This window comes from Microcoleus sp. N9_B4, assembly GCF_036701635.1.
Classification (GTDB): Bacteria; Cyanobacteriota; Cyanobacteriia; order Cyanobacteriales; family Microcoleaceae; genus Microcoleus.
On sequence record NZ_JAUBRC010000039.1, the window covers coordinates 1 to 57,671 of the forward strand.

The 57,671-nt window shown below is 44.2% G+C and carries 52 protein-coding genes (1 of these 52 running past the window's edge); 40 read left to right on the forward strand and 12 right to left on the reverse strand.

Features of this window, described 5'->3' with window-relative positions; genetic code table 11:
- Window positions 1–445: 445 nt before the first annotated feature.
- Window positions 446–835, reverse strand: coding sequence for a DUF2834 domain-containing protein (locus tag QUA43_RS22705; protein WP_333142749.1), 390 nt, complete (start codon window positions 833–835; stop codon window positions 446–448).
- A 143-nt stretch (window positions 836–978) separates the two neighbouring features.
- Here QUA43_RS22705 and QUA43_RS22710 point away from each other — a divergent pair, with 143 nt between their 5' ends.
- From QUA43_RS22710 to recG, 11 genes are all read left to right on the forward strand, one after another.
- Entirely contained in the window at window positions 979–1,845 is an 867-nt protein-coding gene (locus tag QUA43_RS22710) for a helix-turn-helix transcriptional regulator (RefSeq protein ID WP_333142747.1), read from the forward strand.
- 255 nt (window positions 1,846–2,100) lie between these two features.
- A complete protein-coding gene (locus QUA43_RS22715; protein WP_333142746.1) occupies window positions 2,101–2,439 on the forward strand; it encodes a hypothetical protein in 339 nt (112 codons plus the stop codon).
- A gap of 1,116 nt (window positions 2,440–3,555) precedes the next feature.
- On the forward strand, window positions 3,556–4,065 hold the full coding sequence (locus QUA43_RS22720; RefSeq protein ID WP_333151769.1) for a hypothetical protein: 510 nt from the start codon (window positions 3,556–3,558) through the stop codon (window positions 4,063–4,065).
- Complete coding sequence (locus QUA43_RS22725) at window positions 4,062–4,748, forward strand: hypothetical protein (protein ID WP_333147759.1); 687 nt, start codon at window positions 4,062–4,064, stop codon at window positions 4,746–4,748. The genes QUA43_RS22720 and QUA43_RS22725 overlap by 4 nt, the downstream gene beginning before the upstream one ends.
- Window positions 4,749–5,643: 895 nt before the next feature.
- Window positions 5,644–6,045 carry a plasmid mobilization protein gene (locus QUA43_RS22730; protein WP_333147757.1) on the forward strand — a complete coding sequence of 134 codons (402 nt, stop codon included), beginning with the start codon at window positions 5,644–5,646 and terminating at the stop codon, window positions 6,043–6,045.
- A 50-nt stretch (window positions 6,046–6,095) separates the two neighbouring features.
- Window positions 6,096–7,820, forward strand: a complete 1,725-nt coding sequence (locus QUA43_RS22735) for a relaxase/mobilization nuclease domain-containing protein (protein WP_333147754.1) — start codon at window positions 6,096–6,098, stop codon at window positions 7,818–7,820.
- A 385-nt stretch (window positions 7,821–8,205) separates the two neighbouring features.
- Complete coding sequence (locus QUA43_RS22740) at window positions 8,206–8,544, forward strand: hypothetical protein (protein WP_333147752.1); 339 nt, start codon at window positions 8,206–8,208, stop codon at window positions 8,542–8,544.
- Window positions 8,545–8,614: 70 nt separating this feature from the next.
- Window positions 8,615–8,899, forward strand: coding sequence for a GIY-YIG nuclease family protein (locus tag QUA43_RS30945; RefSeq protein WP_333147750.1), 285 nt, complete (start codon window positions 8,615–8,617; stop codon window positions 8,897–8,899).
- A 213-nt stretch (window positions 8,900–9,112) separates the two neighbouring features.
- Window positions 9,113–10,195 (forward strand): alpha/beta hydrolase, encoded by a 1,083-nt coding sequence (locus tag QUA43_RS22745; RefSeq protein WP_333147748.1) that lies wholly within the window; start codon window positions 9,113–9,115, stop codon window positions 10,193–10,195.
- A gap of 6 nt (window positions 10,196–10,201) precedes the next feature.
- A complete protein-coding gene (locus tag QUA43_RS22750; RefSeq protein ID WP_333147746.1) occupies window positions 10,202–10,387 on the forward strand; it encodes a hypothetical protein in 186 nt (61 codons plus the stop codon).
- Between the two features lie 691 nt (window positions 10,388–11,078).
- Entirely contained in the window at window positions 11,079–13,172 is a 2,094-nt protein-coding gene (gene recG / locus QUA43_RS22755; RefSeq protein ID WP_333147743.1) for an ATP-dependent DNA helicase RecG, read from the forward strand.
- Window positions 13,173–13,677: 505 nt separating this feature from the next.
- On the opposite strand, the gene QUA43_RS22760 is transcribed toward recG, so the two are convergent.
- The 3 genes from QUA43_RS22760 to QUA43_RS22770 all read right to left on the reverse strand — a co-directional run bounded on the left by QUA43_RS22760 (window position 13,678) and on the right by QUA43_RS22770 (window position 15,691).
- Window positions 13,678–14,025: a transposase gene (locus tag QUA43_RS22760; protein WP_333147741.1), complete on the reverse strand. Its 348-nt coding sequence runs from the start codon at window positions 14,023–14,025 to the stop codon at window positions 13,678–13,680.
- A gap of 54 nt (window positions 14,026–14,079) precedes the next feature.
- Complete coding sequence (locus tag QUA43_RS22765) at window positions 14,080–14,490, reverse strand: hypothetical protein (protein ID WP_333147739.1); 411 nt, start codon at window positions 14,488–14,490, stop codon at window positions 14,080–14,082.
- A gap of 73 nt (window positions 14,491–14,563) precedes the next feature.
- Window positions 14,564–15,691, reverse strand: a complete 1,128-nt coding sequence (locus QUA43_RS22770) for a hypothetical protein (RefSeq protein ID WP_333148364.1) — start codon at window positions 15,689–15,691, stop codon at window positions 14,564–14,566.
- A gap of 65 nt (window positions 15,692–15,756) precedes the next feature.
- Here QUA43_RS22770 and QUA43_RS22775 point away from each other — a divergent pair, with 65 nt between their 5' ends.
- Both QUA43_RS22775 and QUA43_RS22780 read left to right on the forward strand, forming a co-directional pair.
- Entirely contained in the window at window positions 15,757–15,930 is a 174-nt protein-coding gene (locus QUA43_RS22775) for a hypothetical protein (RefSeq protein ID WP_015179625.1), read from the forward strand.
- Window positions 15,931–15,932: 2 nt separating this feature from the next.
- Window positions 15,933–16,556, forward strand: a complete 624-nt coding sequence (locus QUA43_RS22780) for a siphovirus Gp157 family protein (protein WP_333148362.1) — start codon at window positions 15,933–15,935, stop codon at window positions 16,554–16,556.
- A gap of 235 nt (window positions 16,557–16,791) precedes the next feature.
- On the opposite strand, the gene QUA43_RS22785 is transcribed toward QUA43_RS22780, so the two are convergent.
- On the reverse strand, window positions 16,792–17,016 hold the full coding sequence (locus tag QUA43_RS22785; protein ID WP_015179627.1) for a hypothetical protein: 225 nt from the start codon (window positions 17,014–17,016) through the stop codon (window positions 16,792–16,794).
- A 188-nt stretch (window positions 17,017–17,204) separates the two neighbouring features.
- On the opposite strand from QUA43_RS22785, the gene QUA43_RS22790 reads away from it, so the two are divergent.
- The 13 genes from QUA43_RS22790 to QUA43_RS22850 all read left to right on the forward strand — a co-directional run bounded on the left by QUA43_RS22790 (window position 17,205) and on the right by QUA43_RS22850 (window position 41,039).
- A complete protein-coding gene (locus QUA43_RS22790) occupies window positions 17,205–20,738 on the forward strand; it encodes a hypothetical protein (RefSeq protein ID WP_333373169.1) in 3,534 nt (1,177 codons plus the stop codon).
- Between the two features lie 373 nt (window positions 20,739–21,111).
- Window positions 21,112–23,514 (forward strand): hypothetical protein, encoded by a 2,403-nt coding sequence (locus QUA43_RS22795; protein ID WP_333147373.1) that lies wholly within the window; start codon window positions 21,112–21,114, stop codon window positions 23,512–23,514.
- A gap of 136 nt (window positions 23,515–23,650) precedes the next feature.
- Window positions 23,651–24,265, forward strand: coding sequence for a hypothetical protein (locus QUA43_RS22800; protein WP_333147371.1), 615 nt, complete (start codon window positions 23,651–23,653; stop codon window positions 24,263–24,265).
- 323 nt (window positions 24,266–24,588) lie between these two features.
- Window positions 24,589–27,792: a hypothetical protein gene (locus QUA43_RS22805; RefSeq protein ID WP_333147369.1), complete on the forward strand. Its 3,204-nt coding sequence runs from the start codon at window positions 24,589–24,591 to the stop codon at window positions 27,790–27,792.
- 334 nt (window positions 27,793–28,126) lie between these two features.
- Window positions 28,127–29,122: a hypothetical protein gene (locus QUA43_RS22810; RefSeq protein ID WP_333147367.1), complete on the forward strand. Its 996-nt coding sequence runs from the start codon at window positions 28,127–28,129 to the stop codon at window positions 29,120–29,122.
- 23 nt (window positions 29,123–29,145) lie between these two features.
- Window positions 29,146–30,231 (forward strand): hypothetical protein, encoded by a 1,086-nt coding sequence (locus tag QUA43_RS22815; protein WP_333147365.1) that lies wholly within the window; start codon window positions 29,146–29,148, stop codon window positions 30,229–30,231.
- Window positions 30,232–30,395: 164 nt separating this feature from the next.
- Window positions 30,396–31,103: a hypothetical protein gene (locus QUA43_RS22820; protein ID WP_333151786.1), complete on the forward strand. Its 708-nt coding sequence runs from the start codon at window positions 30,396–30,398 to the stop codon at window positions 31,101–31,103.
- Between the two features lie 173 nt (window positions 31,104–31,276).
- A complete protein-coding gene (locus QUA43_RS22825; protein WP_333376712.1) occupies window positions 31,277–33,301 on the forward strand; it encodes a hypothetical protein in 2,025 nt (674 codons plus the stop codon).
- A gap of 109 nt (window positions 33,302–33,410) precedes the next feature.
- Window positions 33,411–34,214, forward strand: coding sequence for a hypothetical protein (locus tag QUA43_RS22830; RefSeq protein WP_333147665.1), 804 nt, complete (start codon window positions 33,411–33,413; stop codon window positions 34,212–34,214).
- A gap of 590 nt (window positions 34,215–34,804) precedes the next feature.
- Window positions 34,805–37,192 (forward strand): ATP-binding protein, encoded by a 2,388-nt coding sequence (locus tag QUA43_RS22835; RefSeq protein ID WP_333151791.1) that lies wholly within the window; start codon window positions 34,805–34,807, stop codon window positions 37,190–37,192.
- An 831-nt stretch (window positions 37,193–38,023) separates the two neighbouring features.
- Window positions 38,024–38,647 (forward strand): hypothetical protein, encoded by a 624-nt coding sequence (locus QUA43_RS22840; protein WP_333151794.1) that lies wholly within the window; start codon window positions 38,024–38,026, stop codon window positions 38,645–38,647.
- Between the two features lie 307 nt (window positions 38,648–38,954).
- Window positions 38,955–39,785, forward strand: a complete 831-nt coding sequence (locus QUA43_RS22845; protein ID WP_333151796.1) for a ParA family protein — start codon at window positions 38,955–38,957, stop codon at window positions 39,783–39,785.
- Between the two features lie 108 nt (window positions 39,786–39,893).
- Window positions 39,894–41,039, forward strand: a complete 1,146-nt coding sequence (locus QUA43_RS22850; protein WP_333151798.1) for a ParB/RepB/Spo0J family partition protein — start codon at window positions 39,894–39,896, stop codon at window positions 41,037–41,039.
- Window positions 41,040–41,272: 233 nt separating this feature from the next.
- On the opposite strand, the gene QUA43_RS22855 is transcribed toward QUA43_RS22850, so the two are convergent.
- The gene (locus tag QUA43_RS22855; RefSeq protein WP_333151800.1) at window positions 41,273–41,455 is read right to left on the reverse strand and encodes a hypothetical protein; all 183 of its coding nucleotides are present in this window, start codon (window positions 41,453–41,455) and stop codon (window positions 41,273–41,275) included.
- Between the two features lie 20 nt (window positions 41,456–41,475).
- On the opposite strand from QUA43_RS22855, the gene QUA43_RS22860 reads away from it, so the two are divergent.
- Window positions 41,476–43,233 carry a helix-turn-helix transcriptional regulator gene (locus QUA43_RS22860; protein ID WP_333033765.1) on the forward strand — a complete coding sequence of 586 codons (1,758 nt, stop codon included), beginning with the start codon at window positions 41,476–41,478 and terminating at the stop codon, window positions 43,231–43,233.
- Window positions 43,234–44,061: 828 nt separating this feature from the next.
- On the opposite strand, the gene QUA43_RS22865 is transcribed toward QUA43_RS22860, so the two are convergent.
- Window positions 44,062–44,352, reverse strand: a complete 291-nt coding sequence (locus QUA43_RS22865) for a hypothetical protein (RefSeq protein WP_333033766.1) — start codon at window positions 44,350–44,352, stop codon at window positions 44,062–44,064.
- Between the two features lie 18 nt (window positions 44,353–44,370).
- On the opposite strand from QUA43_RS22865, the gene QUA43_RS22870 reads away from it, so the two are divergent.
- Complete coding sequence (locus tag QUA43_RS22870) at window positions 44,371–46,077, forward strand: hypothetical protein (RefSeq protein WP_333033767.1); 1,707 nt, start codon at window positions 44,371–44,373, stop codon at window positions 46,075–46,077.
- Between the two features lie 116 nt (window positions 46,078–46,193).
- Complete coding sequence (dnaB, locus tag QUA43_RS22875) at window positions 46,194–47,549, forward strand: replicative DNA helicase (protein WP_333373180.1); 1,356 nt, start codon at window positions 46,194–46,196, stop codon at window positions 47,547–47,549.
- Between the two features lie 35 nt (window positions 47,550–47,584).
- On the opposite strand, the gene QUA43_RS22880 is transcribed toward dnaB, so the two are convergent.
- Window positions 47,585–48,130, reverse strand: a complete 546-nt coding sequence (locus QUA43_RS22880) for a site-specific integrase (protein WP_333085761.1) — start codon at window positions 48,128–48,130, stop codon at window positions 47,585–47,587.
- A 74-nt stretch (window positions 48,131–48,204) separates the two neighbouring features.
- The gene (locus tag QUA43_RS22885) at window positions 48,205–48,387 is read right to left on the reverse strand and encodes a hypothetical protein (protein ID WP_333151806.1); all 183 of its coding nucleotides are present in this window, start codon (window positions 48,385–48,387) and stop codon (window positions 48,205–48,207) included.
- Between the two features lie 424 nt (window positions 48,388–48,811).
- Between QUA43_RS22885 and QUA43_RS22890 the strand changes: the two genes are divergently transcribed.
- Together QUA43_RS22890 and QUA43_RS22895 are read left to right on the forward strand one after the other, a co-directional pair.
- Window positions 48,812–49,162 (forward strand): hypothetical protein, encoded by a 351-nt coding sequence (locus tag QUA43_RS22890; protein WP_333151808.1) that lies wholly within the window; start codon window positions 48,812–48,814, stop codon window positions 49,160–49,162.
- 43 nt (window positions 49,163–49,205) lie between these two features.
- Window positions 49,206–49,448, forward strand: a complete 243-nt coding sequence (locus QUA43_RS22895) for a helix-turn-helix domain-containing protein (protein WP_333151810.1) — start codon at window positions 49,206–49,208, stop codon at window positions 49,446–49,448.
- 624 nt (window positions 49,449–50,072) lie between these two features.
- Here the strand turns inward: QUA43_RS22895 and QUA43_RS22900 are convergent.
- Window positions 50,073–50,384 carry a hypothetical protein gene (locus QUA43_RS22900; protein ID WP_332946638.1) on the reverse strand — a complete coding sequence of 104 codons (312 nt, stop codon included), beginning with the start codon at window positions 50,382–50,384 and terminating at the stop codon, window positions 50,073–50,075.
- A 243-nt stretch (window positions 50,385–50,627) separates the two neighbouring features.
- On the opposite strand from QUA43_RS22900, the gene QUA43_RS22905 reads away from it, so the two are divergent.
- From QUA43_RS22905 to QUA43_RS22920, 4 genes are all read left to right on the forward strand, one after another.
- A complete protein-coding gene (locus QUA43_RS22905) occupies window positions 50,628–51,098 on the forward strand; it encodes a hypothetical protein (RefSeq protein ID WP_172186659.1) in 471 nt (156 codons plus the stop codon).
- A gap of 10 nt (window positions 51,099–51,108) precedes the next feature.
- Window positions 51,109–51,573: a hypothetical protein gene (locus QUA43_RS22910; RefSeq protein WP_172186658.1), complete on the forward strand. Its 465-nt coding sequence runs from the start codon at window positions 51,109–51,111 to the stop codon at window positions 51,571–51,573.
- Window positions 51,573–52,364, forward strand: a complete 792-nt coding sequence (locus QUA43_RS22915) for a hypothetical protein (protein ID WP_332946641.1) — start codon at window positions 51,573–51,575, stop codon at window positions 52,362–52,364. Before QUA43_RS22910 ends, QUA43_RS22915 begins: the two co-directional genes overlap by 1 nt.
- An 81-nt stretch (window positions 52,365–52,445) precedes the next feature.
- Window positions 52,446–52,619: a hypothetical protein gene (locus tag QUA43_RS22920; protein ID WP_333373188.1), complete on the forward strand. Its 174-nt coding sequence runs from the start codon at window positions 52,446–52,448 to the stop codon at window positions 52,617–52,619.
- Here QUA43_RS22920 and QUA43_RS22925 read toward each other — a convergent pair.
- On the reverse strand, window positions 52,606–53,718 hold the full coding sequence (locus QUA43_RS22925) for an IS630 family transposase (RefSeq protein WP_333373191.1): 1,113 nt from the start codon (window positions 53,716–53,718) through the stop codon (window positions 52,606–52,608). The two genes, QUA43_RS22920 and QUA43_RS22925, sit on opposite strands and share 14 nt — an antisense overlap.
- A gap of 49 nt (window positions 53,719–53,767) precedes the next feature.
- Between QUA43_RS22925 and QUA43_RS22930 the strand changes: the two genes are divergently transcribed.
- The 4 genes from QUA43_RS22930 to QUA43_RS22945 all read left to right on the forward strand — a co-directional run bounded on the left by QUA43_RS22930 (window position 53,768) and on the right by QUA43_RS22945 (window position 56,286).
- Window positions 53,768–53,992, forward strand: a complete 225-nt coding sequence (locus QUA43_RS22930) for a DUF3768 domain-containing protein (protein WP_333373194.1) — start codon at window positions 53,768–53,770, stop codon at window positions 53,990–53,992.
- Between the two features lie 66 nt (window positions 53,993–54,058).
- A complete protein-coding gene (locus tag QUA43_RS22935) occupies window positions 54,059–54,766 on the forward strand; it encodes a prokaryotic E2 ligase family D protein (protein WP_216670293.1) in 708 nt (235 codons plus the stop codon).
- A 61-nt stretch (window positions 54,767–54,827) separates the two neighbouring features.
- The gene (locus QUA43_RS22940) at window positions 54,828–55,466 is read left to right on the forward strand and encodes a hypothetical protein (RefSeq protein ID WP_333151815.1); all 639 of its coding nucleotides are present in this window, start codon (window positions 54,828–54,830) and stop codon (window positions 55,464–55,466) included.
- Entirely contained in the window at window positions 55,432–56,286 is an 855-nt protein-coding gene (locus QUA43_RS22945) for a PRTRC system ThiF family protein (protein WP_333151816.1), read from the forward strand. Before QUA43_RS22940 ends, QUA43_RS22945 begins: the two co-directional genes overlap by 35 nt.
- A gap of 362 nt (window positions 56,287–56,648) precedes the next feature.
- Here the strand turns inward: QUA43_RS22945 and QUA43_RS22950 are convergent, their stop codons facing one another.
- Complete coding sequence (locus tag QUA43_RS22950; protein WP_333121257.1) at window positions 56,649–57,242, reverse strand: hypothetical protein; 594 nt, start codon at window positions 57,240–57,242, stop codon at window positions 56,649–56,651.
- 206 nt (window positions 57,243–57,448) lie between these two features.
- On the opposite strand from QUA43_RS22950, the gene QUA43_RS22955 reads away from it, so the two are divergent.
- Window positions 57,449–57,671, forward strand: partial view of a hypothetical protein gene (locus QUA43_RS22955; protein ID WP_333151819.1) — the beginning only. 1,013 nt of this gene lie beyond the right edge of the window; only the first 223 of its 1,236 coding nucleotides appear in the window; its start codon is at window positions 57,449–57,451; its stop codon lies beyond the right edge, outside the window.

Here is a 57,671-nt window from a genome sequence, read left to right on the forward strand (position 1 = left end):
CAAGCTATCAAAGCGAGGGTTAATCCTGCTGTGCAGACCCCCTCTTTAATACCCCTGGTTTAGACCTGAATCCTTACAAGTAAACACTGTATGGGTTTTCGGACGAAGAAAGGTAGTAATGTGCAGGAAAAACAGGTGAAATAGATCAAAATCCCTGCATTACCATCTGCGAGCATATACATAAAAGCGGAACTTTATCTTCTCCCACCCTTGGAGTTTGAGCTAGCCAACGGATACAAAGAGGTTTTTCAAACTTGACCACACATGATTTTTTAGGGTCTATAGCTTGTGCAATTATCTTTGATAAGTCGCTCCTTCAATCCTAGGTTTTTAAGCATGGTTTTCTTCCCCTTCTTCTTTCCATTATTACTCCCTTTACTCGACCATAAAAACTGTTGGTAAGACGATAACGCGGAGCTGTAGTCAGAAAGTCTTTACGTAGAGCTTAATGCTCAAACTTTAGGGTTTCTAACGCTCGTTCGCGCCAATATAAAAATAAAGGCAAAGCACAAGATACACCAATGCCAAAAGTAGCGACAACGTAAACAAACAACCAGCGACGAGACAAACCTAATCGCTTTAGCTCAATAAATGAAAAACAGAAGAAGACATCTGCACAAATGAGCAAATCTATTGCTACGGCAGAAGCGACATGATTAGCGAACGCATTCTGGAAAAATAAATCGAGATCAAGACCATTCTGGAGAAAGAACTTCAGCAGAAAGCTCCAAGGCGCGATCGCACCAATAATCGTTAGCAGCAGATAAAGCGATTGGGTTGACAGAAATTTTTTGGATGTAGGTAGTTGCCGCTGTAGATAAGTTGCATTGGACATAGGTTCACTTTCCTTTTGTTATCAGCACTTCAACAGGGACTTGGTTTGGCGAAGCGTAAAAGTTCGTCATCAACCCTGTTGCTCTGATTGTCACCCTCCGAGATAATATAAACAATTACCTACGAGGTAATAAGGATAGTAAAATGGCGAGCGCTTCAACCTCAACGCAATCAACTCCAAACCGAGACGCATCCTTTGGGAATCTGCTCAAACACTGGCGCAATCAACGCGGTTTGAGTCAACTCGATTTGGCTTTAGCTGGCAATGTCTCTCAGCGGCATATCAGCTTCTTAGAATCAGGCAGAGCTAATCCCAGCCGGGATATGGTACTGCAACTGGCGGCTGTGCTACATGTTCCTCTGCGCGATCAAAACATCATGCTCACGGCGGCGGGCTTTGCGCCGATTTATTCCCAAAGCGATTTATCAGCGCCTGAAGTTGAACCGATCCGCAAAGCCATAGAGTTTATCTTGCGCCAGCAAGAACCCTATCCGGCATTAGTAATGGATCGTTATTGGAATTTAATCCAGAGCAATACAGCCGCGCAACAGCTTACCAATTGGTTAGTTCATCCAGAGAAGCTGCAACACCATTTCTGCATCAACGGCAGGATTAATCTGATGCGGCTGATGTTTCATCCTCAAGGGTTCAAGCCGTTTGTGGGGAATTGGGAAGAAATTGCTAGCCATCTGATGCAACGGGTGTATCGAGAAGCGTTCGTCGATGGACATAGCGACGAATCTATGGCTCTTTTTCAAGAACTACAAGCTTATCCAGATGCCCCCCGCTTGTGGCAGCAATCTCTACCCCGCACCTGGCAACTACCCTTGTTGACGGTACAGTTTGTCAAAGACGGACTGAGCCTTAACTTATTTTCGGCGATCGCCACGTTAGGTACTCCTCATGACATCACGTTGCAGGAACTGCGGATTGAAAGCCTGTTTCCGGCAGATGAGGTGGCGCAAACCAATCTTGCAAATTTTTACAGGGATACACCGGCACCCCACTAGAGATGGGTACTCCCCAGAAAGCCGGGGCCGGTGGGCTAATATGGGCACACATATCGTTAGCGCACTCAATGCCGAAGTATTCCCCTGAAACAGTCGAGGCCATCTTAGAAACCATCCGCACAACGGGCAGCGCGTGAGCCGGTCGCCTAATGAGTGTCTGGTTGCTCGCGCGTCGCTTCGATATTAGGAAAAAGCCCTATCCTGATAAATCTTTGTTGATATTAAACACAGAACAAAATTACAAACATCAACAAAATGGTTACTAACAAGACACACATCGCCGTCTCTCTAGACCTGGGAACCAGCATTCCCAGCAGTGTACGTGCAGCAGATGCAAGCAACCTCGTTCTGAAAATTAGGCACGAAAACGAATTAGAAAAGGTACGGGCTCAAAATCAACAGTTGGTGGAATTTCGATCACAAGTTGAGGCCACGCAGGCTGCGAGCGAAAAGCTGAAGGTTCAACAGGTTCAACAGTTGGTGGAATTTCGATCACAAGTTGAGACCACGCAGGCTGCGAGCGAAAAGCTGAAGTTTAATGACAGGCGTTTTGGTAGCTACAAAACCTGGCAGTCATTCCGCATCCTGTCCTAGTTAGGTCGATCGCCAACTCTCTAGCGTCTGTCTCATCTCCTGACCTAGCAGTAGCACTTCTAAGTCCTAGATGGGTAAATTTGATTTCCTTGACCTAATTGCAACGATCACAGACGCTCTCGCCATTAAGACACCGTATTAGGGTCTGCTCTTAACCTGCCTTCATACCAACAGTTTAGCCGATTGCAAAGCGCGAGTCCGACAACAGCAATTTATGCAACTGCCAAGGCTGACATAACGGCTGCTACGCTGCCAATTTTTTCGCACTTCTGAAATTTGATTTTTAATTCAACTTACCATACCGTAACTTGACTATTAAGTCAATTCACTTGTTGTTAAAAACGCTAAAAAATAGCTAATTGTTGTGGAGCGCTAAAGTCAGGGATTTGCAGTATAAAGTCAGGCGTTTGCAGTATAAAGTCAGGCAAGTGCAGGTATTTGCAGGGGGTGCACTTTACCTGCAAATGCCTGTAAATATCCTGCAAATGCCTGACTTTTTCGGTCAAATTACTGCTTTTTTGTGCTCTTCGTGACTTTGCTTGTTGAGGCTGCTTTTGGCTGTTCTCAATCGGTAGCAAGCAATGGTTTTGCGATCGCAAACCATGATTAATGCGTGCAGAAAAAAAATAATACACCCTGATGAATGGGGCATCCTAGGTGTCAAGCGACTTGATTTTTACCCGATATCCAACTGTGCTGATTGCACGAACATTGCTCCTGCTGTTGTGGAGACCCTTGTGACAGCATCGGCGTCAATTGCCCCAACTGTCCCGATCGCACGCTTAGCGGAGCGAACCTCACTCGCTCTCTTGTAAACTAAATTTTATGCCTGATAGGAAGCTAGGAAAAAAAGTGAGGAACAGTCGTAGCAATAGCAATGTTGGGAGATATATTTATACCGATACCGGTAAAGGAAAGTTCCGGCTAAGTTTTCTGAAACTTATAGTGCGATCGCTCCTACCTACAACGGCTTCAAGCGGCCGGGGCGAGCGCTGTATTGGCTACATGGCGATTGCCCTTCAACGAACGCCTCGCAGTAAATTAAAGTCGCCACACCTTAATTATTCGCTATTCGCGAATATAGAATAAAGGAAACAATGCGCTCGCTCATCCGCTATGCTAAAACCCCAAGATATCCTTGCAATACTCAAAGTCCACAGTTGGGATTCAACGAACTGGACGTACAGTTCTCTCGCTCAAAGCTTGGGCATGAGCGCATCAGAAGTTCATGCTGCCCTTGAGCGTTCTGAAGCTGCGGGTCTGTATTATGGCTCCGAGCGGAAAATTTTGAAGCAAGCGGTGTTGGAATTCTTGGTTCACGGGTTGCGCTATGTATTCTACGCCCAGCCAGGCCCCCTCTCGCGGGGATTGCCAACTGCACATTCTGCTGAGCCGTTGAAAAGCAAGCTGGTTGCCTCACCGTCTGAGGTTTACGTCTGGCCTGACCCTCAAGGTGTCGTGAGAGGGCAGGCAATCGCGCCTCTGTACCGCTCAGTCCCCCAAGCTGCCAGTAACGATCCAGAACTCTACGCCTTGCTCAGCTTGATTGACGCTATTCGAGTTGGTCGGGTGCGGGAGCAACGTTTAGCCGCTAGCGAACTTGAAAAGAGGATCGTCGCTCTATGAATCAGCAGATATTCATGCTGGAAACAGTCGCCCGGATACTCTCTCAAGTACGCACTACCATCGTCTTCACAGGAGGAGCAACGATATCCCTGTATCTGGACGAAGTGGCTGCTCCTGACATTCGACCTACCGATGATGTTGATTGTGTTGTCGAAATCATGTCCAGAGCTGAATATTACAACTTCTCGAACTTGTTGCGAACCCTTGGGCTTCAAGAGACTACAGAATCAGGTGCACCCCTATGTCGCTGGCAGTATGAGGGCATTTCAATTGATGTCATGCCGTGCGACTCCTCTGTATTAGGGTTTTCCAATCGCTGGTACAGGCCGGGCATTGCTAACTCTATTCGCTACCAACTTCCAAGTGGTAGGCAAATCCTAATTTTTTCAACGCCTTATCTCCTCGCTTCCAAAATAGAAGCTTTCATGGGTAGAGGCGGGGGTAACTTTTATTTTAGTTCTGATATTGAAGACATTGTGGCACTGCTTGACGGGCGTTTTAGTTTGTTCGAGGAAGTGCAACAAGCTGACTATGAAGTGAAAGCATTTTTATCAGGATGGTTTCGAGCCGAGCTTGCAAATCTGTGCGAAATCGCGCCTGCTTTCCTCTCACCCGTTGCTAAAAATTCAGGTCGCACTCGCTTGCTCTTGCAAAGAATTGAAAGGCTGGCGATGGTAGTTTAGTAGTTAACTGCTAGCAATAGACAGCAGCGGACACTCGATCGAGGTAAGCCTTACACTCGCGAACAGCCTCAACGGAACGCAAAAACCAGATAGTCCAGCCTCAGCTTTATTGCTGGCATAGTGGGTACTACACTACAAAATCACTTCATAAATTTTAGCTACCTGCCAATTTTCTCACACTTGCTCAACTTGATTTTTTATTCAATTCCGATGCCACAACTTGACTATTAAGTCAATCCACTTGTTGTTAAAAACGCTAAAAAATTAGCTAATTGTTGCGTCAGCTAAAGTCAGGGATTTGCAGTATAAAGTCAGGGATTTGCAGTATAAAGTCAGGCAAGTGCAGGTATTTGCAGGGGGTGCACTTTACCTGCAAATCCCTGTAAATATCCTGCAAATGCCTGACTTTTTCGGTCAAATTACTGCTTTTTTGTGCAGAGACTGCCTTTGCTGGTTGAGGCTGCTTTTGGCTGTTCTTGATTAGTAGCAAGCAATGGTTTTGTGATCACAAACCGCACTTTTACGTGCAGGAAGAGAAATAATGCACCCTCCTTTTACGGAAGCCTAACCGTAAGGTCGGGTTTAATACTTTCTTTAGCTTTAATGACAACTGTAACTATTTGTACTACGATTTAAGCTGAATATTCTATAGCTCTAAGAAATTAGAGGGAGAAAATGCTTCAAAAGCAATTCAACAAGCTCATCACTTATTCAAGTGCGATCGCACCTAAATCCACTATTCTATACAAATAAAGAAAATTATACTCAGTCTCTACCTTAATAAACTGTCTAAACAGCCCTCTCCAATTGGGGGGGATAAAATCACCTGAATAGCGCTTGTCGATTACAGTTGTTAACTTGTATCTTGGTAAGAGGTTTTTACTGATTAAAAACTATGAAGACTTTACCGTCCGTCAAACCTAGAGAGCTGCTATCCAACCATATTCACATTCGCCTAACTGACTCTGACTACAATCAAATCAAAGCAAGAGCAGAGCAAGTAAATTTAAGCATGAGCGACTTCATGCGCCGTGCAGCTTTGAGGAGAACCATGCCACGCCCTCTAGCTGCATTTGACTTGAAAGCCTATCAAGTTTTGTGCAAGATTGATACCCAATTGAGGATTGCAGGAAACAACCTCAATCAAATTACTAAAGCTTGCAATAGTGCTGTGGCATTGGGAGAACCAGTTGTTGTCAATAAAGGACTCTTAGAAAGCGTACAGCAACTCATTCGAGAGAACCAAGCTACAATTAAAGCAATAGTTGCAAACCTTACCAATTCTACAGTCCGCTAATTTTTAACAAGCCTGAGAAATTGATGTAATAAACCTACTGCGAAACGGTTATGATTGGCAAACAAATTAAAGGTACAGGCTTTCGGGGCTGTCTGAACTACGTGCTGGGCAAAAAAGACGCCGCTCTAATTGGCGGTACTATGTGCGGACAAACTCCTGAAGAACTGGCTGCTGAATTTGCGATCGCCCGACAACTAAGACCTAACCTGAAAGTAGCAGTTTTTCACGCCACTTTATCTGTCGATAGCACCGAAAAACTAGAAGATTCTGAAGAAAATGACCAACGCTGGCTGGCGATTGCAGCCAACTACATGAAAGCGATGGAATTTGACAACAACCAATACGCAGTTGTCAAGCACAGCGATACACAACACGACCACATTCACATCGTCGCCAGTCGCATTTGTCTAGATGGAGGTGTCGTTGACGATAGCTGGGATTATTACAAAAGCCAAGAAACTATTCGCCAACTCGAACGGAACTACAGCCTGGAAACTGTTACACCCAGTTGGGAAACAGACAAACGAGCTCAGACTACAGGAGAACACAGGCAATTAAAAAGCAAGGGAAACCAGAGCGTCAGGGTGCAATTACAAGACCTAATTGATGAAGTTACCCAAGACAACCCAAGTATGCCAGAATTCGTTGAGCGGTTGCAGCAACAAGGCGTAGAGGTGCAAGTCGGATTGACTCGAACTGGAATCGGCTTGAGTAAAGGCATTTCTTACAATTTAGATGGGGTCGCTTTAAGTGGCACTCAGTTGGGTAAAGCCTACACTTTTTCTGGATTGCAGAAGCATCGAGGCGTTAGCTATGACAAAGGGCGAGATAACGCCCTAATTGAGGCTTTAATGCAGCCACAACACTTAGCTATCGCCCTCAGTGAGGCAGAGGAAACTGAGCTAGAGTCGTCACAATCCGAGTTAGTAGCAACCGCACCTGCAACTCCTGCAAGAGAAAATAAATTAGAGTTGTCACAATTCGAGTTAGTAGCAGGCGCACCTGGAACTCCTGCAACAGCAAATGAGTTAGAGTCGTCACAATCCGAGTTAGTAGCAACCGCGCCTGCAATTCCTGCAACAGCAAATGAGTTAGAGTCGTCACAATCTGAGCTAGAAACAACTACACCTGCAATTCCTGCAACAGCAAATGAGCTAGAGTTACAACTGTCAATCCTGCCTGAAAGGAATGAAACTCAGTGGCAAAAAGTGCGATCGCATCTAGCAGTCGAGTACAGTTTACCTTTAGAATTGCTCGATTTATTGCACTCTCATTCTTGGCTGTATGCCGGCTCAGAAAAGGCTGTCTTTACAGGACGGACGCTTGAGGGGGAACCCAGGCTCGCTTTTGTCCTCGATGAAAGAGGCAACTTTACTACAACCCATCCCCTGTCATCTGAAGCTGCTTTCTGGGTAGCCACTACCGGAGAAATTGAGCGAGCTGTAATTGCCTGTAACCCAATCGAAGCCCTTTCACTTTTGCTTATTGAACAGGATAACTCTACAACAGCACCACCCACAATTTACCTAGGAATTGAACGAGCTTCACAACTACCTATACAATTCTTACAAGAACTCGATAGCGTTATTATAGCGATTGCCGAAAATTCTCAGCTCGCTCGAAATGCGATCTCGTTGCTACCGGATGCAGAACTTGTCAATCCACCGTCAAGTTGGAATGATATCTGGATACAATTAATTGAACAAGAACAGCCAACTCATAAACAAAATCACCAACAGCATAAACCGCACACCCAAAACCTCGAACTGGATTAGTTATTGCCACTTAAAAATTTGATTTTTATTAAATAAAAGCGCTAGCTAACAAATTTCCTGGTTGCGACATAAATTACTGGGTAGTTCTGGCATCTCAGGGTTTTGATAACGGTGGGTAAACCGTTTTATCCCCCCAATTATTCTTACCAGGCAGGAATACCAATTACTGATATTGCTACCACTAATTTTGACAGCTTTTTTAACGTATTTATCAACTATTTTGGCGTAACTATTAAGTAAATTGAGGCCGTGCTTGCTCAAATAATTTGTGAGTCAACATGGGTAAAAATAAATTATTTATACATTTTATCGTACTCACTAACATTTACGAAAAAACAAATTTATGAGCGCTGTCGCGCCCAAAAATAAAGCATCGGAAAAAAAAATGGAACTATCGCAAACCTACACCTATTACTTCAATAATTTAACCTGCGTCCACCAAACAGAAAACGAACTGTACATCATGGGCAAGGAAACAACACTTGTACTGAATTTTCAACAAACAAGCTATCAAACGCTCGACAAAATAATCCACGCTCTGCGACTTGTGAGAGACAAAAAAGTCCAAGATCGAAAGTCAATTATTGAACAAGAACTGCTGGCATTAAACTTCCAATTCCCTCTCGAAAGCAACAACGATAGCAACAACGACAGCAACAACGACAGCAGCAATGGTAGCAGCAACGGCAGCCACAAAAACTGCGAGCTAAAAATCGACTGGTAATTCAATTATGCCGGAGAGACAAGTTTGTTTCTCCGGCAGCCAATAGCCAACATTAAAACCACATTCAAAAATGGCAAACACAATAGCAGGATATGTATATCTCCTGCACTTTGAGCAGCCGATATGTCCGACTCGTCCGTCTCAACACTATGTCGGCTGGACTAAAGATTTGGACGAAAGGCTTTATCAGCATAAAAAAGGCAGAGGGGCTAAGTTTTGCGGCGCAGCCCGAGAACGCGGAATAAAATTTGTTCTGGCAGAATGCTGGGTTGCAGACAAAAGTTTTGAGAGAACAATCAAGAGGCAAAAGAACCACAAACGCTTCTGCCCTATTTGCACAAATTTGGTAAACTAAGATAATGCAATGTTTGCAACACTGATGCTTGACCGGAACTGTTTTGTCCTACAAATGCGTGTAGGCGTGAACTATCGTTCTGTATCTTTGACCTACTTAATTCTCTCTCAAATCCTGGCTAGCTGGTTTACAGATTACTGCTACCATACCTCACACTTAGTAGTAACCGCCATATTAGTTTAAGCTGATTAAAAATTAGGAGCAGAAAATCCGATGCTCCCCAAGAATAGCCGCAAAAAGTTACCATTATTGGCAGCGTTCTTAATCTCGCAATTTATCCCTTGGTTCTTGAGTGCGATCGCGCTATTTCTCAGTTTATGGGTCATCGTACCAGCACCCACGCTGTTTCTGTACCCTTTGGCGGTGGGAGCACCAGAAATTAGTCCTTGGTTAGTCGGTATCAATGCGATCGCCCTTCTGCTGAACCGGCCCAGACGACATCAACGCAAAGTCTACATTATTTTACCGATTTGTAACCTGTTCGCCCTAATTCTGAGCCTGCTTCCCCTGATGCAATTCCCAGAAGCCAATGCAGCAATAGCTACCGAAATGCAAGCAGTTCTAGGAACAAACTATTTAGCAACCGTTCCTCAAGCTCTACGCGCGCAGCTACACCCTCAACCGTTTATCCTAGCAGATGCGTTCCGGGGAATTCCGATTAGAGAGGTTAGGATCGATCGGGCTATTGGATTTGCCAACCCTGACGGAGTTTCACTGCAACTAAACCTTTATCGGCCGGTGGAAATTGGCAAATATCCGGCGATTATCACACTCTACGGGGGAGCTTGGCAGAGAGGCAATCCCGATTCCAATGAGGAATTCAGCCGCTACATGGCCGCCCAAGGCTATTGTGTGGTTGCAATTGCTTACCGCCACGCTCCCAAGTATCGATTTCCTGCTCAGCTTGAGGATGTACAAGCCGCTCTTTCCTATATCAAAACTCATGCTGGTGATTGGTCCATCGATCTCGATCGAATTGCTTTGATGGGAAGGTCTGCAGGTGCCCATTTAGCAATGCTAACTGCTTATGATTCTAGTGTGCTTCCAGTTAGAGCAGTGGTGAACTATTACGGGCCAAACGACCTTATTGGGGGATACAATGACCCATCTTTTCCTGATGCGATCGACGTTCGAGCCGTCTTGCGTGCCTTTCTGGGAGGAACCCCAAACGAACTCAATGAGCTTTACCACCGGGCTTCCCCCATTAATTATATTAAACCCAATCTTCCCCCTTGCCTACTGGTTTATGCAGGTCGCGATCATATCGTTCAGGCTAAGTTTGGGCGATCGCTCTAGGAACGATTGCGAGCCACGGGCGATTCCCTACGGGATAGCTTCGCCGCGCGTACTATTTTGCTCGAAATTCCTTGGGCTGAACACGCCTTTGATGCAGTTTTTAATGGCCCTAGCAATCAACTTGCTTTGTATTATACAGAACCTTTTTTGGCTTTGGCTTTGAAATATTCCGATTACCAGCCAATTAAATAAAAATTGAAATTTTACTCATTTATGCTTAAATAAAGGCGCCTCAAACTGTCTTAATTATTGCCATAAATCTCTTCTGTTTAAAATCTTATAAATTCCAAAAACTACGCCAGAAAGGTTTTGTGGCGCTGCTGAATCAAAGTATTATTTTGCCTATACGTAATTAGGGCTGACTGAATAAAAACAGAAGGCAGACCAGATAAGGGTTTCAATCTTTTTGGGCTCGAACAAGTACAAGTTATAAGATAAGCGAGGTTCAAAACCCTTGGACTTTCACAGGGAAGTCTCTGGGTAAATTTGGGAATTAGGCAACGAACCTACTATTTTTCAAGCTGTCTAGTCTCAATACTTCGGACAGTTTTTGAATGAGAGCCTGAAAGTGCCATTCTACCGTTTGTATCCGAGCTTGACGAAAGCCTGAAACCCTCATTATACCGTTAGCGATAGAAAACTGTCCGAAGTGTTGTAGTCTCGTTTATCCACTCTGTACACTTTTTTAGCAAGCCCTAATTATAAGAGTGCTTACCCGTCACGTCAGCGGTGGGCAACTACGGGGTGATTGCCCCTACAAATTTAATACCCAAATTCAGCCACGCCAACCAAAATTTTCCTCCTTGTTGATAGATGGATTAGCCCTCGGGAAATGAGCCGCGTTCGCGGCTAACTCTCAGCCAATTCAAATCCCTTCAAAAATATGGATTTAACTCTCACCTTACAACATTTGTCTGGGATTGCTGTTCCAGAAGCTCAAAAATTAGCAAAACTAGGTCTTCGCACCATTGCAGACCTACTCTACTATTTTCCTAGAGAACATCTCGCCTTCAAACGCACTCGGATTGCTGAGACAAAAACAGGAGATTGCGTAACAATTGCAGGCAAAATTATCAACCACAGTATCTTCGACTGCCGTACTAAACCAGAACTTACATTACAAAAATGGATTGTCTGCGACCAAACCGGCAGAATAGTTTGCACTCAATTTTACAACCACAGCTATTACCAATCGCAACTATGGCGTTCCCACCAAGCCGAACTTTACAAACAAGGTGCTATTGTATTAGTGACAGGAAAAGTCAAACAAGATAGCTATGGTAAAACCATCAGCAACCCAACAGTTAAAGTTGTTAGCTTTGAAGATGCTAAAGCCAGCACGACCTCTATTGTACCAGTTTACCGCTTAACTAAAGGCATAACTAACGAGCTAGTCCGGCATTGTATTCGTACAGCACTTGACTGTGTTGGTTTTATTGAAGACCCGCTGCCACAACGACTTCGCAAACGTTTTGGGTTAATAGCTCTCCAAAAAGCTATCGCACATATTCACTGTCCCCCAGACAGCAATACCCTCGAATCTGCCCGCCACCGCTTAGTGTTCGATGAATTTTTCTACTTGCAATTAAGGCTATTGCAGCACCGATATACCTTGCAACAACAGCCAGGATACTCCCTAAACTCAACAGGAAAACAGCTCAGAAAACTTTACAAGAATTTACCTTTTACCCTAACCAAAGCACAGCAAAGAGTCATTGCCGAAATTCTGTCAGACATGAGCAAACCAACTCCGATGAATCGCTTAGTACAAGGAGATGTCGGTGCCGGCAAAACAGTAGTAGCAGCAGTCGCCATCCTTGCAGCAATTCAATCCGGTTATCAAACAGCACTAATGGCACCGACTGAAGTGTTAGCCTCCCAACACTACCGCAAACTCAGTGAATGGTTTGAGCCGCTGGGATTGTCTGTAACGCTGTTAACAGGCTCCACAACAGCTAAGATTCGTCAAGAAATTGCCAAAGGATTAAACTTGGGGCTTCTTCCCTTGCTAATCGGTACTCACGCACTGATTCAAAATACTGTAAGCTTTAAGAAACTGGGTTTTGTGGCGATCGACGAACAGCATCGATTTGGAGTTCAACAGCGGCTCAAGTTGCAGCAAAAAGGCATTAGCCCTCACATTCTGACAATGACCGCCACACCCATCCCTAGAACTTTAGCCCTGACACTGCACGGCGATTTAGACATCAGCCTGCTGGACGAACTGCCACCGGGGAGAGAGCCAATTCAAACTCAGCTATTTACGAGTAGAACTCGCCACAAAGCTCACGAAATAATTCGACAACAAATCCAACTGGGCTATCAAGCCTACATCATTCTGCCACTTGTCGAAGAATCTGAACGGCTTGACCTCAAAGCCGCCATTGAGGAGCATCGGTACTTGAGGGAAAATATTTTCCGCAATGTCAATATCGGGCTGCTACACGGTCGCATGAATTCCGCCGAGAAAGAAACAGAAATCGCCAACTTTATTGCCCATAAAACTCAAATTCTCGTCTCTACGACGGTTGTTGAAGTCGGAGTTGATGTCCCCAATGCCACAGTCATGTTAATCGAACACGCGGAACGATTTGGCTTGTCACAATTGCACCAACTCAGAGGCAGGGTAGGACGGAGCACGGCACAATCTTACTGCTTGTTGGTAAGCGATTCCAAATCAAATAATTCTAGAGAGCGGCTCAAGATAATGGAAACTTCGCAAGACGGCTTCTTTCTAGCAGAAATGGATTTGAGATTGCGAGGGCCAGGTCAGGTATTAGGAACCCAGCAGGCGGGACTGCCAGAATTTGCCAAGGCTGATTTAATCAACGACCAGGCCATACTAGAGCAAGCTAGGAAAGCAGCACAGTTGGTAGTCGCAAAAGACCCCACTCTGGAAAGGTGGCCCGAACTTTCACAAGAATTGTTCGGGCGACAGCAGGTTAACAAACTCGATGCAGAAGCAGCACTTAACTAATAACCTGTTGTGCATCTAGATTAGACTTGAATTGCCTAAATCTTTGATTAATAGGTTAACCGCAGATTCAAGACAGCTCAACGCAAATAAACGCAGATAATTTCCTGATTGAAGAGCGAATAAATGCAATGCAACTCTATTGTCTATGGTGCAATACGCTTGGGTTAACGCTCTCTAACGAATTCTATCTCTGTTACGATTTTATGGCAATATATGCATCTTTTAAAAGTCAGATTGTTCTTAACCCAAGCATATTGGTCTATGGTGTTCGAGGGAGAGAGGATTTGACAATTTTTGAAGGTCATTGAGCTCTACAATTTAAATGCAGTACAACTTACTAATTGCATAAATAGTTGCAACTGAGTGTTGAGTTTTATGATTCTACTCAACACGCAGTTGCTTGTGCATAAGTTCTGTAGCTACTGCTTTTGCCAGCGAGCATCTACCCCTCGCCCCCGACATTGCAAACGCCCAGCATCTCTCTCCCGGCGCAATAAACGGCGAATTAAATCAATGCCCACTGTCGGACACCTTTCCTGCAACCCTCTAATTGAACTGCGGGTATCCCTTTTTTCCTGGTTTCTTGGCGAAAGCAATTAGCCCAAAAACGTTGGATAGCAAAAATGGCACGTTCGGCAGAAGCCTGACGTGCCATCGAATTAAGCTTACCTGCCCATTCAAACTCTTTTGCCATAATGGCGCATTGTTTGTACAGGTCAACTAACTTAACCCCTTGATTCTCTGTCCAATACCTAAGAGTTTTATTTCGGACAAATTGAGCCGTCCTAATCATCTCGTCAATGACTCGGTATTGCTTCCCTTTGGCTTTCAACTTAAACTCTAATGTTATCATTCAAATATCTTACCGTATTACGAAACACTATGTTTACAAAATGCGTATGTTTAATCATTCTTTACACTTTATAGAAACTAAAGCCGTCCTAGAAGGACGGGGCTTTAAACCCAATTTTTCTGATAAAATAAACCCTGTACTAAAAGGAATGTGGGTATAATTGGTGTGAATTGTAGTTAGCACGTCCCGATAACCCGCAATTTCTTGTTCTGAACTATCGCGCGGCGTTGTTTTTTCAGTTACTAATTTCTTAATCCGTTCTAGCGGCACAGTAATTCCTTCAATGCGGTTAGAAGATTCGGTACTCTGAATAACCGCAGCTTGGCGCAAAGTGCCTAAAACTTGTGGCGCTTGTTGCTTAAATAACTCCTGCTTTCCCTTGTACTCTCCAACTAAGCGAATCGTTTGCAAAAGTCTTTGGTTGAGTTGTTGACTTTCAATGAACCCCTCTTCAAATGACAGCATATCTATTTTATCTCCTTTGTATTAATTATAAACATTTATCGCAGTCAATAACTCGGATATTGCGTGTGCTTAATCAAAACTTTGAAAGCCGATCGCAAGCAGAACCGACACCAAATCCAGGTAAATAAGTAAGGCGATAGTTGCTTTTAGCCATAGCCCTTGCCTCTCTTGTTGTCCAAGGTTTGACGCTCAGCAAATCGGGTTGAGTTTCCAGTTGCTTTAAATAAGAGCGATCGCCCGTTACAAAGGCGATCGCAATCGCCAGGAATTTACAGCAGCTCAAAGGAGCCTGAACCACCTGCTTTTCAGTAAACCTAACCACAATCCAATTCCACTCTAAGAATAATTGATTGCGGCGCATATCCCTGTCAGCATCGCAACAGTGAGTGGGCTTCTTAGATTTGCCAGCATAAGGTTCATCAATCTCGACATCAATTCCGAGTCCAGATGGAGTGTGAATTACAGTAAAATCTGCTGAATAGCTCCTCTGAGATAACGGAATTTTAAACTCTGCTGCTTGGACAACTTCCTCGAAATATTGCTGTAAGTATTGCAAAAAGCGTTGTTCACTCACTCCTTGCCGAGCTTGAGATGTGCCATTAGGACTAACCCGAAGTGACATCAAATCCTTGAGCGCTCGATTTCTGTGATGTAAGTCAATTTTTACACTTTTAAAAACTGTCTGCAACCCTTCTTTTCCTAGCTTAAAACTAGAAAATTCCTGCTGTTGGTTGGATAATATCTCTTGTTGGTATAATATCTCTTGTTGGGATAATCTTTTTTGTTGGGATAATATCTCTTGTTGGGATAACATCTCTTGTTGTTTGTACTCAAGAACTTGCTGCTTATACCTGGATACCAGCTTTTGGCGACAACCAAACACATAACTATAAGCAGCCGCAATTAAACATGAATAAGCAGCTACTACCAACAGCATTTCCCACCACAGCCAACCCCAAGAAATAGCTAATAGCGGAAGTGCGATCGCACCATAGAGCCAAAACACCCAAATTAACCACAGCAACTTGACAGGTAACACCACAGGTGGTTGAGGCGGAGTCAGCAAAACAACAGGTTGCTCGAATTGTTGAGTTTCTTGAAGTTGGGATGAGGTGGCACAACTAGAAGTTGCCTCTGGCAAAGGATATTGATGGCAGAATTGCATTACCACTTTTGGGTAAAAAACTATAGGATAATTCATAACTTTAAATACTCCTTTTTTTAAGAGCGCGGTCGCGCTATTTTTAAGAAAGTTTTTTGAATTGTATGCAAAAAATCACCCAGTCAAACTCACAAAATTTAACTCATTCTCAACCAGTTAGCAAAATTCAAAAGGACAAACAAATCTCTCTTAAATCCGACCCGGAAACAATGGCTGCGCTTACTCAACTCGAAGAACGCCGCGATTATTATCACACCTGCATCAACGGAGGATACTAAGCATGAATTTAGCCACAGCGACGCTTGCTCAAAGTTCAATAACTGCGGCTCAAGTTTGGCATCAACTAGAATCTGCAGAAAGCTCAGAAGAAATCGACCAACTGCTGCAATCCCTTTGGCAAACCCAAGAAACCCAGGAACTCGCTGTTGATGCCCATGCCGACTTAGCCGACCAAATTGATGCCGAAATTGCAGGAATTACAGCGCGAATGCAGTATTTGATAGAACTGCATTCAAGAGCTCTCAACAAACTCCAGGGGTGGAGAGAGCGCTTAGACAAAACCGTTCTCTACTTCAACGAGTGCGGCGTGTTAACTTCCGAAGTTATTGGCAAACACCGCCGCATTACTGTCAAGGAAAATCCGCCTACCTGTGAAGTTTTGATTGACCCATCTCAACTGCCAGAACCCTATCGCCGAGTCGAAACAAAAATCGTAATTTCTGCCGACAAAAAGGCGATTTCAGACGCTTGGAAACAAGGAATGCCTGTAGATGGCACTAGGGTTTTTCGCAAGCGCAAAGTGGTTTACAGCTTGCTTCCCGGTAACAATTTGCACTCTCTTCAAGCCAACCAGACGCTTGAGAGTCGTTCTTCGGATAAAACGCCGTCCAAAAAACGGCGTTAGCCATCTCTTCAGGTGTCAGGAAGGCCTTGATTTGACACCTGAATTATTAGACATATCCGAATTAGACCCCTCCGAATTATACCATTTATGAAAAGTCATGCAACAGTAGCAACAGTAGGTTGATTTCGTGAAATAAACCCAACGATGCAAATTGTAGCAAGACTTTTTAGAAATGGTATTACAATGTGACACGTTTGTTTTGTAAGAGCGAAGACTTAATTTCGGTCGGTATCTCTTATAAATCAATCCAGTATTGAGGGTTCTCCACTTGTTCTTCGGTGACGTTGAACAACGTTGATGCTCTACCTTTAATAACCCCGTCAGCATCAAAACTCAAACCGCCAAACTGCTGACTGTTTTCACCTTCTCCAAAAGCAACGCGAGCAAGTGCATCGCTATCGCTATCAGAGAAATAATCCCGTTGGCTTTCCATAGCCGTAGTTGTGCGAACTACTTTCACTTTTTTTCTCCACATTGGGATTGTCATTCTGATTGTAACACGCTACTTCTTTCTTCTAAACCCTCCAATTGGAGGGGGAGAATATCACTCAGTAGCAGGAATTTGTGAAGTAACAACCTTGTCAAAATCGGGACTATTACTGTGCGTAAGTCCTAAAAATGTAAAAACTAGGATTCAGGAGCTAATCAATGAGCAGAAGAAAACTTACCCCAGAATATCGCTCCACAGAATGGGTAGCTGGGGAAGGACTAAAAATCCCAGTCTTTGATATGTCCTTGGCTGACGGTAGAGCAAAGGGGCGGTACCAAGCTGAATCAGAAGTGCTGCGTAACTCCCTGCTTGAACTGCTTTTTGAACCTGAAGAATTAGCATCCCTAACCATCGTTAAACCAGACCAAAATGATAGCAGCTTCGACCCTCTGAAAAACATCGATTTCGGAGATGGTATTACCAGAAGAGTTGCTTTCAGCTCCGGCAAAAATGTGTACTTTGCAGACATTGAACTCTCAACCCAACTGTTGAGCGTATTCAAAACCCAACCCGACCACGCCTGTCGCTACGGCTCACTGCTAGTTAGCAGTTGCAACCAAGGAGCCAAATTGTTAGATAGCTCCCTTGACGGCGAAACCTTGCGACTCAAAATTGTTGATTCTCAAAGCGATGACCAAAGTGAAAAAGCGAAAGCTCATAAGTGGCAAACCGGAGACTGTCACGGTAAAATTTCACCGGCACTAGCCCAACAATTAGGAGGGAATTACAACCGACCTTTTCAATTCAGATTTGCCTGGATGCAGGAATGGGGACAAGAAGACTGCCACACTCCAGAAATTAGCTTTCTTGCCAAAGGAACGCTGTTGCCTGATGCTAATTTAACCTCCGACTTGGATTATGATATCATTATGGATCGCTCCTCTATCAAAGGAGTTGCTAAAGAGCAATTAGCTGAACTTATCCCCTGTGGCGACTACGAATTTCCCAAAGCTATACTGGGAAACCGAGGCAACGCCAAAGTAACTGAATACGAAAATTCCTGGCAATTTTCGATTTGGTATTCCGAAGCAGCTATTGGGGCTGACATAGCCACACCGACCAAAATTGAAGCCCAAAAGCTAGCTGACTTGCAAAATAACCGGCTGCAACTTGCCAAATACTTAGTGGAGCAGCACGACAAAAAAGCTGCTTTTCAATCTAGCCTTCACGAAGACAGCAGCGGATTAGAAGACGAAACAGATGAAAAAGCCCAACGCAACGAATCCCGGCTAATTTCAATTTTGAGGAACGACAAACTCGGTCAACTCCTCGACTTTCCCAAAGTCGTCGATTTCATGCAAGAACAACTGGCTAAAAAGTGGAAAGACTTAGCAATTAAGGGAGCAATTCATCATGGTTCAGCAATGGCTCAACCTTGTGAAAACCTCCAACCCGGTACAATTGTGGCCCCCCACTTGCGACACGGCACAGAAGTCATCGTTACCCGATACCCAATTGTCAGTAAAGATAACATCCGCCGCTACACAGTAGACAACAAAAGCCATCGCGCATTAACGAAATACAAAGGGTGCGTTTTCATTCACCCAGACCAAGCCATGCAGCATCACCAATGCGATTTTGATGGCGATCAATTAGTGATTACGCCTGCTTCCCGAATGCCGAATATCGCCTCTGAAACCAGGCACGCTAATCAAGAGAATGAGTACGATGCAGTTGAGAAGCGAGAGAAAGTTGACTACACTAAAGCTACCGATAGTGATGGCGATCGCAAGTATACCAAATTGCGGCAAATTGCCGTAGCGATCGCCCAAAATAAAATCGGCTGGGTGGCTACCTTAATCGGGAGAGTGCAATCGTCAGCAGCAGAACCGGGACAGCCAGAAAGTTTATTCAATCAACAGAAGCGGCAGCTTCTTGGAAAGCTGTTTGATGCCCTGCAAATTGAAGTGGACAGTCCCAAAAGTGCTACTCGTACAGAAGACCACCACCCCACCTTGTTGTCCAAGGCTAAGCAGTGGTCAGAACAGCACCCAAGCTACCTATTTGACTACAAAGACGACCCCAGGCTTTACAAAACGGTGCCATTACCTATAGGAGACGGCACCGCTATCAATTGCATCGCTAAGGAGGCTGTTAATCCAGAGTGGGAACCGACTCGTCTAAAAAGCCGCCACCGCGACGAATTTCGCTACTTGTTTGAGTCTCCTTCTGACTTAGATGAGCGAGAAAAATGGGAGAAATATTATGTCAGGTGGGCACAAGATATTAAGGAACGCTATCGAGAAAGGATGGGCGAAATTCACTCGGAGTGCGGCGGCGATTCTAAGGCAATTAAAGAAGCAGTCAGCAAGTTATACGAGAGCTTAAGAGCCGATGTAACTGAAGCTTGGACTGACCCTGAAGAACGGTTTTTAGCTGCTAGTGCGATGTGGCACGTCGAAACCGCAAATCCCAACTTAGAAGTTCCTCGCAAAGCTTGTAAGGAACTTTCTCGCCAACTGGTGATTGAATTCACCCTTGAACCTGAGTACGAGCGACTGCACGAAGCAATGCCAAAAGACACTTACGTTCTGAGCGTCCCTTTCGAGGAATTTGAACTGGACGGCAGCGGTAAGACTGTCAGGGATAAGAAGCGACAGCCAGTTGGCAAAGACTTAGCTGGACATTGGAAAGAATTGTTAGACAGCAAAGGCATTAAATATGAAGCAACTTTGCATCTGAGTCTGCCAATGGTCAATTTTGCGTTAATTGAACCCAGCGACAAACTGGTGGGAATTCTTGAGAGGAAATTTGGCGAAAATCTCAACGACATCGACAGTTTAGACTTAACCTATCGTGATGGTCTTGGTCGCACCAAAGATGTCAGTTCACGCATTGTAGCTCCTGCTGATTATACTTGGCTTGAGTCCCAAAACCAAACACCTAAAGCAGCATTGGTTCTCAACTTGTTTACAGATGAAATTTGCCAGCAGTTGCAAACCTTTCAGTTTGACAGAGCTGAACTGATTGGACAGAAGTACAATGACTTGAAAGATGTTGACTTTAGCAGTCCCAAATGGAGGCAGAAAACATTGACTTTTGAGGTGGGTTCTGTTAGCGGTACCGATTCAAGGCGCGACGGTAGCCCTATTGTTCTCCTTGACGGACAAGAATTAGCCATGTTCTCTGCTAATTCACCTAAATTGCCGATCGGCACTACCTTTGAGGCCACTATTGAACCCTCGCCTAAAGGCAGCGCTCTGATCTTAAACATCAACCCTAGTTCTGTGCAACTAATTGAATCAGTTGAGGAACTTTCAGAAGTCGTACCAACTCCTTGTCAAGGGCGATCGCAATCCGTATCGCCAACTCCTTGTCAAGAGCGATCGCTTGTATCGCCAACCCCTACCCAAAACAAACCACCGTCTCAACCCCAAGACATTGCTGCCAGCCCCGCCCACCTCTCACAATTGCTGAAAGATGCGATTTCTGAAGCATATAAGCAAACTGGAGAAACTACAATCCCTGTGGGAAACTGGACAGCTTTTATTACCCAATCTCGCAACAATGTTAGGTGTTTAGTCAGAGATGAAGCTGATAATCCGGTCTTAGCTGCTGACTTGAAAACAGGTCAAATAATTAAGAAGCTTTCTGAAAACAACAGCTCTCAGTTTATCAAATACCTCAGAGAGGTTGATGTTGAATTAGCTTCTACATCTTCAAAAAAAAGAGATGCAGATACACAACTTTAATATCAACTACCGCACATCTAAGAGCGGGTAGGTGTGAACACCAGGAAAGCTCGTTGACCGAACAGTTAGTTTTTTAGTGAGTTTCAAACAGGGGATAAGCTGTCGCGCCTTTAAATTGTATACTTCAATCTTTGTGGGAAAAGCGTCAAAGTCTCTCCCCCTCTCTCTTTCTCCCCCTCTCCCCCTCTCTTTCTCCCCCTCCCCAACCAACAGATACTTTAGATGCGTAGCAGCTTAATTATTAGTGGGCGACGATTCCCCCTCCGATTGGAGGGGGTCACTTTAACTCCCCAAAACCGCACTTTAGAGTGAAGTCACTAGCCATACTGCTCGAATTTCATGGGAAATATCCACTCACCCCGCCACAAAGATTATGCCCACAAAAACAGCATCCCGAAGCCGAAGCCAGGGAAATTACATCACCCCTAACACAGCCGAGGGCAAGAAAATCCTCAACTACCTAAGAAATCGCTGCGAGAAAGCTTTAGATTACTGCCAGGAAAATGGACTCACCAGCGTAGAAGATTTTGCCGATGCAATTGAAGAACTAACGGAAGCCGACGGCAAACCTGGCATTAGCGTGGAGGTCAAGCACAACGGACTCGTCCTCAGTTTGAGCGATCGACCTGAGTACGGCTCTACCACAGGAAAATACATGATGGAACACTTGGGAGAGCCGGACGACAACCGATTTACTAAAACAGGAATTGAAGCATTACTCGATTCGCCTCGAACTAAAACAAGGTCTAAAAAAGACAATTTACTAGATGAATTGGATGATGAGCAACCCTCCCCCAAGTCTAAATCTAAAGCTGCAACTAAGTCTAAAAAAGACGATTTACTAGATGAATTAGAGGATGAGCAACCCTCGCATCGATCGAAATCTCAAACGGCAAACAAGTCTAAAAAAGACGATTTGCTAGATGACTTAGAAGATGATGAACCATCGCACAGATCGAAATCTAAAGCCAATATCAAATCCAGAAAAGATGAAATAGAAAATTCGGATGACGACGAGCCATCACCCAACTCTCAAACCAAAAGAAGATCCCGAAAAGATGACGTAGATGAGTTGGAGTCGGAAGAACCACTGGTTAAATCTAAAGCCTTAAGCCGCTCTCCGAGAGATGAGCTAAGTGAGTTAGATGAGTTTGAAGTCAAAAAACCTCAACCTAAAGATAAGTCTCCAACTAAAAGCCACCTTCAAAACTCTGAACAAGAAGATTTGGAAGAAGAAGAATTATCAGCTAAATCCCAAACCAAAAGAAAACTTCAGACAGATGAACCGGTAGAAATTGCTGAATCCTTAGCAGCCACACCTTCCAAAACCAGAACTAGCCAACAGCGACCTCAAGGCAAAAAATCAAACGACCAGAACATCGATAGTATCCTCGATGCTGCTGTACAAGTCAGTGGTAGAACAGCCATTTCTGGAAGTGAGGTAGAAGGTACAACTGTCAGCGGCATGAGTGCTCAAGTTGCGGTTCTCGCTACTCTGATTGGCAAAAAAGCAGCTTCTCAAATTATAGAAGCTGCTCTTGGGGCTGGAAAAGAGCGCCAAGTTGCCGATATTGTCAAAAGGCTCAAAGCTCAAAGCCAGCGAGCTGACTCGCTCTCCCAGCGAGTTACCAACTTGGTTGAAGCGGATTCAGTTGCAGATGCAATGGTTGAATCCGAAGCTTTACCAATAGCTGAACCGGAGCCAGAACCGGAACAAAACATCTTACCTGAACCCGATGCCGAACTTGTGTCAACACCCGGTATGCTCTTAGCTAAAGCTGTTAACAAAGTCCACGGAAAAGTTGATAAAATTTCCGGGAGTGTGAGAGACAACGATTCTGAAAAAACGGCTTCTATTAAAATTGACACAGAGGCGAGTTTTGAAGAACAACTCGTACAAATAAATGAAGCACTCAACCGACTTGAAAAGCGACTCGATACCCTAGAAGAGCGAATAGAAGCTTTAGAGAACAAACTTTCTCTTCAAAGCGAGACAGGCGTTCAAGCTGTGGATACAAAAGTAGAACCGCCCGACAGCTCGACTCCATCTCTCAGCGACCAATTCGTACAAAACGCAACAGAAATAGATGAAAAACTTTCATTAGAATCAACAATTCCAACTAGCAGCGCTAACGCTACTGCTAAAAAAATTACTCTGACAGCCCAGAATTTTACTCAGGACTCCCAACTTGCAGCAACACTGGCAAAAATTTACAGCCTAGCTGAAGAAGAAGCAAATGCGGAAGGCATTGCATTAGAAGATGGCGTTGATTTGGGAGAAGCCAAACTTTATGTAACAAATTTTGACTCCTCTACCGCTATCAGCTTAAAAACGAAAGAAGGCGAGGAAATGTTCTCAGCAGTACAGGATAAAACTGGAGAGTGGAAAGTGACAAACGACTTCTTGAAACCTGAAGAAAAAGAAGAACTCGACCGCTTAAAAATTTTTCAACAAGCTCTCAACCAAGAACGTTTAGCTGAAATGGTAAAGAGAAGCAATCAAGATGAAATCAGCTTTACCGATTCCCAAGGCTCGCGCCTCGACTTTGAAGTCGAATTCAGCGATAAATCCAAGTCGAAGGGTACTGTCAAAGGCTTTAACTCTCACAGCGAGATAGTTTTTGAGGCTAGCCTCCAAAAAGGTAATGTTGAGGTACTTCTGTGCGACATTCCACCAGAAGTAGTTGAAAATCTCCTCTCCCAACAGCAACTTGCTCCAAACCAGAACTCCAACAAGCAGGAAGCGAGAAAAACTGAGGTGGAAATGGAAATTTGAAATAATTTTTTTCACTTGTACCCTCCATTTGGAGGGGGTCACTCTCACTGTATAGAATCACCTTTTTTGGCGATTTTGCAGGGATTAGATGCAACTTAAATTAGCATTAAAGCACTAAATTAATCGAGATAGTGACATGGCTACTTACTTAGACCAAACAAGAAATGAACGAAACCGCAACTCATTATCACGCTGGTTAAAACAACAGAAAATCAAACTGGGCGACCTTCCATTCCTCGGCATTTGCCTAGCCTCGCTCATCTACTTCAGCATTCACGACCCGCTCCTAATAACAACTTTAGGCTGCTCCAGCATAGTCTTTTTGAGTTTGTGGCACACCGCTAAAGCAATCCCAATTGTAGAGCGATATATCGGCTGCAAAATTCGATTTTGGCACATTACCACTGCCATCATCACCTCCACTGCACTGTGCTCCGTGCTCGATTCCCCCGCCAACGCCATCTTCCTCTCCGGCTTAGAAGAATTCATGAAAGAGCTAGCAGAAGGAGCCTCTTCAGCGGGAGGCGAAGCCATTGATGCCGAGGTCATCGAACTGATTTTTAACCTCATTCGTGGTGCTTTTCTTTTATTAGTAGCATCCGCGTCTCTTTTTGCTTACAACCAAGCGCAACAAGGTAATGACTGGCGACCAATTGTTACCCAAGTCGCCTTAGCTTTTGCCATTGTAATTGCCATTGATGTAATAACTTTCCTCTTCGTTGGTAATGGCGGTGGCGGAGGTGGAGCTTAGGGAAGAAGGGGAAGGGGAAGGAAGGATAATTTTTCTAGTTTGGAGTTGAACCTTATTCTCTGATTTGTCAAATTGTAAAAATCAAAGACCGATTTGATAATGAGGTTATTTTAAGCAACTGTTTCCACCCCTACTCTTATTTATGGAACAAAACCAACATACTGAATAGTGGGGATTAACAGGTAATAATATAGCACTCTGTTTTTCTTTCCGTTTCCCTGCTTTAACTCCGAAAATCGCACAAGTAGCAACAAAAGCTATTAAAAACCCGGTTTTCCCTTCCCCTTCCCCCTCCTTTTTCCCTTCCCCCTCCCCTTACTACCATGCTCAAAGACCCAGACAAAGACTTCATCTCCGTCAATAAAATTCTTGGCAAACAAGCCAGCATCGGCATCATTCCAGCGGAACAGCTAATTCCGTGGATGCTAATCACCGTAATTTCCTACATCCTCACCAACGGCTTATTCAGCTTAGGAATGCCTTGGTTTTTCACCACTACTTTCTGGCTAATTGTAAGCTGGTGGCTCCTGACAGGTAACAAACCTCACCTTTTTGTAGACAGGTTTAGACCTCCGCCGGGGAACGAGTGGTACAACGGTAATCTTTTATACCTTTCTCCCCTTCCCCAACACCGACCAAACCCGATTCGCCACCGAATCAGCGATTCACAAGTCCGAGTCAAACTTAAACCCAAAGTTGCTCCCACTCAACAAGGAGGTAACAGCCGACTTATGCCCTTCCAAAACTACCAAAACCTCCTGTGTTTAGTCACTATCAAAAAGGATGGTCGAGAAGTTTCAGGTTACTTACTGAATGAAGGCAGTCAATACCAAATTGTATTCGGATTCGAGACGGCTGGCTTTCACAACATTCTCTACCGCCATGAAGTAAACAATGCAGCCACCGCCTTAGAAGAGGGACTAAAAGACATTCCTCCAGGCGAAAAAATGACCTTTCACACTGGCTGCTACAGCAGCGATTGCGTTCGCCAACAAGAGTTAACTGAATTGGCTGACAACTGTCACCTCAAACCCATTTCTGTACTCGTTCGTAACGAACAGAAACGCATTCAAGAACTCAACTTAGCAGGCACCCGACAACTGTGGAACCAAACTATTTTCTGCACTTGGACATTCAACGCTCAATCTGGCTCCAAATCCAACGACCCTCTGAGTAAATTCATCAATGGAATTATCAACACAGCCAACAGCATTGCTGCACAATTTACAGGCAACGAACGCATCTACTCTGAACGCTTTTACAAACAACTGCTACTCGACGCTTTCGAGCAAGGCTACATCCAATGGGAACTCTTACTAAACACCAAAATTGGACTGGAAATTCAACCCATGAATGCCCAAGCACTATGGGGCTGGCTGTGGCAAAAATTCAACAGCGCACCCATACCCCCTATCCCCCAACTTCTCACCTTAAAAGAAACCGCATCCGACTACAAACTCACCGAAACCATCAACAGTCACAAACACGCCTGCACCATTTTAATTGAAGGTATGAGCGGTCGTTCGAGCTGCCCGGAACACAGAAAAGCTAGCTCACGCATTTTGCTCCCCGGCAGAAACGCAGAATGCGGCGTGCTCACAATGGAAGACAGCCCCGGCGGTTGGCTCAATACCAGAGAGCAACTGCAATGGCTGTGGAAAATTATGAGCAACAGCTACGTCCGCGATACTGAAGCCGTTGTCGAAATTAGCGCCGCTCCCAACTTTATTATTCAAGACAACTTAGCAAGGCAAGCTAAACAATCTAAAACTGCCAAAAAACGCGCTTTAGAAAAAGGTCAAGGTCGCGATGTAGGAGCCGAAGTCAAACAGGAAGAATCCTTTGAAGCCCAGAAAAAAATGTACAAAGGTGCAAGAGCAATTCACGCTGCTGTCACCTTCTTAGTCTACCGACCAACGCCGGAGCAACTAACACACGCTTGCCAAATGCTCTCCCACAGCTTCGGCTCTGCCAAGGTATTAAGAGAGCGCAACATTGCTTGGCAACTGTGGCTAGAAACTTTGCCCATTACTGTAAGCTGGCTGTTGCACAGCAGTTCGCTAATTAACGAACGCCGCCTCACCTTAGACACCGAAACTGTCCCCGGTATTTTGCCCTTAACTGCTGTAAGGGACATCGACTCAAAAGGAGTTGAATTCATTACCAAAGGCGGCAAACCCGTGTACGTTGACCTCATGCACAACCAAACCAGCCGCGCCGTTATTACAGGTGAATCCGGTTGCGGTAAAAGCGTTGTAGGATGGCGATTTGCGGTCGATGCTTTAGCCGCTAATATTCCAGTAGTCGGTATGGACATCTCAGCAGGAAGCGGCAGTACCTTTGAGACCGCAGTGAAACTGTTAGGCGACGACGGTGCGTACTACGACATCACCTCTGGCAGCTCGAATCTACTCGAAATACCCGATTTGAGGCGTTTTGACAGAGAAGAGCGATCGCGCCGACTAGACCAATGGAAAGAGTTTATCAGAAAAGCGCTGACTATTATCAGCATGGGTAAAGTCCGCGACCCAAAATTAGCGCAGCGAGTCGATGCCATTTTGCTGCTAACTCTGAAAAAATTTCTGGAAGACCCAGACATTATCGAGCGCTACAATACTGCCTTTGAAAAAGGCTGGAAATCGACCGCGTGGCAAGAAATGCCAACCCTCACAAACCTCCTGAAATTCTGCACAAAAGAGCAACTAAACCTACAAAACTTTACCGACTTCGACCGCATTGCCATCAACCAAATTATCACTCAATGCAACGCATTACTAGCCTCACCTTTAGGGAAAGCAATTGGCAGACCGAGTACATTTTCACCCGAACCCGCTGTTAAGTTTTTTGCCCTTAGCGGTCTGGGCAACGAACAAGACCAGTATTTAATGGCTATTAACGCCCACGCTGCTTGCATCCGCAACGCACTTTCTCACCCTAAAAGCCTATTTATCGGAGACGAACTTTCGATTTTGTTTAAGAAAGACGGATTTGCTGAAGTAGTAGGCGAACTCTGTGCAGTGGGTAGAAAGAATGGCATTTCAGTGCTCTTGCTAGCCCAAGATATCGACAGTATTTGTGACTGTAGTGCGGGAACTATGATTATGCAAAACATGGTGTATCGAATTACCGGAAGATTGACATCAAACGGAGCCACTTCTTGGATTAAAAATTTGGGATATCCGGCTGAAATTATTAGCCAAAATGCCACAGAAGCTTTCCTTCCCCGAGCTGCCGACCTTTATTCCAATTGGCTAATTGAAAAAGGAGGTCGTTTCTGGCAAAGCCGATACTATCCAGGCGAAATGATATTAGCAAGTGTGGCTAACAATCAAGCTGAATTGATGGCTCGCGCCCGAGTGATGGCTCAATATCCCAATACGTTAAAAGGGCAATTGCTAGCACTCAAACAATTTGCCTCTGAATATGTACAAGCCGTTAAAGAAGGACGTTCATTAACCAATATTGGCAAGAATGCAGTCACTGATATCAACGGACACAAATCCCCTCAAGACCTCATGGCTAGCTAGAACGTTTGGTGGATTGAGAAGTGCGTTGATTTTTGCCATAAAAATTCTGTAGGAATTGGTTGAATTAAAGTGATGACAATTATTGCTCAAACATGACTAATGAAACCAGCTATAGCAATCAGAGCGAAGATTTACGAACAAGTTTTTTTGAACCACAGAGAACACAGAGGACACAGAGTATGAAAATAGAGAGAGAAAAAGGGGTTTATAACTGATAAGTGAGTGCTGTTTGTAAATCGAAATAGGAGCACTAATTGCCTTTCCCTTATCGTTCCTTAACTCAATTACTAATTACCACTCCTCAAATCACTGCACGCATAACGGAGAAAAACCGATGAAATCACCAAAATTTCTTGTCAAACTTGCCCTCGGCATTCCTGCAATTTGGCTGAGCTTAATACTGAATTCTGTTGAAGCAAAAGCTCAAACCTCTGACAGCAATCCGACTGCAACACAGCTTCCCACCTCAAACAATCCTAACAGCAGCACTTTCAACCGCTCCAGCTTCACAGTTGCCAATCAACAAATAGAAAGCAAAATCCAACAATCAGCTAATAACTTCTTGAGCAACCCGAAAGAAATAGGAGGTATAGAAAACAAAATTAGCGACATAACAGGCGAAATTTCAGATACCATCTCCACCATCTCCGACAGCATCTCAGGCATCTGGGACAATTTGTTAAACAAAGTCGAAAATTTCAGCAGTGAAATAGAGTCAACCCTCTCTTCATTCCTGGGAGAACTGAAAGTTCCAGACCTAAAAGAAGCAGTTAAAAGCATAATGGACGGCAACACCTCCGAAAGTGAAGGGACAAAACTATCCGCTGCTTTAGAGAAGAGACCGCAAGATTCTTACAGCCTCAAAGAGAATACCGCAGAACTCGCAGAAAGAGAAAGTGCTGTCAGTGAAGCCAATAAAGCCACTCTCAGTAAAGAAGCTCAACAAAAGCAAGCTCAGATGAAAGAAATTGTCCAGCAGAACGTAGAGCAAACTAATCGCGAGAGCCAAAATTCAATGGAATTGGGTGCTGATTCCGAAGGTCAAGATGTCACCCAGAACATTATGAGAAACATATCTCAACAAAGTGCGATCGCAGCTAAGCAAGCAGCCTTATCAGCAGAAAATCAAAGTGCCTTAGTCATGCAGGGCCAGCAAGCTCAAATCGATCGCAGTTTTGCCAACATTCTCAATGCTCAACAAGCTGAAGAACTCAACGAAATTAACACAGCCCAGAGACGGCAGGATGCTGCGGCGGCTACCGCTTCTTCTACTCAAGCTGGATTGTTTCAAATGCCGGGAGGCATCGCTCTAGGGGCAAACGAAGACTGAAATCACCGTAAGGAGATACCGCAATGTTTATACAATTTATTGCCCAAACTAGCACAGCAGGACAAGCCCTGGACACTCTATCTGATGCCATAGAAGTCTCTCAAAAAACTGTCGAATCCTGGAATTTAGTTTGGTTTAACACCTTCAATACTCAAGAATCCTCTCTCTGGATTGCCTTAGTCAAACTAGGACTAATTCTGGCGGGAATATCTGTTACTTACCTCGCTGTCACCAGTGGCAAAGAAATCATCGAAAAACAGTCTTGGTCAGAGCTAGTAGCCATGTTTATCTGGCCGCTTGTGATTGTAGTATTTCTCAGTAACAACGGTAAAGTCTTAGCTGAAAGCGTCAAATTCATCAAAGCTGTAGGCAGCACTCAAGTGCAAGAAATTATGAAGATTCAAGTCGGAGAAATGACCTTCAGAACTGCCCTGAGCGACGTTAACCTTACCAGTGCTGGCAAAGAAGAGATTGAAAAACTCTACAGCGAATGTCAGGGCAAAGTTGGATCAGCTTTAGTGGAATGCTGGAACAGCAAAAAACAGCCAGCTCAACAAATCCTTCAGGCAGCGGAACAGCAAAATGGAGGCCCCCTCAAAAGCTTGCAGCGGTTTGTTGAAAACTTAGGCAATGTTGCCAATCTTCAAGATATAGGAAATGGCGATTTTGCAGGACAAGTTTTTAGGTCTACTGTCTTGCCCATCATTCGCTTAATTCTTAGATCAGTACAGTGGGCATTTGTCAATATTTTAGAAGCAGCATTGTTGCTAACAGCTCTATTCGGGCCGATTGCAATGGGCTTGTCGCTGCTGCCGCTGCAAGGAAAACCAATCTGGGCTTGGTTAATAGGGTTTATGTCGTTATTTGGAGTGCAATTGGGCTACAACATCGTCGTTGGCTTAGTCGCTGTAGTGATTGTCAAATCCGATGCAGAGTTAGTTACAGATATCGCCTTTTTATTCTTTTTAGCTGTGTTTTCTCCCATTCTTGCCGTGTTAATAGCCAAGGGTGGAGGAACTGCTTTGTACAGTGCGATCGCCAATAGCACCAAACAGCTTACAGATATTGCCAGTAACGCGATCGGCGTTATTGCCGGAAAACTGATCTAGGGGAAGGGGAAGGAAGCATAGATTTTCGCTTTTTTGAGTTGAATCAAAACTAGCACTAATTAGTAGCGATAAAAGCTAATAATCACTTGTTTTTCCTCCCTCTCTCCACCCTCCCCCACTCTCCAACTCTCCCTCTCCCTTCCCCTTCCCCCTCCAATAAAATCATGAAATTTCCACAATTCCAACCCTTACTCCCTGAATCTAAAAACACCTTAGCCTTGTGCTTTGTCCTGCTAACAAGCTTTGTTTTCCTCCTGACAATTGCTGTTTTAGTGAATACAGTCAGTTTGAGAGCCTTATCTCAAAGAAAAGTTACCTTTGTCCAGTTAAAAGACGGAACCGCAGCACGAATTGCAGAACAAGATGAACTGTACAGAGAGCCGAAAATTATCCAAACTTTCGTATCCAGTTGGGTCAATTTAACCTGGGCTTGGTCAGGCAAAATTCCTGGCACAAATGATCCAGACCCCGGCATTAAAGTTAAAGGCAGTGCCAAAGTTCCTACAACTGCTTGGATGGGTTCGTTGATGATGGAATCAGAGTTTGGTAAAGCTTCCCTTGTCGAACTCGCCCAACTCGTTCCCAACACCATCTATTCAGGAAAAACCCGCTCTGGAGTCTATATCTCTCACATCTCAGAACCGAGAGAAATAAAAAGAGGAGTTTGGGAAATAGATGTAATTGCTACTCGCGTCGTGCTGGAACAAGGCATTGGAGAAAGCCGAGAACAGTTTAATCGAACCTTCACCGTCAAAGCCGTAGAAATTCCCAAATCCCCTCTCAAAGAAAACGCTAATGAATTAGAGAAGACTATTCACTCTTTGAGAGCAGCCGGATTAGAAATTTCCCGAATAGTCGAATTCAAACCATAGAAGAGGAAAGAGACATGGAGAGGGGACGAACCGGCAAGTCGGTAAATTTAAAAACCTTCCGTAAAAACTAAATAAATTAAACATTTAGTATGTTCCATCCCTTTGCTTGAAGTATTCTAGTTTTTCTTTTTCTTGTACGGTTAAACACAACACATTCAATTCATCATAAAGCCATGACTAACCAAACAAATATATCAACCCACAATTCAATTAATACCAGTCCTGATAATAGTAAGTTCACCACTACAGCCAATATGAATCATGCAAGTGCATCAAGTGAATCTACCCTAAACAATGATGACGGCAACATCAATTTCCCTATTTCCCCTTCTCCAAATCCTTCCCCTTCTGACGATGACATTGACGAGAACTTCATTGCTAACTTTGACCCCAATGCACCCCTAACACTTGAAACTCAATATCAACTCGCTCAAGATGAGGAAAGACCACTGCCCCCGCCTGTTTCCGAAAGAGGCGTTCCTAGAGCAGTGACAATACTGCTATTGACTGGTGGAATACTATTGCTAGGACTGCTGATTTGGCAATTTATCAAGCCTAAATCACCTCGCGAACCTATCGCACAATCAACACCAAAAGAAAGCTCTTCTGGCACCATTAAAGATGAAAAACCGGAGTTGCTGGCTAAATTAGCTTACCAAGACCAACAAAAACTGTTAGCCGAAAAACCGCAAAAAACCGCAAAACCCAAAACAGAACCGTCGCCCAAACCGTCAAGAGCCCCACGAAATCCGCGAACTCCGCGTCTAGTCGCTACCCGGAGCGCTGCACCGCCACCTACTCCTCTACGCGAACCCCTACCCGCACCCAGAACAGTAGTGCGGACGGTAACAGTACCCGCACCCATACCGCAAAGAACACCCGCGCCCCCACCAGCCCCCATACCCAAACCGTTAATACCCCCACCTTTAATTCCAACTCCAAGAGAAGAAAAAATCGACCCGTTTGAGCGGTGGAACCAACTCGCTCAACTCGGACAAATTAGGGGAAATTTTGACCCTAACCGAATAGCGAATGCCGTGAGTGCAACACCAAGCACTCCAGCGACAACAAGTGCTACCGCCGCCGCTAGTACGAACCCAACTCCAACAAGTGAATTCCTAACAGTCAATATCGGCAACCAAAAGTTGCAACCCTCATACGTTTCTTTGGAACAAATCCCACAAGAATTTTATAACCGCCCAAATAACGCCACCGGGGAAAGGCTACACCCGGAGTTTCCCGCAGGAGAGGACAGCCTCGAAACCACCGACAACTCCCAAAACCCCACCAACCAATTAACTCCGGCTGCCCTTTCTCCCCAAACAAGTTCCGATTCTACCGATAGCCCAATCGAGACTGCGGCTCGACTGAGCGCGAGCCGAACATCCTTGCCTGATACAGAATTTCAAACCCTTTCCCCAGAAGCTGCTCCAGAGGCTTCTGCCTTAACAAATTCCCCAACTCTGGAACAAGTAAACTCCCCAGGGGCAAAAGGCATTCTCAACCGCACGCCCCAAAGTTCCTCAACCTCCCAAACAGCTCAGGTTCCCCTTGGAACCACAGCCAACGGCGTAGTTTCGGTTCCCCTGCTGTGGGATGAAGGCTCAGGCAAACAGCTTTACGACAAATTTGCCGTCACTCTCACAGCCGACGTAACGGCAACTGACGGCTCTATTGCCTTTCCTGCCGGCACAGTTGTCATTGTCAAAGCCAACACCGTCAGCAAAACCAATCGCATGGTACAAGCTAGTGCTGTAGCGCTCGTCTACTCTGATAGAAACGGTCAGATTAAACAGCAGCCCATTCCAGAAGGCGCAATTTTGATTGCAGGAGAGGGCGGACAGCCGCTGATTGCTTCAGGCTACTTCGACCCAGGTTCAGATATTGCCGGACAGGATATCCTTACCGCAGTGCTGTCGGGAGTTGGACGAGTCGGTCAAGTGTTCGCAGACCCTAAAGTCAGGAGCTCTAGCAGTATTAGCGGTAGGTTTGGGAGCAGTACAACCACCGTTGAAAGTCGAGACCCCCAAATTTGGTCAGCCGTCCTCGATGGCTTCTTCAGCCCCCTGGCAAAACGGATGGAAAGCCGCTCAGATAGAGCAACTGAAGAACTTTTAAACCGCCCCAATGTAGCTGTGGTTAATAAAGGAACCCCGGTTTCTATTACTGTTAACAGCTTTCTCAACATTTACCGATAACCAAACCGTCGGTAAACGGTTAAGTCGCCCCAACGCGACTGCGGCGATTAGTAAAGGAAATCCCCGTTTCTACTGTCAACAATTTTCTCCACATCAACGAATAACTGCCATGACGAATCGCATCCAATCCCCAAGAATGCTTTCCCTCGGAGGGCTTTTGTTCACAGCAGTGTTCGCTACTGCAAGCTACCCCAACTGTGCTTTTGCTCAATCAAGAGTAACAGGCTATCAAACTGTGGGTCGAGATATTGCCGTCAATAGTGCGATCGATATTTTAGTCTATCCCGGTCGCGCGAGTGCGATCGACTTCAGTTCAACCGACGAAGCTCTGGCCTACGTTTTAATTGCCGACCCCTCAAAAATAGTTTTCAGCACCGATGCACAGTTGGCAAGCGGCCAAGCCAAAACTGTTTTCTTGCGTCCCATTCAAGCGCTCAATTTTCCGGGAGCTACCACAGCTACCATCACTAACCTTTCAATCAAAACTGTAGATTCAAAAGGGAAACAGCGACTTTACAACTTCAACATCGTTCCTACCAACAAAGAACCAGAACACTTAGGAATTCGCATCGCTCCCGTCACGCCAAGAATGGAGCCGACTGTGAACGTTGATAGAGGTCGCGCCCCCGCAGTATCAGATGTCGAAAAAGGATTGCTGATTGCCATTCAAAAAGGCTACACAGCAGCCAACGACCCAGTAGTCTACAGCGTGCGGCAATTTTTAGCTCTGGTAAGAAATCAGAATCTATCGGCGGCAGATGCTGCTGCACGAGCCGGAGTAGACTTGTCTGTGATTGTCGAGCTGAGCCGCATTGCACGAGAAGAATTGAACTACCCTGGAACAAGATTTCAACAGCGACAACCGCCAACAGCCCGAACTACTCGGCTTCTTAAAAGTCGCTCTGCTTTTTGATTGGAGCCGGAGCTGCGGGAATAGGTAACGGGAATGGGGAATGGGGAGTAGGGAATAGGGAGTGGGAGAGAATTTGACTGACTGTCTCCTAACTTCCTATTACCCATCCGATTATCGAAAAGTTGAGATGCGAATCCTCTCCTCAATACTGCCCGCGCTGAGTCAGGTTGGAGCCTGTGTCACTAACCGCTCGCTCTGAGAACTTATGGCTTTTGACTGATTCTGATTGCTTTGAAGCTGCGCTATTAATAATAGCAATTAGTGAAACAGCATAATGAGAGTGAGCAGGGATGGTGAGTGAGAGGGGATAACTCTTTTACTTCCTACTCAACGCAAAGCTGAGTTATCAGTTTTGAAAAGACATCTTAAATAGGTATTTTTTGAACGGTTCGGCAGTAATACTTTCTCGGAAGAACGTTTTTTCCCTCATTCGCACTCCCTTTTTTTAACCAATGTTCCGCCCAAAAAGCTCAGTTCAAAAAAAGTCTGCCCTCCCGCTGCGCGTTGTGCTTACAGTCCCCAACGCTCTCCTGATTTCGACTTTACTATGTCTGACCGGATGGCTTTCTTTTCAAACAGGGCGGCAGACAATGAATGACTTAGTTGCACAGCTATTGGGAGAAGCAACGAGCCGCATCTCTGACCGCCTTGACAACTACTTAAAAGAAGGGGTTGGGGTTGGGAAAGGAGAAGGGACTTATAAAAAAATGCAAACTGGTTCGGTAAACCAACTTCGCCCAAGTCAAACAGCCGGAGTCACAATCAAACCAAATGGGAAAAGAAATGGGTCAGACTCTCCAAAAACAATATTGCCTCAACAAAAAACAAATCCTGCTTTTCCCACCCCAACCTCAACATTCAACTTGCACGATTTCCACATCAGCCCTAACTGTCAAGCCTTTATCTTAGACCGTTCGGGACACTTAGTTGCTTGGAACGAGGTAACTGAACTAAAACCGTCTATTTCTGTTGACTCCCAGCAGCGAATTCGCGCCCAAGCTCTGCAACAAAAAGTAATCCAGCTTTCCACAGAGTATTTGCTTAAACATTATGGCAGCCTCGCTGCTATTAACAGCAGCCAAAATCTTAACTTTACTGCCAGCAACTCATTATACTTGCTGCAAGTCAGACCTTTTGAAAACTCGAAAGGCTTAAATTGGCTGATTGTGGCAGTTGTACCCGAAACGGACTTCACGGAAAAAGTTCAGGCCAATACTCGCAACACTATTTTGCTCGTGCTGCTGGCTTTGATTCTTTCTATCTGCCTTTTGCTGTCCATTTCCCTAAGAATAGAACAGCGGCTGCTGCGGTTAATTTCGGCAACAGAGGCGATAGCTGGCGGCGACTTCGACTCAACAGTTTCAGGTAGCGGCGTTGCCGAACTCGAAGCCCTAGCCTGTGCTTTCGAGCGCATGAATTGCCAGTTAAAAGCATCTCGCCAGCGGCTAGAAGAATATTCCGGCGATTTAAAGCGGCAAGTTGCACAGACAACGAAGGAACTAAAACAAGCTAAAATTGCCGCCGAAAGCGCCAATCGCGCTAAAAGTACCTTTCTGGCTAACATGAGCCACGAATTGAGAACGCCTCTGAATGCGATTATCGGTTTTGCTCACTTGCTTGTGAACTCTAAAAAAACTGCACCGGAACAGCAGTCGAGTTTAGATATTATCAATCGCAGTGGCGAGCATTTGTTGAAACTAATCAACGATATTTTGTCGCTGTCCAAAATTGAAGCAGGTCAAATCACCCTCGAAGAAACTGCTGTTGACTTGTACAGTTTGCTCAAGGACATAGAACGGATGTTCCAACTCAAAGCTCAGTCGTCGGGATTGCAACTTGTTTTTGAACTCCGGAAAGATGTACCGCAATACGTCCGAACTGATGAAAGCAAGCTGCGCCAAGTTTTGATTAATCTGTTGGGTAATGCTGTTAAATTTACTGAGGCGGGTAGGGTGAAGCTGACTGTAAAATGCCTTCAGCCGCTGGCAAAAAAACCGTTACCCAAATTCTTTCTCCAGTTCTCAGTGAAGGATACAGGCCCTGGTATTGCCCCTGAAGAGATTAGCCGTTTGTTCAAGCCGTTCGTCCAAACTGAAACTGGCAGGAAATCACAAACGGGAACGGGCTTGGGATTGCCCATCAGCCGCTCTTTCGTCAAGCTGATGGGTGGCGATATCAAGGTCAAAAGTTCTGTGGGGAAAGGAACGGTTTTCAGTTTTTACATTAAAGTGAGTCGTGCAACACAGAGCGAAGTCCGTGACATCCAGCCTCAAAAACAAGTGAATGGACTGGCACCCAACCAACAAAATTATCGCATTCTGGTAGCGGACGATGAGTCGGCAAATCGGTTGCTACTAACTCAGATATTGAAGTCAGCCGGCTTTCTTTTGTGGTTTGCGGATAACGGAACTGAGGCTGTTAAATTGTGGCAAAAGTACAAGCCGGATTTAATTTGGATGGATTTGAAAATGCCGCTTTTAGACGGCTTTCAAGCTGCTCGAAAAATTCGTTCTCTGCCTGACGGCTCCAATACAAAAATTATTGCTTTGAGCGCTAATGCGTTTGTTGAAACCAAGAAACTCGCTTTGTCGAATGGCTTCGATGACTTTGTTGCCAAACCGTTCCGAGAAACAGTAATTTTTGAGAAGATGGCGCTTCATTTGGGAGTTCGCTATATCTATGAAGAGGAGTCGTCTAGGAAGTCCGAACAGGATGAGCCTGTTGTGCAACTGACTTCTGAGTCGCTGTCTGTGTTGCCGAGGGAGTCGATTAAGAAGCTTTATAAAGCAGCCGCTTGTGGAGACGAGCAAGCGGTAAGGCTGTTGATTGAGCGAATTCCTCGCTCCCAGAAACAAATTGCTGGGGCTTTGACCAAGTTAGTGGAAAATATGAGTTTAGATATTATCAGCGATTTGACTCAGAATTGCATTTCGGCCGATTGTACGAGCGCAAAATCCCAAGACTGCGATCAAAGTTAACTCGGTTTTTAGATTCGTACCTCAGATATCAATATATGAAGTTCAACCTTAGTCTATCGCCAAATCCCAAGACTATTCTCAAAGTTAACTCGGTTTTGAGAATCGTACCTCAGATATCGATATATGACGTTCACCGAGTGCATTTCGGTAGATTAGGCGAACTCACCATCCCAAGATAGCGATCAAAGTTGACGGGTGTTTACAACCCTACCTCAGATATCGATATATGACGTTCGGCAGATTGTACGAGCGCCAAATCCCAAGACTGCGATCAAAATCAACTCTGCGGTGAGAGTCTGTACCTCAGATATCGATATATGACGTTCGGCAGATTGTACGATCACCAAATCCCAAGACTGCGATCAAAGTTAACTCGGTTTTTAGAGTTCGTACCTCAGATATTGATATATGACGTTCGGTAGATCGCAAAGCATTAGGACGATTTTGTTCAGAGCAGCACGATTTGACAGAGCAATGCCGAGCAGAGGTACAGCCGATAATCTGCTAAAAACTCACGCTCACTTGATTGTTTACTCCATGCTATCGGCTGTACCTGTCTGTACGTAACGACAGATGCGGGTTCGATCCGCAGTAGCAAGTCAGCGGATTTGGTCTGGGTGGAATGTGGCAGCGGGTCGAGCAGATTAGCGCTCAGTTGGAGATTCAGAGCGAGCTGGGATCGGGAACAAAGGTTATTATTGGTCATATCTGTTGGGAACATCCGTTCGTAAAAACCTACCAAAATCGGGACAAAGCTATGAATAGCTTCCTGGCTTAACGAACGCGATCTAAATATAAAATTAGAGCGACGGAGTGAAAGGTGCAACTATTATGTCTTATAGCGAATTTTCCCTAGATGATATTAAGCATAAACTCGGCTTAACAATTAGAGAAGTATCTGAAGTCTTTACGGCTGTAGAACCGATCGCACCCAGTCAGCTTTTAAAGGAAACCTTAGCCGAAAATATTCCCTTAGCCTTGGGAATTGACACGGAAAAAGCGCGATCGGAGATGATAGTCGCTCCGGTATTGATTGAACTCCGCAGGCGGTGCGATCGTCAAATCAGCCTCTTTTCCGGTACGGAATTTAATATTGATCGAGTCAAAGGACTGAATGGCATTTGTGACTTTATGATTAGTCATTCACCAGAACAATTATCTTTAAATGCTCCCGTGTTTACACTTGTCGAAGCCAAGAATGACAATATCAAATCGGGAATTGCCCAGTGCATTGCAGAAATGTTGGCAGCCCAGATTTTTAATATTCAAAAAGATAACAGCATTTCCTGTGTTTATGGTGCAGTGACAACAGGCAGTATCTGGAGGTTCATGAAACTAGAAGATAGGACGGTTTATATTGAAACAACAGAGCATTTTATTGAAAACATTCAACTAATTCTAGGTATTTTAATGCAAATTGTTCAGTTGACTCGCCCAACCCTTCCGTGCCTTTGAAGTTCCCTAGTACATTGTACGCTCGCACCGTCGCAAGACTGCGATCGAAGTTAACTCGGCGGTTAGATCCCATACCTCAGATATCGATATATGACGTTCCGTGTTTCAGTCTAGCGATCGAACTTAAATTCTTTTCAACAATCTTCCCCGTACTAAACTTGACGATAATCTACTCGTCAGACTAAATATTAACTTGCTGGATCAACGTAAGGCAGAACGGTGGTTAGCGGCGATGCCCTCTCATATATCGATATCTGATGCCGACTCTCGATATATCATACTTAAATCATCTACTTAATTCAAAACCATGCAAATTCGACTAGCAGTCATCAGCAATGCTGGCGGCACTGGCAAAACCACACTTTCAGTTCACCTCGCCTACGAACTGGGGTTAAGGGGTTTGAAAGTAGCCATTATGGATCTCGACCCCCAAGGCTCCCTGACCCTTTTTTGCGGTCTAAATCCGCCAGAGCCAGAACACACACTGTCCGCCATAATGCGAGAAAGCTTCAATGGCTCTTGGCCTCTTACTCAAGGCTGGAGTTCCCACACCAATAATATAACCGTTTGTCAAGGCGGAATGACGCTGACGCAAACAGCAGACGAGTTAGTTCTGCACAAGCGTGGCGCTTATCTTCTGGGCGATTGCCTGAGTGACTATCCAATGGATCACGACCTAATTATCTTCGACTGCCCCGCTACCCTCGGCCCCTTGCCCTTGATGGCACTAACTGCTTGCACTCATATAATAGTGCCCGTACAGCTCGAACCAAAATCAATTCAAGGAGCAGCTCACCTGCTGGAGTGGTACTACCACCATTGCAAACAATTACGCCTCAAGCCGCAACCAGAAATCTTAGGGTTTGTACCCAACCAATACGATACGAAACGAGCCGTCCACCGACAACTTTTAGAGTCCTTGCCAGCCCAGCTAGAGCAGATGAATATCCGCGTTTTTCCACCTATTCGGGACAGTGCAGAATTTGTTAATGCCAGCGGTCAAGGGTTGCCATTACACCTTTATCGCCCGCTTCACCCAGCTTTAGGCGACTTCAAAGAAATTGTTAAGCACCTAGCTACTTTAATGGGAAATGGAGTTGCTCCGGCTATTGCCAAAAAAGGAAAAAAAAAGAAATAGTGTTTGATTCACAGTCACAACTTGCGCCGGCGAAAACGAATCCTTCGTTTTTGGCTTATAGCCATGAACTGACTTCTTCCAATCCCCAATTTAAAATCTAAAATCGCTATGGCCACCCGTAAAGCTCCCGACTTGGGAAATTATTTTTCATCCGCCAAGCAGTCAATGCACCTCTCTGAAGCTGAATCCGAGATTCAGGAACTCAAAGCAGAAATTGAAGAACTGCGAAAATCGGGTTCAACGGAATTGGAATCTCAATTGACTGCACTGCGAGAACAACTAGAATCCGCCAGCGGTATCCTCTCCATTTCACTAGACCAAATTCAGCCTAATCCTGAACAACCCAGACAGACATTTTTGCCGGAAAGTATCGAGTCCATGTCCCGTTCCCTTGCTAGTGACGGACAACTGCAACCCATTATCTTGATTCAACGGGGGGATTTGGTGATATTCGATGGAGAGCGGCGCTGGCGCAGCGCTAAAAATCTGGGCTGGGAAACTTTACAAGCTGTGATCGTTCCAGAACCCGCGGCTTTGCACCGCAAAGCACTGCTGACTTCCCTGCACCGGGAAGATCTCAATCCCCTCGATAAAGCAGAAGCTATTGTGCGGGAGTTGTCTGAAAATACGGGTTTGGAAGCTGCAACTATCCCCCGCATTCTCTCGACAGTGGTGCGACGCTTGAACGCGCAAAAACGGATGAACTTGGTTTCCGAGTTGGTGACGGTGGCACCTGACGAGCAGCAACAGGGTTTGGCCGCTTTGGGTTTGGATGAACAAGAGTTGGCCGTTTTGCGGACACTGTTGGATTTGCAGCTCAATCCCGCTTCTATCGATGCCAACATTTTCCCGATGCTGTCTTTGGCTGATGACCTTAAGACTGCTATCAGGCAATTAGGACTTAAAGGGGTTCATGCAATGGCTCTTTCTAAACTCTCTGCTAAAAATTTAGTCTTGCCAGAGGAAGAAGCGCTGCCGATTAGAGTTAAAACAACTAATCAAGTTATTGCCGATAAATTGTCAGTGACCCAAACTCGTAAATTGGTGCAAGAAATTATCAGTTCCACTCTGGATGATTTCCCAGGAGCAGCCCGCCCGTTCAAGCAGGTCAAGTTGGCAACCGGGAATTTGAAAAAGCTGTCACCGCAAGTGTTGGAGCAAGCTGAGGTTGAACAACTGGTGGAGTTGCAGGAGGTTTTGCGCCAAAAGCTGGCGGAAATTGAGGCGGTTTTGAAACAAAATGGTGGGGAATAATACCAATTTCATAAATTTCTGCTACAGAGGCAGTTCTAACTCCTCCCCTCGAACGGGGGAGTTGAGGGGGTAGATATTTAGCGATATTTTATGAATTTGGTATAACAACAAAGTTTCGATGGGGCTGTCTGCTGAAATCGATCGACTGTTTCTACCCATCGTTTTTATCGATCGCCTTCGATCTGATTAGCTGCCAGACAATCTATAATAAACGAATTGCATTGTGGAGGTAGTTATCCATGAGGCAATGCAAGCTTGTGAGTCAGTTTTTGAATTTTTTGATAAGTTGTTCTGTCTGACGGTAATTTCGATCGCAAAACAGCTTTTTGTTGGTTGTAGCAAGCACCGATCGCCTTGAGGATTTTACCATTAATAGTCGGCGGGTTAAATCTTGCTTGATTCGATATATGTGGCAACCTGAAAACACATTGTCCTTATGAGAGACCGCGATCGCATCCAACAATACGCTCTCAAACTAGGTAGAGAAGGTAAACTCCTATCTTCAATATTAGTGAATATTGCTACCCGATTGCATCATGTTTTGAAAACAATTATATCTCAAAACAGTGGAATAAAACACTTACCGTATCGCGATTTAAAAATCACCCCACAATTATTAGGAACTATTGAAAAAACATTCGAGAAATACTTTATATCTGATTTTCTGGAAAAGAATGCAGAGTGGATACTGAATCAATTAGATATCTGCGAGCGAGGAGAAAACCTATCGGATATTCTGCCTGGAACGATCGCTTTTCACCCTGACGCATCCTTACCCAAATCCGAATCCCGGACAGAATCTCAGATAATTAGTGCGTGTGGATATCATGCTGCCGATGAATTACTACAACAAATAAATATACAAAATCTATCAGCAGCTCAGTTGGCAAAAATCTTAGAACTTGCACCCCTTCCAATTCCAGTAACCGAACCCCCATTATTCAAGAATAAATCTGTAGAAGCTGTTCCAACAGCAGCTCTGATGGCTTCCAGTCTCCGCGCGCAGATCCGACCTGATTTGTGGTATGAAGCTGCCAGCAGTATTGCTGTTTTTCAACATGAAGCAAAGGGTAACTCAAACAATTATATCGAGCATTACATTTCCAGCCCAGGTGACATTACCCTGCTGCCTTGGAACGAAGCCCAGCAAATCATTGATAAGTTTGGGTTTACCAGCGCAAAATTGCACATTATTTTTGCAGCTCACACCATGAAACAAGAGACTCCTTGGCACAGCAGCTTTACACTAAAAGCCAGCGATATTGTTAAGGAAATGGGATGGGATAAAAATCACAAAAAAACTCAAATAGAAAAACTGCTAGAGATTGCTAATACAGCATTTGCCCTTGATTGTTTGTTGGTCAAAGCTGTTTGGATTGAGGGAATGAACAAGAAAGGGCAAATTATAGCTAGTGCTCCTGTAGGGAGAATGTGGAATGTCTACATCAAACCCCAAGGTCAGTTAAATTTTGAAGGTAAGATAGACAACCCCCATGAAATCTACATCACAGTCCAACCCGGATTGTGGACTCAGGATTTTTTGAACCGAGCTGGAGCCAAGTCGAGAGAAGCGTTATATCAGTTTGGCTATCTTTCCCAGCAAGTGCTGAGAATCGATCCGTACCATAACGAATTTGCCTTAAGACTAGCAATTCATGTCACCATAGAAAGCCGATTTCACGCCAGTGGTGAATACCGAGTTTTAACGCTACTAAAAGCGATTTTACCATCTCCACAAATTGACTCAGCTCGCAGCGATAATCGCAAAGCCTACAAATTAAAGCAGAGCTGGGATAGTGCCTTAAAACTATTAATGAATCTGGAGTGGCAAATAGAATTTGACCCGGAAACTTATCCAGATAAACTTCAGCCTGAGAACAAAGAAAGAAACCCAAAAGGCTACCTGGAATGCTGGCTGGCGGCCAAAATTACCATCCTTCAGCCAGAACCCATCCCACTTTTAATCTCAAAGAAGACCCAACCCAAACAATTAAAGCGCGCTTCGGCAAAACCACTCTCGATAGCAGGTGCTTCCGTGCGAAAAGCCCGTGAAGGTAAGGGGTGGACTCAGAGAAAATTAGCTGGTTGGTTGGGGGTTTCACAGTCGCTGATTGCTCAGATAGAGCGTGGTCAGCGGACTGTCAGCCCGGAAATAGAGACTAAATTGCTCGCTCTATTGGATATCGCTGAGTGAAGTCGATCGCATTTGAGATTGGAGATTTTAGATCGATGGGGGTTTGAAACTTGTCGGCTGTTGAATTCAGTTTTGGGGCGCGGTACTCGTACCAAACTGACTCGTCGCCTCACTGGTCGCTGCTTCGGAAAACTTATACCATTTCTCCAAAATAATGCAACAGTAGTTTGTACCGCTCGAATCTAATTGTATTGGGTACTCGACCCGCATTGTAGCAGCATTTTAGAGAAATTGTATTACCCAAAGCTGCTCATAGATTGGGTTAGTGTTTTTTATCCTACGATCGTGACTTCAAGCAGATAAAAAACTTTGACCTTGCGCTGTGTCGATTTTAGGCACGTTAGAGAATTTTGATGTTACCCAGCAAAAGCCTTACTAATCAACAGCAAGCAAAAATTTTTTACGCCCGATCAATAAAAGATTGGTTATTCAAGTTGTTATTCAATTTGAGCGATCGCAGCGACAGAGCCTGGGGCTGGCTGCGTATCTTGCGGGTGCCATGACTTTCTTAACGCAACCTCAGTCCAGACTTTACCGGGCTGTATCTTTACTGGTTTGAGCTGGTTGTCCAGTTTTGTCCGGTATCTCGCGGATAGCTATGCAGGTGAACGCATTCAAATACTCCTATTTTCAGAATTAGCGAGATCCAGCGAGCCTAAAGGGCTAGTTGCCGTAATCAAGCTGACAGCAGCCGTGTAATCATAAAAAAAACTTAAAAAATCGAGCTTGAACCCTTACAGTATATGGGTTTAAGCTTGATTACAAAAACATCCACATCCCAGGACAATTTTATCCACATCCCAGGATAATCTTATCCACATCCCAGGATTATGATTTTTTGAAACTCTTGCTATATATAAGTTTCAGCTTTTGATTACAACTCTTATAAGTCTGACAAGACTGATCCGCCACCACATCCCGCGACGATCGACCTGGCAGGATGGAAAAAATAATCGCACGGGCTCGACGATCGATCGCCAATGCAGCGCGATGGAGCGCATCTCGCCTTCCTGCTGCAAGCACGAGCGGATACCCCGCGACCAAATCCGACCAAATCCATAACAACCCCTCTCGCACGCTTCTAGTAGCTACCACAGCCGCTAAAAGTGACACGCTCATTTTTACCGCGAACAAAAAATGGTTGCAGATACAACTACCTGGCACAAACCACCACTCACCAGATATGCCTCAATTTACGAAGCCCTGGCCGACGTACTCGAAGGCGCTACCCCCAGCGCCATCAAACTCGCCCTCTACCTGTACAGAACCTGCATCGGCGGCAAACCAGAGGAAATCGACATCTATGACATCCCCTTGGGCGAAAAACGAGCCACAAGAGTCCGCAATGGCAAGCCCTACAGCCCCAACACCAGGCGGACAGCCCTCAGACAGCTCGAAAAACTCGGTTTGGTCAAAATCCTGAAAAACTACGGACGCGGCATTTTTCGCATAGCAGTGCAGCACCTGGGCGACGTTCGCCCCTTCACTCATACCCACTCAAAATTCCAAAAACTGAGCAACTCATCAAAAAATCAACGTCAACAGTCAAAAATTGAGCAAATAGAGGGTTCAAACCCTGATGGCGCCGTACTCTTTACAGAGGATAAGAAAGGACAGCAAAGCACTGAAAATGTTGCTGCTGTTTTTTTAAGTTTTTTTGAAGAAAGAGAAAATTTAGCCAAGACAAATGTAAAACCAAAAAATGTAGAACCAAAACCTGCTACTCAAATCCAGACCAAAGACAGTCAGTCAAATAAAAATTCACAACAAAGACTAAAAATTCTAACTGAGGATAAATATTCCGCCCCAACCGCTGAATATCTGAATACTAATTCAGATAAAATTCAAGCGATCGATGATGCGACAATACCTTGCAGTTCAGAACAAACAGGTTTAACCTCTGAACCCCCGCAAAAACTACCCACAAAACTCGACAGCCTCGACCATCAAAGAATCTCTGGCGCCGAACCAACAATAACCAACAAAGCTGTCCGGTTAAATCTCGAAACATCTTCGTTCGTTAATCCTCAAGTCGCTAAAATTGTCGAAACAGTTGTAATTGCCAATTCCAAAGCAACTGAAATTGCCGAAGTGGTTGCAATTGCCAATTATGAAGCGATTGCAATTGCCAACCCTGATGTAACTGAAATTGCCGAAGCGGTTGCGATTGCTAACTCCGAAGCAACTGAAATTGTCAAAGTGGTTGCAATTGCCAATTCCGAAGCGGTTGCAATTTCCAATCCTGATGTAACTGAAATTATCGAAGCGGTTGCAATTGTCAATTCCGAAACGACTAAAATTGCCGAAGTAGTTGCGATTGCTAACTCTGAAGCGGTTGCAATTACAAACCCCGATGCGACTCAGATTGTCGAGATAGTTATGCAAGCCACAGGAGGGATGAATCCCGAATTGAGAGTTTGCGTCCTCCAGTACAACTTAGAAGAAATTCAAGCAGCCATAAACCTGCTGCAAATCAGAAGCCAAACAAAGCAAATATCTAACCCTTCAGGATGGATTGTTGACTGTTTGCGCGGTCGTTGGTGGGGAAAAACTAATGGTTTTCCAAACTCGAACCCAACAAATGTTGTTTCGTCTCCAGCTTCAGCAGGCTCTTCTCCAACTCCAAAAAATTCTCCTTCTGCACAGACAACAAGAATAACTGAGGATTATATTGACCCTCAGTATATGCCATTAACAACTCACCGAAAGTTATCCGAACAGTTCCAAGAACTAGGCGAAGAAGCTTTCGCAGCGCTAGGTATTCAGCAGCAAATTTACTTGCAGTGGATACAGCGATTTCCTCAGCAAGCAAAACAAATTGTGAACAAATTGTCTACTACTTAGCTATTTAGCTTAGCTGTGAAAACAGTTATCGTCCAACCCATTTAGACAGCTTTTCATCTTTTAGACAACTTTTCGCACAGTTGAATTAGCAACAAGATCAAAGGAGAATACCAGACATGGCAGTCAGTTTAGTTGACAAAATTATTCCGAGCAATATTGATGCAGAGGAAGCAATTTTAGGCGGAATTCTGATCGATCCAATAGCCATTAAAAGAATCGCAAATATTCTGCGTCCCGAAGCATTGGCAATTACAGTCCACCAACATATTTATCGGGCCGCTTTGGTGCTGCATTCTCTAGACCAGCCCACAGATTTGATGAACATCACCACCTTCCTCGACGACCACAACCTGCTGGAAGTAGTAGGAGGTCAAATCAAACTGGTAATGCTGGTAGACCGAACTGTTTCAGCCGTCAATATCGACCAGTATGCCTTGCTAGTCATGGACAAGTTTGTCCGGCGCGAACTCATCAAAGTTGGCAATGACATCGTGCAGCTTGGCTACGAGACTTCCACCGAATTGGATGCGATACTAAATAAAGCCGAGGAAAAGATTTTTGCCCTCAATAAGTACAGAGAAGAGCGACAAAAAGCTATTCGACCTCTCTCCGAATACTGCGGAGAGCTTTGGCGATATCTAGATGAAATTGAGGAAGAGCGCTTGGAGACTGCTAACTACTTTCCTGGAATCAGCACAGGGTTTTACGACCTCGACGACCTCTTGGGAGGGGGATTTTACCGAGGTGAATTGATTGTCATAGGAGGTCGCCCCGGCAGCGGCAAAACAGCTTTGGCTTGTGCCCTTGGCTACAACATTGCTTCCCTTTCCACGAACGGTCGAGTTTTGATGTTTTCGATGGAAATGCCAGGTCGGGACTTGGCAGCACGACTAATGGCACTTGAGAGTGGGGTGTCGGTGAAAGATATCAGGAAAGTTAACCTAGCTGGTAAGTACGAAGTCCTAGCTTCGGCTTTAGGGAAAGTTAGCGATGCTGATTTTTGGATAGACGAAAGTTTGGAACCGTCTCCCTTGGAGATTCGTTCCAGAGTTAGGGAGTTTGTTTGTGAGCGCGGCCCATTGGGTTTGGTAATTATTGATTACTTGCAATTGATGGTGAATTCGGCGGATGAAAATGTTGTCAATAAAATTAGCGAAATTACGCGGCAGATGAAGATTTTGGCTCGCGAGGTTGACGCGCCGGTTGTGCTGCTTTCTCAGCTCAATCGGGGGGTAGAGACTCGCACGAACAAGCGTCCAAGTTTATCGGATTTGCGTGGCTCTGGTGGAATTGAACAGGATGCGGATGTTGTGCTTGGAGTTTACAGGGACGATTATTACAATCCTGATTCTCCCGATCGGGGAATCGCTGAAATTATTGGATTGAAAGGGCGCAATAGCGGAACGGGAACGGTTAAGTTGCTGTTTGAGGCTGAATGCTGTCGGTTTCGGAATATCTATAAACTCCGGTAATATTGAAGGACAGGAAAATATTGAGCTCTGTCGCCTTACTTCAAAAGTCCAATCGCCTTGACAAGCTGTTCCGGCTGTACCTCCAAATAGCGCTGGAGACTCGACAAATTTTTGTGTCCCGAAATCTCCATAATCACCCGCAGCGGCACCCCCGCATTGCTCAAATTAGTCAGCGCCGTCCGCCGCATCGAATGTGTTGAAGCCCCCTTAATTCTTACCCGCTTGCAAGCTTCTTTAAAAATCACATCCGATGCGGCGCGAGTCAAAGGCTTCGTATTGTCTCGCCCCGGAAACAAAAAACCTACATCTGGATTGTAAGCCTTTAAATACTTAGCCAGCATAGGATGGAGCGGCAGCGTTCGCGTTGCTGATTTCCCCTTTGTCGTCGCTTTCCGCAACGTGACTGACCCCCCAACAATGTCGTGAGTTGTTAAAGCTAACGCCTCTGAAATGCGGCAGGCGCAGTAAAAAGTTACAGCAAACAAAAGCCTGTCCCTTGCTGTAATAAAACCCCGGTCAAACAGTCGGTCAATTTCTGCGGGCGTCAAAATCTTAGCGCGCCCATTCCCTTGAACCTTCACGGCGCAGCCCTCTTAGCGTAAATTCCTTCATTATTGGACGAAAGGGGGTTTACGTCAAGTAGGCTAACTGGCTTCTATTCTTTGATGGCTAACCAAATCCGGCTCAATCGCTTTCTGGGCAATCGGAGGCGCTTATTGCAACTCACTTCCCGCTTATTGCTATTCAACTGACTCGAATTCTCGGAAAAGTTGATAATCGGTAAGGTGGCGATCGCGTCTATGAGGTCTCTGAAAGTAACAGGTTTTTGGGCGTTCATAACACCGCGCTACCAATAAAATTATTATTCACTAATCTAATTATACTATTGTTTGATTCTACCTGCAACCTTTTTTGCGGCCAGTTAGAGCCTGAAGAACAAGTCATCAATATTCTCCAATAACCCTTCTACTTCCCGGTGTGGTTCGATTTGGAGACGTTTGTCCATCATCGCACCTCGCTGACGAAAGCAACTACACCTTTACTATACAAGTCGGCTGCAACCGGACTTGACATCAACGCGATTGGGGGGTATCTCAAAAAACTGATAGCCTAGCCCGAGTTGGGCTTTGAGAATAGTTCGTCAAATATAGATTCCAATTGATTGATTTAAGGAAATATCGCGCTGCAATTTCTTTATCAAGAAATTGGCATAAAAACCTATCAAAACAAATCTGTTGCAGTCGATGCACAGTTAAGAACTCATGTCAATCTCAAAAGGAAAGCGAGATTTGATTTCGACCCTGCCACTAAAACAGTTGAAGGATATGCCGCCTGCAATTGAATTTCCTGTAAACTTTGCCAAAATTCATCTCCCGCGCTTTAAGTGCGGCGAGATGGTGCGCTGGACGGGTGTTAGCGAAGAAGCTGACAGAGGAATGGTTATCGGCAAATTTTACAATTACGAACAGTGTCAATGCTGTTGGATGTGGTGCTACATAATTTGCCTTACTCCTGATTCCAAAAGTGCAACGTGGTGTCAGTTTGATACTGCCTGGGAGGAAGATTTGGAGAAGTTTGAGGATGATAAAAAAGCAGCAGAATCTGACCGATAGAGAACGCAATTTGATTGCAGTTTACAGTCAATGCCAATTCGGAATGACACCGAGGCAGTTTTATGCAAAGTGGGGAGTGAGTTATGAGGAAATTGCTTTTATTTGTTCTCGTTCTGATTCTACAGTGCGGGGTTGGTTTAGAAAGGGGAAAAATCGCAGATTTCCTACTGCTGTCGATTTGCGTCATTTGGCTTTAATGGATTTTCTGCTGGAACACTTTGAGGAAATTCCAGAGACATTGGTGGCTTTCCTGTGTCCGCCTTGCGAAGAGAATAGCCTGGATTAATAGTGGCGGGTATAACGGAAAGACTGTTCAGGGCAACGACTGTATACGTTGTCGCAATCATATACTGCTGACTTGTTCCAACAGTTTTGGTGGCTGCTATACATACACCAAGCTTTTTCAGCATCAAAAGATAATTTGAGCTTGTCTTAGCACAAACCTCATCAAATATCAATGTCACCGTGACCTGTCTTTGACAAGATTATTCAATTACTGTCTTGGCAAGCAATGAAACAAGAGCACAATCTGTTACTTTTACTGCTGAGGTACTAAAATGACCTACTCTGAAAAATTGCACCCGTGGTGTATCATTAGCCTGCTTCCTAATTGTCAGCGTGTTATTGTGGCACGATTTCGTAAGAGAAACGATGCAGATGATCATCTACGGGTTTTGCAGCGATTAGTGAAAACGCGCACATTTGTGATTATTTTTGACATGCAACCAAAGCCTACTGTGCCTAAAGAATAACGGCGAATGCAGCGAAGGTTTGAAATCGAATTAATCGAGATACCTGCGTTAGTTGAATAAACCGACTTTCCAGCGATTTCTCCCAGCGACAGAACCTACTGATAGCTGGGAGAATTTTTTATATATTTTACTGATTCTCTACTAACTACAACTTTTTATCATAGTATTGATTGACGCTCTAGAGCGATCGCATTTGTACGGATAGTTACAATTGCATAAGTAAATATGCTCTGATTGATAGCTGTGCAATCGTAGATGTGGCTAATAGTAATATAGCTTGCGAGCGCAATAGATATTCCTTCTCTATCAATACTTCGGAATTTTGAAGAGTTTTTTTGGGAGATGGCTCTGGCGCAAGGTTCGTAGGTGGCTAATGTTGCGCTGAGTTTTTGGATTTCTTGCCATAGCTCTACTATCAAGGCTTCTTTTGCCTCGTTCAATAGTTGCTTTAAGCCGGGTAGTTTTTCCATTCCTTTATCTAATGTCTATCTCGTCTTCTTGTCAAGGGGGTTGAGCAATTACAATCAAAGAATCAATAGAGACAAGTGCGACCGCATCTTGTCGGACAGATAATTAATGGGAATTAATTAAGAAATTTCTTGGGAAACACGCTTACCGTTAAAACTTTACAAAAAATAGATCGTTAAAAGCAAGGCCGCGATCGCGGCAATTTTTGAGAATAAGCTGCACTTGCTTGTACTGCGAATCCAGCCATGACCCAAATAGAACCAAATTCCGAACCAACTGGAGAGGATATTCCACTTTCAGCTACTCAAAAAGTGGGTGAAACCATCAACAAAACTGAGAACACTTCACAGAGTCCTGACTTACTTGATGAAGGAGAATCAGAACCTTATGAATTCAATTTTTGTACAATCAAAATCCACATTGTTATGCGACCAGACGATGGGCATCCAGAAGGGCGAATCGTAGAAATTACAGCAACGAGCCATGACGACTTACCACTATTAGTACAAGTTAGAGAAAACTCGATTGGAGCTTGGCCAAACCATTTACAAGAATTGCTCCAGCGGTTAGCCTCTAACCTACCTAACCGAAAAGTGAGCGCTCAAATTCGTTCTTCTGTTGGTCAACCCCGGAAAAAAGCCAAACCAAATCTTCAAAATCCTGCTAACCACCCCGTCAACAAAGGTGAAGCTGGAGTACAAATCCCCCTGTTTTAAAGAGGTAACAATGAGTCTAATAGAATATGAAGGCAGGCAAATCGAACTGCCCAACGAAATTACTGCAAATGATGAAAAATTGCTAGAAGTCCTACTTCCTTACTTCCCTGAATTAAGCTCCGCTACAATTGAACGAAAAACAGGTCAACCCATTAAAATCATCAAACAAGCCAAGACAAAGGGTGTAGAAGAAGATTGGAAAAAAGAACTATGCGTACTGCTCACTCCCCATTCCCCACTCCCCTCACTTGTCTCCGCACCGGAAGAACCGAATCAAGCTGTCCAACTCACTTGGGCTCTGCAATGCGACTCTATCAGCGGTTGTGTTACTCCGCTAACCTTGGCAAGTCGGGCTCAAGAACTCTCTGACGCGATCGCTCTGGGTGAGCAAGAACTACAGCGATTTAGAGACACTCTCAAAAAACTCCAACTTGCGCCAGCTATTGCTTGTCTCCAAATTCCTCTTAATTTTTAATGCCTGCAACTATTTTGTCTGTGTCGCAAGCCATTGCCGCTTTGCGACACTCCTACCCAGTAACTAAGCCACTTGAAGCGATTGAATTTCTCAGACAAACGCTCAATAGCGCTCAACTTCTCAATCTTTACCAGCACTTTTTTTCAACTGAATTTGCTACCAGTACCAGTTCTATTTACTCGGATACTCCTGATAATCATAGCCCCCGCGAATTAGAATTCTTCCGTCTTCTTGACGAAACAGAACTTATCCCGATCAGCCCCTGGCAATTAGAAATAGCACAAGAAGAACGCCTCGACCAACTCCTGATTGAGTCTTGGGGGTTGGATTGGTTGAGCTATGAAGATATTGATTCCTTAGCTCCTGAATGGCAAATCCTGCTTTCTCTAAGTTCTGAAGGACTAAATTGGCTAACTGAAAATGAGATGAAAGATTGGTATGAACAAGAATTTGAAGTTTCATTTTCTCAGATTCTACCACCAGATAGGATCAATCATCAGCAATTCCAACAGTTTTGCTCTCTGGCTGAATTTCCCGTAAAAGGGATGCCAATTGTACTGAGTTTCCTCAATTACTCAACGGGTAATATTTGGCTTGACGGCTGCGCTCAACACGAGTATCAATTTGGAGAATGGACAGTCGAAAACTTGATATTTTTATCAGAACAATGGCAAAGTGCTAAAGAATTAATAACCCAGGCTCAACAGGTCATTGACTGGCTTGCTACTGACCGCCATCGACATTTTCAGCAAATTCTTGAACTCTGGAACAAAAGCACCTTGTCAATTTGAATTACCCCTGAATCCGAATAATTACGAGTGAACCAGCAACCGCTAGTGCGGTTGTAGTTGTTGGAAATTGAGGCCTTAATTATGACTGAAACTCTAACAACAGCCGAAAGAATTGCACGTCTTAATGACCAATTACGTCAAGGAGATACCAAAATTGGTGAAATTCGGATTACTCAAGCTGTAAAAGCTCTTCTTCCCGAACAGCAACAAAAGTTACTGCAATTACTAAGCTGTCAAACATCTAAACTGCATTAACTAAGTTACCTTTATTTTTTACTTTTCGGTTCCATTTTATAATTAATTCTCCTTCATTTAATAATTTATTTAACAGTGATTCTAGTTTTTCAATGGATTCAAATAATCTATTAGCAACATATTCCTTAGCCGAATGCCATACCAATTCAACTAAGTTGTAGTCCGGGCTATACTTGGGCAGAAACTCTATGATTAGATTAGGCATCTCTGCTGCTATTTTCTGCAAAATCTCTGCTTTTTTATGAAAACTAGCATTGTCCAAAATAATGACAAACTTACAGCCTTTATCTTGAAAATCTTCCGCTAAATTCCCTTGCAATATCCACTCTTCTCTTAAATCTCCATAAAAATTTTTCAGCACTGCATAAAAATTAGCAGAATTTCCAGATGGAATAAAATCTACCCATCTTTTCTTGTCTGAATACCTCACTCCACCCATGACATTAATACGACCCTTTCTTCGGTCTCCTTTTTTCTTTCTTCGAGTCCCTTTTTTACACCAGTTTTTCCTTCTAATTACTCTTAAACTAAATCCACTCTCATCCCAAAACCATACCTGTAGAAGAGCTGGAGATTCTTTGGCTATTCTTAGATACTCAGCTAATTTATCTTTAAATAAACTCCTCTGTACGGTATCTTGCTTAGACTCTAAGCTATATTTAGCCCAGAGGTAAACATACTTTTTTGATTTTAAAATCCTCCTTACTTGGGTACTACTCAACTCGATTCCTGTCTTCTCTCCTAGATATATTGCCAGTCTGGCTGTCGTCCATCTCCCGAATTCATAGCCACATTGTTCCGGCTCTAGTTCAATTGTCTCTAAAAGTAAATTAATGTATTCTTCTGTAGCTTTTCGGTAGTTACCCTTCATTCTCTCATCTTTAAAACTATCTAAATTATCAGGGTCGCCCTGAATGCTCCAGTAAGCGACTTTTCTTAGAGAACATCCAATTAATTCAGCAGTTTGAGCTTGTGTATTTCCGTTATTTAGTAACAAAAAAATTAAAGCTCTTTGCCGAATGTCTGGATGTTCATGCTCTTTTAATGCTTGTTGCAGAGTTTCCTTTGTCTCGGAACTGAGGAAGTTTTTAGTAGGCATTGACTTTTTATAAATATCCTCATATTATACTATACAATATGCGTTTTAGATGCTGAACAGCTTAAGAGATTTTAACACCTTTGAAGCTGGCAACAACCCCTACGGAGAACGAGATTTTCTTAGCATTCAACTTGACAGTAAAAGCTATTTTTTCAAAATTGATTATTTTGACAGGAAAGCATGGCTGGAAAATCAGGAAGTTAGTTCACAATGTCCAGAAGACCCCGACAAAACTTGGAGAGTTGCTACCCTAATGCAGTCGAACGAATATTAATTTTCAAGCATGAGCTAACCTTACCTATCGGGTTAGCTCCATAACCTCTATCGATTTCAAGTTATTATGCAACATTTGTCAGGAGAAGTCTTTCGTGAAATTCTGCAAACAGCTCCCCGACAGCTAGCAGAAATTGATGCTGAATTACTGTTCATCAAAGAACAATATCTGTTCCATTATCGAGAAGGAACAAAGGAACACTACAAACTACTCTCCTCTGTCAGTTTGAGAACTGCATTTTCTCACGAGCCGATTGATACGGATTGGATGCCCCCAGGAGTCATAAGGTGGGGAACTAACTCTCAAGGAAATTGGGTAGTAAAATTCATATCTCCTGCCCAATATAACCTCCAATTTGATGAGAGTAAACCCATTACTATTCCACTAACTGCCTTGGTATTTGTAGGACAAAACACTCAATATTGGGTATTTGCAACTGATTTTGCTACTTTCAACCCAGAGTCGAAAGCTTACCACACTCCTTTACCAAACATCCATCCAAACGGTTTAATTTGCTGGGGTAAAAATACTCCACCTGTTGCTTCAACTCAAACCATTGATATTGCTTGGCAGAGCTTCATAACCACTCCTTTCAATGCTGACTTATCAAGCCAAAAAAGCCGAAAGTTTCCCCAAGATGTCAGAGAACATCTGAAAAGTTTAGCCTTGAGAAAAAGGCGTACCTATCCTGTTAAAGATTTAGTTGAAGTGAGGTACAGTCCTTCAATTGACTCTTTAGTGCAACACCTCCTATTGATTGCTAACCCTACCTAAATCAAAACTTCTATGTAGGGACTGCACTCAATATTTATTGTTCAACACAAAGTTTAAGTTAATGCTAAAACTTTTTAACCACATTCATGCCTCTATTCCCTTGCCTCCCATTGCTACTGGGGTATTCTGCGAATACGTTACAGCCTCTAACGGCGTGTTTGTGCGTTCAGTTCGCCCCGGACTAGAGGCCATGATTCCTGTTGCAAATTCAACGCCCAATACTATCAAAGGGTTGCCACCTATAGAACCATACTTGCACCTTGAGACTCGTTTAGTACCATCAGAACTGCTACTTTCTATATTGACAAAAGCTGTATTCACCAAAGATAGCAGTGGCAATCTCACAGAGATTTTATTTCACCTATCCCTTGACAGTAGTAATCAATGGCAACTGACAATTCCAGTCCAATTGACTACACGAACGAGCTGCCAGCCTTTTGACAATTCATCCTACTCAACTGCTTTAATTGAGTGCCACTCTCACGCAGAATTGCCTGCTTTCTTTAGCAGCACAGATGATGCTGATGAGCGGGGTTTTCGCCTCTATGCAGTCTTGGGTAAAGTTAATACCTTGACTCCTGAGATTTTAGTGAGAATCGGAATTTTCGGACACTATAGCTTAATTAAAGCTAATTCTGTATTTGAAGATCCACATTTTATCACTGATGCTTACCAAAACTCCCTTAAACCTCGACTTTGAGTACGCAAATTCCACACCTCTCCTTCTCAAAGATTACTCTCACCTTCACTTATGGCTCGTTGGCTGTGGCGGCACTGGCTCTTATGTAGCTGAAAGTTTAGCACGATTAGCTTACGTTTTCAAACAAGTTGGGAAAAATGTCAATATTACCTTTGTAGATCCCGATATTGTGGAAGGGAAAAATTTGGGGAGGCAGAGATTTTGTCAATCTGAACTTGGACTGAATAAAGCCACTACTCTTGCCTTGCGTTACAATCTTACCTGGGGGCTAGAAATTAGTGCAATTCCTGACTATTTTGACCCCAAATTGGTAAAATCATACTGGAATGATTTGGTAATTATCATTGGCTGCGTTGACAATAGTGCTGCTCGCCGTTCCTTGGGCAAAACGCTAGAGAATAACCGCCACGCTGAGATTCCTAGAATCTGGTATCTTGATGCTGGCAATAACTTTGATAGCGGTCAAATTCTACTGGGCAGCCATAATAGCCTTGAAGAGCTAACTCCGCACCTGGATAAGTTCAAGAAAACAGGCATTATGGGAGCGCTTCCCTCTCCTGTTTTACAATGCCCCAATTTGATAGAATTGCGACCTGAAGAATTGGGAAATACCCATTTATCTTGTGCTGAGTTGGCTAATCTTAACGCTCAGAGTCTCACAATTAATCAAACAATTGCCTCAATCGTTACTGACTATCTATTCCGCCTCAGTTTGACAAAGGACTTGCGTAATTTTGCCACTTTCCTTAACCTTAAATCTGGTTCTATGCGCTCAGAATTTATCAGTTGTTCATCTCTCATAAAGTTTAGTTGTACTTGATACAAATCCTGGTTAGCTACACCTAACGGGATAACAACCCCGTCAAAAGCTTGATAAAATCAAGGACATAGCCCTCATACCCATCTGAAAAATCTGAGAGAGTAGAGGGGAGGGTAAAGGTTGAACAATACACCTTTACCCTCCCCTTCCCCTTCCCTTTATTTTGCTAACTTTATTAAGATTTTTTTTGGTTTAATACTGTGTTGAGTTGTAGCGTTTCGTGTAGGCATCGTCGGCAAAGGATTGAATCAGCTCAATCTGACTAGGATTGACTGTAATTTCCCAGACCTTGACTCGCTCAGGCACTGTCCAAGTTGCTTTCTTTTCATAGAGCCTCACGATACGCGGGAAACTCAGGTGCTTCAGCCCTGAGAGTAGTCAATACTAGGAGAGTTACCATTTTGAGTAATTGATGCAAGGCTTTTTTCGGAAATTTCAGAGTGTTCTGTATCTTGTATTGCAGTGAGATCGCTACTGCTGCCATTCTCTAAAATTCCTGTATTTGTTAAGTATTCTTCTAAGATGGGAATTAGAGAGCGATACCACTTTATTTGAGAACCACTCCATTTGTTTGTTGTTGAAGTAGCCAGCAAGGAAATACCATGAGCTGAGCCGGCTTGTGTCAGTATCCAAATTCGCTTGGCTTCATTACGCTCTTGATACCCCAATGAAACTAGAGCTTTGTTGACTAAATCTGGCTTGATTTTGCACTCTAAGTTATCTGTGAGTATTGCTGCTAGTTCCGTTACTGTCATCCCAACTTCTGTCAAAGGGGAAGCTGCACCAATCAGTTGTTTTGCCGTCTCTGCTACCCCTTTGAGTTCTGGGTACATAGAGGCCAGCGAGTTGAATTTAAACTGGGCGATCGCGGACGCACTCAGTCCGGTATCTTGTAGCCAAGCTACCAAGTGGTCTATCGTCTCTATGGCGGCAGCAATTTTTTCAGAAGTGGGCATCTTTGCTCGCTTAGTTTTCCATATCGTGATCTTGACAGCATGGCGATATATCTAGCGGGACTTAAACAAATTTAAAGCCTAAATAAAGCCTAAATTTGCTTTATATGCACCAAAGATGCTAGCGAAAACTAGAAAGTTTTAGGCTTCTGTTCGAGAAGATACCCCCTAACGGGAGAAGTTGAAAAAAAATTAACTTCTCAAAGGTTATGGACTCTAACACCGCTTTAATCGGTCTCTCAAATATTTGCTCTAAATCTGACAACACTCCCCCCAGTGAAGTTAAAGAAGTGGTAGCGGTAATTTTCCCTTTTCTCACTCCGCATCCTTCCGATCAACTTCCCTTTAAAGTAGGCGATATCATCAAAACTGGTAAGCATTACGGTACTGTCACTTCTCTAAATCAAACCGATCGACCTGTAAGAATTACCT

Excerpts from the sequence above, each read along its gene's own strand:
- QUA43_RS22705 (WP_333142749.1), bottom strand. The coding sequence starts at position 835 with ATGTCCAATGCAACTTATCTACAGCGGCAACTACCTACATCCAAAAAA.
- QUA43_RS22710 (WP_333142747.1), top strand. The coding sequence starts at position 979 with ATGGCGAGCGCTTCAACCTCAACGCAATCAACTCCAAACCGAGACGCA.
- QUA43_RS22715 (WP_333142746.1), top strand. The coding sequence starts at position 2,101 with ATGGTTACTAACAAGACACACATCGCCGTCTCTCTAGACCTGGGAACC.
- QUA43_RS22720 (WP_333151769.1), top strand. The coding sequence starts at position 3,556 with ATGCTAAAACCCCAAGATATCCTTGCAATACTCAAAGTCCACAGTTGG.
- QUA43_RS22725 (WP_333147759.1), top strand. The coding sequence starts at position 4,062 with ATGAATCAGCAGATATTCATGCTGGAAACAGTCGCCCGGATACTCTCT.
- QUA43_RS22730 (WP_333147757.1), top strand. The coding sequence starts at position 5,644 with ATGAAGACTTTACCGTCCGTCAAACCTAGAGAGCTGCTATCCAACCAT.
- QUA43_RS22735 (WP_333147754.1), top strand. The coding sequence starts at position 6,096 with ATGATTGGCAAACAAATTAAAGGTACAGGCTTTCGGGGCTGTCTGAAC.
- QUA43_RS22740 (WP_333147752.1), top strand. The coding sequence starts at position 8,206 with ATGGAACTATCGCAAACCTACACCTATTACTTCAATAATTTAACCTGC.
- QUA43_RS30945 (WP_333147750.1), top strand. The coding sequence starts at position 8,615 with ATGGCAAACACAATAGCAGGATATGTATATCTCCTGCACTTTGAGCAG.
- QUA43_RS22745 (WP_333147748.1), top strand. The coding sequence starts at position 9,113 with ATGCTCCCCAAGAATAGCCGCAAAAAGTTACCATTATTGGCAGCGTTC.
- recG (WP_333147743.1), top strand. The coding sequence starts at position 11,079 with ATGGATTTAACTCTCACCTTACAACATTTGTCTGGGATTGCTGTTCCA.
- QUA43_RS22760 (WP_333147741.1), bottom strand. The coding sequence starts at position 14,025 with ATGATAACATTAGAGTTTAAGTTGAAAGCCAAAGGGAAGCAATACCGA.
- QUA43_RS22765 (WP_333147739.1), bottom strand. The coding sequence starts at position 14,490 with ATGCTGTCATTTGAAGAGGGGTTCATTGAAAGTCAACAACTCAACCAA.
- QUA43_RS22770 (WP_333148364.1), bottom strand. The coding sequence starts at position 15,691 with ATGAATTATCCTATAGTTTTTTACCCAAAAGTGGTAATGCAATTCTGC.
- QUA43_RS22775 (WP_015179625.1), top strand. The coding sequence starts at position 15,757 with ATGCAAAAAATCACCCAGTCAAACTCACAAAATTTAACTCATTCTCAA.
- QUA43_RS22780 (WP_333148362.1), top strand. The coding sequence starts at position 15,933 with ATGAATTTAGCCACAGCGACGCTTGCTCAAAGTTCAATAACTGCGGCT.
- QUA43_RS22790 (WP_333373169.1), top strand. The coding sequence starts at position 17,205 with ATGAGCAGAAGAAAACTTACCCCAGAATATCGCTCCACAGAATGGGTA.
- QUA43_RS22795 (WP_333147373.1), top strand. The coding sequence starts at position 21,112 with ATGCCCACAAAAACAGCATCCCGAAGCCGAAGCCAGGGAAATTACATC.
- QUA43_RS22800 (WP_333147371.1), top strand. The coding sequence starts at position 23,651 with ATGGCTACTTACTTAGACCAAACAAGAAATGAACGAAACCGCAACTCA.
- QUA43_RS22805 (WP_333147369.1), top strand. The coding sequence starts at position 24,589 with ATGCTCAAAGACCCAGACAAAGACTTCATCTCCGTCAATAAAATTCTT.
- QUA43_RS22810 (WP_333147367.1), top strand. The coding sequence starts at position 28,127 with ATGAAATCACCAAAATTTCTTGTCAAACTTGCCCTCGGCATTCCTGCA.
- QUA43_RS22815 (WP_333147365.1), top strand. The coding sequence starts at position 29,146 with ATGTTTATACAATTTATTGCCCAAACTAGCACAGCAGGACAAGCCCTG.
- QUA43_RS22820 (WP_333151786.1), top strand. The coding sequence starts at position 30,396 with ATGAAATTTCCACAATTCCAACCCTTACTCCCTGAATCTAAAAACACC.
- QUA43_RS22825 (WP_333376712.1), top strand. The coding sequence starts at position 31,277 with ATGACTAACCAAACAAATATATCAACCCACAATTCAATTAATACCAGT.
- QUA43_RS22830 (WP_333147665.1), top strand. The coding sequence starts at position 33,411 with ATGACGAATCGCATCCAATCCCCAAGAATGCTTTCCCTCGGAGGGCTT.
- QUA43_RS22835 (WP_333151791.1), top strand. The coding sequence starts at position 34,805 with ATGAATGACTTAGTTGCACAGCTATTGGGAGAAGCAACGAGCCGCATC.
- QUA43_RS22840 (WP_333151794.1), top strand. The coding sequence starts at position 38,024 with ATGTCTTATAGCGAATTTTCCCTAGATGATATTAAGCATAAACTCGGC.
- QUA43_RS22845 (WP_333151796.1), top strand. The coding sequence starts at position 38,955 with ATGCAAATTCGACTAGCAGTCATCAGCAATGCTGGCGGCACTGGCAAA.
- QUA43_RS22850 (WP_333151798.1), top strand. The coding sequence starts at position 39,894 with ATGGCCACCCGTAAAGCTCCCGACTTGGGAAATTATTTTTCATCCGCC.
- QUA43_RS22860 (WP_333033765.1), top strand. The coding sequence starts at position 41,476 with ATGAGAGACCGCGATCGCATCCAACAATACGCTCTCAAACTAGGTAGA.
- QUA43_RS22865 (WP_333033766.1), bottom strand. The coding sequence starts at position 44,352 with ATGAGCGTGTCACTTTTAGCGGCTGTGGTAGCTACTAGAAGCGTGCGA.
- QUA43_RS22870 (WP_333033767.1), top strand. The coding sequence starts at position 44,371 with ATGGTTGCAGATACAACTACCTGGCACAAACCACCACTCACCAGATAT.
- dnaB (WP_333373180.1), top strand. The coding sequence starts at position 46,194 with ATGGCAGTCAGTTTAGTTGACAAAATTATTCCGAGCAATATTGATGCA.
- QUA43_RS22885 (WP_333151806.1), bottom strand. The coding sequence starts at position 48,387 with ATGAACGCCCAAAAACCTGTTACTTTCAGAGACCTCATAGACGCGATC.
- QUA43_RS22890 (WP_333151808.1), top strand. The coding sequence starts at position 48,812 with ATGTCAATCTCAAAAGGAAAGCGAGATTTGATTTCGACCCTGCCACTA.
- QUA43_RS22895 (WP_333151810.1), top strand. The coding sequence starts at position 49,206 with ATGACACCGAGGCAGTTTTATGCAAAGTGGGGAGTGAGTTATGAGGAA.
- QUA43_RS22900 (WP_332946638.1), bottom strand. The coding sequence starts at position 50,384 with ATGGAAAAACTACCCGGCTTAAAGCAACTATTGAACGAGGCAAAAGAA.
- QUA43_RS22905 (WP_172186659.1), top strand. The coding sequence starts at position 50,628 with ATGACCCAAATAGAACCAAATTCCGAACCAACTGGAGAGGATATTCCA.
- QUA43_RS22910 (WP_172186658.1), top strand. The coding sequence starts at position 51,109 with ATGAGTCTAATAGAATATGAAGGCAGGCAAATCGAACTGCCCAACGAA.
- QUA43_RS22915 (WP_332946641.1), top strand. The coding sequence starts at position 51,573 with ATGCCTGCAACTATTTTGTCTGTGTCGCAAGCCATTGCCGCTTTGCGA.
- QUA43_RS22920 (WP_333373188.1), top strand. The coding sequence starts at position 52,446 with ATGACTGAAACTCTAACAACAGCCGAAAGAATTGCACGTCTTAATGAC.
- QUA43_RS22925 (WP_333373191.1), bottom strand. The coding sequence starts at position 53,718 with ATGCCTACTAAAAACTTCCTCAGTTCCGAGACAAAGGAAACTCTGCAA.
- QUA43_RS22930 (WP_333373194.1), top strand. The coding sequence starts at position 53,768 with ATGCTGAACAGCTTAAGAGATTTTAACACCTTTGAAGCTGGCAACAAC.
- QUA43_RS22935 (WP_216670293.1), top strand. The coding sequence starts at position 54,059 with ATGCAACATTTGTCAGGAGAAGTCTTTCGTGAAATTCTGCAAACAGCT.
- QUA43_RS22940 (WP_333151815.1), top strand. The coding sequence starts at position 54,828 with ATGCTAAAACTTTTTAACCACATTCATGCCTCTATTCCCTTGCCTCCC.
- QUA43_RS22945 (WP_333151816.1), top strand. The coding sequence starts at position 55,432 with ATGCTTACCAAAACTCCCTTAAACCTCGACTTTGAGTACGCAAATTCC.
- QUA43_RS22950 (WP_333121257.1), bottom strand. The coding sequence starts at position 57,242 with ATGCCCACTTCTGAAAAAATTGCTGCCGCCATAGAGACGATAGACCAC.